The organism is Virgibacillus xinjiangensis (genome assembly GCF_042643145.1).
Taxonomy (GTDB): domain Bacteria; phylum Bacillota; class Bacilli; order Bacillales; family Amphibacillaceae; genus Virgibacillus_O; species Virgibacillus_O xinjiangensis.
Window position 1 is genome coordinate 1 of the sequence record NZ_JBHRSA010000028.1, and the last position, 53,883, is coordinate 53,883.

The window sequence follows — 53,883 nt, forward strand, 5'->3', positions numbered from 1 at the left end:
AATGGTCTGTGCTCCTGGAGGCAAGAAAAAAAGCTTGTAGAAAAACACAGGGTTTCTCTACAAGCTGAAGACCGGCCTATATAGGCCGGTCTATTTTCTTTGGTTCCTTCCCTATCTACTCATCTTGCAGAATAGCATCCATTAAGGTACTATAGAAAGAAATCAAGGGGAAATGAAAGGAGGTAAAGACATGCCACAGGATATTCCGACAGGTGAGATTGCGAAAGCACTGTATACAATCAACCGCCATGCTAAGACAGCTCCTGAACCCAAGCATCTCTACCACATTAAGAAAGAGGCGATCAGCCGTCTACTTAAGGAAAAAAAAGCAGAGAAAATTGGTCTGCATTTCTCCGACCATCCAAAGTTCAGTAATCAGCACTCTACACTTCTGGTCAAAGTGGCAGATTACTATTTCCATATCCCTCCGGCGAAAGAAGACATCAAAGGATTAAAGCATTTAGGCTCTCTGGATCAAAGTTATCGTAATCCTCCCGCCAAAATGTCTCTCTCACAAGCAAAGAAAGCCATTTACCAGTATATCGGGTGGAAACCGAAAAAAGAGAAGCAAACCCGGCAAAGGAGAAGCTATTCCTCTTCCTACTTCACTCCTTCCTCCCTGGGTAAGATGGAATGGCCGCCTACGAAACCACATCGGCATTTCTGAAGATTCATGTATACAACATAGGACCATATCAGGTTTTATCACCCCTCCGTTAAGGTATTAGATTACTAAAGGAGGGTAAAACAGATGCAACACTTACAAATTTTCATAAATGAACTGGAAAAGCATGCTCAACAGACACATCGTCTGAAAGACCAATTTGAAAAACTATCGGATTCTGAGAAAGAACTGGTGATGACAGCAGCGCCACACAGCCTCAAGGAACCCCAGGAATATTACATCCCCGTGTATAAATGGCTGGAAAACTTGCAGAACAATCTTCGCGGAGGTACACACGTCCAATAATCATAAAATAGCTGTCCATCATTTGGGCAGCTATTCTAGTCTCGGCCCCACTGCTGGTTTCTCCTTCTCTCATCTAATTCTTTTCGTAAACCTTCGATAAATCGTCGTTATTATCAATCCTCCACCAAAAGCAGCAAAACCTTGTAAAACTACTTTCAACAGGTATGCATAGTGCTCATCCCCTGACCAAACAGTGAGTAACAATAATGAGGCAAGTATTCCAAAGCTGGAAACAGCATAACTTAATAGATGGATCATTTTCTTAAAAACCATCCAATGGACGATAGGCTCTGCAACCTTGTAAACGACCAGGATGCCAATTAGGGTAATGGCAAGTAAAATATACGCTTCTTTAGCCCATTCCGGCAGAAGAGCAATCCTATCCATCATTTTCTGCAGCACATTATCCCTCCTCCTTCCCTGTTTTCTATCACCATTTTAAACAATAGAATTAGTGTCTATACCTTGAGACTGATGCTTCAAGTATAGAATTTTCTGTTATAATTGGCGTTGGGTATGTATTAATTAGGAGGGATGAGATGAATAAGGCATTCTTATATATTATTTTAGGTGCGGCTCTATGGGGAACGATTGGCTGGTATGTCAAGAACTTGTATGAATTTGGTTTCACTCCAATGGAGGTGGTCACTTTAAGGGTATGGTTCTCCGCTGTCATGCTTGGGGGCTATCTGTTGATCGCATCACCTGGAAAACTCAAACTAAAGCAGGCTACAGACCTGAAGTATTTTCTCGGCACCGGCATATTGAGCATCATCTTTTTCAATTACTGTATGTTCTCGGCCATTGAACTTTCCACCATTCCAATGGCAACTGCCTTGCTCTATACAGCTCCAGCTTTTGTGACAATTCTCTCTTCCCTGCTGTTCAAGGAGCCTCTGACAAAAATGAAGATGGCTGCTTTGCTGATTACCTTGGCAGGGACTTGCCTGGTAGTGGGATTAATGCCATGGAGCCTTGGGAACGTGCAATTGGTCAGTGTTTTATTCGGACTTGGCTCAGGTCTGGGGTATGCTTTCTATAGCATCTTCAGCAAGTATGCGCTTAAAAAATATACGAGTTTGAGTATAACCGCGTACACTTTCATCGTAGCGTCACTGGCCCTCCTGCCACTCTTTCCTTATGCGGACAAGGCTCATCTCTTTACAGATCCCAAGGTCCTCTTTTTTGCTGCAGGATTGGGGTTTTTACCTACTTCTGTCGCTTATATCATTTATACTTACGGACTCCAGCACACAGAGGCTTCCAAGGCTTCGATCCTCTCCACTATTGAGCCTGTTGTAGCTACTGTGATCGGTGTTTTTGTATTCCAAGAGAGCTTCTCCTCCATACAGACAGCTGGTATGGGTCTGATCATCGGGGCTGTAATACTCATTCAACTGTATGGTAGCAGTGCAGGACATATACTCCCGCTGAAGCGAAAGAAAACAGGATGATTAACTATTAACCATCCTGTTTCTCTTTCACCAATTCTTCTTGCCTTCTTTCCAAGCGCATTTCTATTTTGGTGATTTCTTTTTCATTATCCAGTAATTCTTCTTTATTTTTTTGAACCAATTGTTCAAAATTTAACGATTTAGGTCTCATGTGGTACACTCCTTTTATGTTTATATGGCTATTATACCCCAGTTTTCATCTAGTAAATCGAAATTATTTGAACATTTTATAACATTTTATTTTTTTAGTTTGTTTGGAGGATTGACAATTGGAACATTTATTGAATGAAAACGTAAAAAGTATTGAAATCTCTGGAATTCGCAAGTTCTCTCAGTTGGTCTCAGAGGAAGAAGATGTCGTCTCCTTGACGATCGGCCAGCCAGACTTCGATACTCCTACCAATGTTAAGCAGGCGGCAGAGCAGGCGCTGAAAGATAACCGCACCACCTATACAAGCAATGCGGGAATATTGGAGCTGCGGAAAGCAATATCCACTTTTCAAAAGAATCACTACGGTCTAGAATATGATGCTAATTCCGAGATCATCGTCACCAATGGAGCATCCCAGGCAATCGATATCACTTTCCGAACCATTTTAAGACCGGGTGATGAAGTCATCCTCCCGGCTCCGATTTATCCCGGTTATGAACCATTAATTCATTTAGCTGGAGGCAAGGCTGTCCATGTGGATACGACAGAGTCAGATTTCAAACTGACGAAACAGCTGTTGATGAGCGAGATATCAGATAAAACGAAGTGTGTGGTTCTTCCCTCCCCTTCCAATCCGACTGGTGCTTCCTATTCTCAGGAAGAATACCGTGAACTGGTGGATGTACTGAAGGAAAAAGATATTTTCATACTATCGGATGAAATATACAGTGAACTATCCTATGGTCAGCAACATACTTCCATCGCTGGTTTCCCAGAAGTGAAGAACCAAACAATTGTGATAAATGGTGTTTCGAAATCCCATTCGATGACAGGATTCCGTATTGGATATGCCCTCGCGCCGGGATGGCTGCAGACCCATATGCTGAAAGTGCACCAATATAATGTGTCATGTGCCTCATCTATCAGCCAGTATGCAGCATTGGAAGCACTTCAATCAGGTACAGAGAGCACAGAGCAGATGAGAGCCGAGTATAAAAAAAGACGTGATTACGTTTATAACAGGCTGGTTGACATGGGATTGGAAGTTTCCAAGCCAGAGGGCGCTTTCTACCTCTTCCCGAAATTCCCTATAAAGGAATTGACCTCCTTCGAGCTGGGATTGGATTTGGTTAGAACAGGCGGAGTAGCTTTGGTGCCGGGAAGCAGCTTCTCTTCGGAAGGCGAACGTTATATGCGTCTCTCCTATGCATACAGTATGGATACACTGAAGAAAGGACTGGATCGCCTAGAGATCTACCTGCAGCAAGCAGCCCTGAGCTAGGCTATATGTGCTCTTTTCCATAGAGACTGGGTCTGGGCTGACCAACACTGGATAACAGCGAATGAATTGGTTCATTCACTCCATCCACTGATGTACAGCTTTCCAAATGAAACCACCTGCCTCCTGCTTTCATTATCTTTATGATGGCAGTAAAAGCTCGAAGGCAAGATGTACTTATGCTAATATAATAGTGAAGGAATGTTAGCAAGAAAGGGTGGCTTTCTTTGACAAAGGAAAATAGTGAATGGATGGAGTGGGGAAAAGCAATCGTTGTGGCCTTACTCATAGCATTCATCTTAAGGTCTTTCATTTTCGCCACTTCTATTGTTGAAGGGGAAAGCATGGAGCCTACTCTAGAGGATGGGGAAAGGGTAATCTTCAATAAGATTGTCTACCTGCTCGATGAGCCAAATCGCGGGGATGTAGTGATCATTGAACGTCCCACAAAAAATTACGTAAAAAGGATTATTGGTTTACCGGGAGAGACTATTGAAATAAAAAATAACAGGTTATATATCAATGGAGATAGATACGAGCAGACTTTCTTGAGTGAGATGAACCTCGAGCGGACTGGCAATATCGGGCCAGTACATATTCCTGAAGAAAACTATTACGTAATGGGAGATAACAGAGCCATCAGCAAGGACAGCAGGAACGGACTTGGTTTTATAGAAGAAGATGCTATTATAGGGAAATCAGAAGTGATCATTTACCCATTCAGTGAATGGGGAGTCACACGATAAGCAAAAGCCAAGAAACAGGCCGTTATTTGTCGACCTGCTTCTTGGCTTTTATGCTTCATTATCAAATAGACAGTATCCTATATTAAGCGCTAAAATACCAAAGCAGACAGCGCCAAAGGCGATCTCCCATAATTCCATGTTATTGGCTCCCCTTTCAAATGTTATGCGTTATCCTACTGGAACACCTATGTGTGGTTTCTCTTTATCATCATACCAATTTCCCCAACCTAAATAAAGTATTATTATGTTAAAATATAGAATATATAAGACAGGTATACATAATTACCGGACCTGTCTTAGAAGATTACCCGGTAGCTATATGACCGGGTATGAATGGTAAAAAGCAGGTGAATTCATGCTATATTGCCCTTATTGTGGTACGGAAATCAAGATTGGTGAAAAATTTTGTGTCCATTGCGGAAGACAACTGCCTGTAGATTTAGAGAACCGTATCAGCGAATTACATAGCAATTCCGGTAGAAGCTGGCTCCTTCCAGGAATGGTCTTGGTAATTATGCTGGCTGCGTTAGGTTCTTACTATATCTACCTTCAACATACTACAAATAAAGCAAAAGAACTCTATACCCTGGGAGAACAGAGTTTCAAGGAAGGTGAGTTGCATACAGCACGAAACTCATTTGCCGAAGCGGCCGAGTTGACGAGTGGCTTTCCACAGGCGGAAATCTCTTTGCAATTCATGGATATTGCCTTGAAAATAGATCATTCGCTGAAAAAGGCAGACAAACTTAGGGAAAATAACGAGTTTCAACAAGCTTTATCTGTCGTAAACGAAGCGGAAAATGAATTGAAGAACTATAGAGGCTCTGCTGTCGATCAGCTGCTTGAAAAAATCTCCACAGAACGGGAAACCATAAAGACTGCTCATTTAAGTGAGCGAATGAAGGAAGAACCGGATATTGATCAATTGAAACTCCTGCTCTGGGAAGCAGAGGATTTGACAGGTAAGGAAGGTGCCGATATGGCAGCTTCCATTCGAGATAAAATTATTGCATTCACATTTTCTAATGCCAGTAAGCAATTGAACAATTATCACTTCAATGATGCGAAACTGCTCGTAGATGACGGGCTGAAATATGCGCCTGCGTCGGAAAAACTGCGAAGCTTGAAGACTACCATCGAGAAAGAACAATCCGCCTTTGAAAATGCCCGAATACAGCGGGTGGAACAGGCCATCAATACGGCTGCCCAAGACGACCAGCTCAATGAGAAAGATGCGGTGAAATTGTTGTCCGTACAGGCTCAGAAAGATGGTGAGGGAAATTTAAAGGTATCCGGTGAAGTCAAAAGTGTTGCAACTGTTCCGATTGGCTCCATACAGGCTGAATATGCTCTCATCACAGGAGACAATGAGGAAATTTTCTCAAACAAGGTATATGTGTACCCCGAAAAATTATTTCCAGGAGAAAAAGGAGAATTTGAATTCACTCATTACGAAGCAGGCCTGCAAAACGAGAAACCTGACGTCGAAGTGAAAAAAGTTACCTGGTATACAGATGATGAATAGCATGCAGAAGTTCAATGAGGTGTAAAATCATGCGGAAACGTCTTTTCCTACCCATCCTGCTGTCAGTAATTATATTGCTAGCAGGGATTGCTGGATTTCTCCTCCTTCAGGAGCAATGGAAAAAAGAAGAAACGGAGATTAACAACCCCTTCCTCCAAAAAGTTAATTCGGATAACCGGGATCTTGATCTAAAAACAATCATCCACCAGTCTGAAAAAAATGTCCTTCAAATACAAGGTCGGACTGAAAACAACACGACCACCGGTTCTGGTTTTCTTTATAACGAAAAAGGAGACATTATCACCAATGCCCATGTCATTGATAAGGCGGATATCATATATGCCCGCACGGCAGACGCTCGAGTCTACCCTGCAGCTGTTGTCGGTCTTAGTAAAGAGACTGATATAGCCGTCATTCGCGTTCCCCAGCTTGCTGGACAAAGGTATGCATCCGTGCAAAGAGAAGATACAGCAGAAATCGGCGATGAAGTTATTGCCCTCGGGAGTCCGCATGGCTTTCAGAATACAGTAACCACTGGCATTATTTCCGGCAAAGACCGCCAGTTTATGGTAGACGGTTATAACTATTCCAATGTATATCAGATATCTGCTTCCATTACCCATGGGAACAGCGGTGGCCCCTTGATTAACAGATATACGGGCGAAGTGATTGCCGTCAATTCAGTTGGCACAGAAGATGGCACCATTGGATTCAGCATACCTATACATGAAGTCATTGAACAGGCAGAACAATGGTCAGAACAGGCACATAATGACCAACTTGAGTTTGTACAGGCAGAAGATATGCTCACAAGCTCCCAGCCTGAAGCCCTTAAAGAAGACGCCGAATACTTGGTGGATTACTTCCTGGACAGTATAGCTATACGGGATTATGTGAACGCCTATACCCTGCTGGGCAGCACCCTCCAAATGGAAATGAGCTATGCAGAATTCCGGGACAGGTATATACAGATAGTGGATATTCATTATGACGAGCTATCCAGTGATCTCAACGATAACCAAAGCGTCAGGATCGAAACAGAAATACAGATCAAGAGCAATCAACAGAATCAAAAAGAAACGAAGCTGACAGCCTATCTATACGAATTCCTCCTAGGTTATGAAAATGATCAGCTTAAAATACTTGATATCATGGCAACCGAAATGTGACCTTGTAAAAAACTGACGTCTATTTGACGTCAGTTTTTTTACATCTGGCCAAGAAAAAATCCGCTTTTTATCCAAAACTGGGCGAATCGTCCATACACTTTCCTTATTCAGACATATAGTATAACTGTAAGTAGGAGGTGGATAGAAATGGGATATAATAATTACGGTGTAGGTGGCTACGGCAATAATGTCGGCGGCTTTGGCCACAATGCCTGCGGCAATTATTATGGAGGCGATTCCTTTGCACTGATCGTCGTTCTCTTTATCCTTCTGATTATCGTAGGCGCAACTTTCTATTGCTAGGCTTTTTTTAGGCAGACTCTTTTATTTACTTCTTCTCTCTATCTCGTATAACCAGTAACGTTCGGTGTTTTGACTCTAAAACAGCTTGTGCCCTTGGGCACAAGCTGTTCATACATAAAAGGGATCAGCCAATGATCATCTTTTCTTTTGGATAATGATAATTCCCGCTTTTCTTGGTTGTTTTGAAAACAAACAGCAAGGTCACAATTCCTACCCGTCCTATGAACATCAGAAGCATCAGCATAATCTTGCTGAACGTCGACAATTCACTGGTAATGCCAAGGGAAAGCCCCACTGTTCCGAAAGCAGATGTTACTTCAAAGAGAATTTCGGGTAGGCTGAATGGCTCAATGATTGTCATCAACAAAACAGAGATAAAGACAAAGATAAGTGACAACAGAGTGACAGTGACAGCCTTTAACAGGTCGTCATCGTATACTTCCCTCTTAAACAGCCTGATTGTTTTTCCTCCTCGCGCATAGCTGATGAGAAAAATGGCAACCAATGCAAAGGTAGTAGTCCTGATCCCTCCCCCCGCACTGCTTGGTGATGCACCGATGAACATCAACATGGACATGAACAGATGGTTCCCCTCCGTAAGCTGGCTCACATCCATGGTCGATAGACCGCCGCTCCGTGTGGTAACCGATTGGAATAAAGCGTAGAAAAAAGCTTCATGCCAACTTTTTCCTGCAAAGAAATTATTGAAGTCTAGCAGATAAATAAACCCAGCTCCAACCACCAACAATACGAGAAAGGTCATAGTGGTTACCTTTGTAAATAAACTGAACCGCATTTTGTGTCGGTCTTCTCCTTTAGCAAATATAAAGCTCTTCACTTCAATAAGGACTGGAAAACCGATGGCCCCGAAAATGATCAGGAGAATATTGATGAACTGGACAAAATAATCATTGCTGAAAGGTTCTAGAGAGGCTCCTGTAATATCAAAGCCTCCATTGGTAGTGGCACTGACCGAACCGAAAAAGCCATGCATATAAGCCTCCCCTGCTGTAGGGAAATATTGAAGGAAATACGTTCCTAATACTAGGAAGCCAATCAATTCTATCGTCAAGAGAACAATGACGATCTGCTTGATTAGTCTTACCATTCCTTCAAAGGATGTTTGATTCTGATCAGTCATGATAAGGCGGCGCTCTTTCAGAGTTATCTTTTTCCCCAGCAGCAGCCAGATGAAGGTTCCGATTGCCATCACACCTACAGCACCTAACTGCATGATCAGCGCAAGTACAATTATACCAGCAGTACTCAAGGTATCAGCTATCGTGATGGTACTTAACCCGGTCACACTGAAGGCACTTACCGATGTGAAAAGGACATCAATGAAGGCAATATCCACACCATCCTGATATATGAACGGCATGGACATCAAAGTAGTCGAAATCATCACAGCAAGGAAATAGAAAATCAATAGGATTTTAAAAGGGGACAGTGTATGTACCCATCTCATTACTTGGTTCTTCTGTCTATAATACATGTTGGTACTCCTTATGGATTGCGGTATTAACCGATTACTGAAAACCCAGTCAACAACATACTGGCTTACTGGTAAGCCTCAGTAGAAACTTAGGTTACATCCTTGAATTTACGAAGAAGCTCTTCTCCCTCATATCCTTCATTAATCAGCAGTGTAAGCATCTCATCAATCTTATTTTTCTGACGATCCACCATCGTAGCAATCAATAACACATTCATATTGTCGGCAATCTCGTTCACTTCAATGACGGAGGCGATGAAGGTCGCTGGCTGGTTGGTTTCTTTCGTGATCTTACCTTGGACGATAATCTCATCACCCGATTCATATAAAGAATTAAAAAAATGAAGATAGGATTGATTGGTATATAGTTCTATGAGCCACCGATTCTCGGCGTCTTCACGGTTGATGATCAATCCATCCAGTAAAGAAATTTCATCCTGGACAATATCGTCTGCTTCATGTTTCATGATATCTAATGATTTCAATTTAAATGTTTTCATTAGCATCCTCCCTCTCCATCACCATGTTGCCTGTCTTTAGCAGTGATTATAGTTTATCAAAAAATGCCAGTAATTGATATTCAAGTCCAGACCATGTTTAGTGCTAACTATGTAAGGGTACGTGGTTACCAAACAGATTAAAATCGTGAGGTGACTTAAATTGCCGGAAATTTCATCCTATGAAATAGAACTGGACCGAAATATAGGCACTCAGGATATTATAGCGCTACATCATTATTGTTCCAAGAGCCATTTAAATATTTATTTGTACCGTGACAATTTGATAGCAGACGCAGGAAACCTGCCCAAACTATTATCATTTTTTTATTTTAATCGGAAAAACCAACCTTTCGTCATGATCCTCGATGGCGAGAATGTAAAAGAAGGATACAGGGAAATCCATTCCTTGCTGAAGGAAAAAACGATCCATGAAGAATTGCGTGCCAATCATAAAATGACCGGTGATAAATCGGTTGCCATTTAAGCCTAGGTTTCCCTGATCTAACCATTCTTCCAACTATTGAACCATATTCATACCTCGTGTGTCGAAATGTGAAGCAATGATAGAAATCAACAGGTGCAGACTCTTTTACTCCAACGTACTCATACCCCTTCTTTAATTTAATAAACTATATGAAAACTGCCTGAAAATGGCAGTTTTTTTTGCAGATGGACTGCTAAATATTCCATATTATTGTATAATTGACTATATTCACATATTGAATGGCTGCTTGCCCATAGGAGATATATAAGAAGAGGAGTTCATTGCCATGCGCAGACTATTATTTCTGATTCTTTTTTTGTCCCTCTTGGCCTCTTGTTCCGAAGATAATGAACCAGCGATTGTCAAGCAGGAATCCGCTGGCTCTGGAATACAACCGGAATTGATGGAAGACGAACAGGAAGATGAGACAATCGAATGGATCGAGTTTCCCTTGGAAGACGAACAGATTATCATCAACCTCCAAGCTGTCCCTATATTAAAGGGATATTTAGCAGCTGCCGAGTACCCGAATGAAAAAATTAAAAAAATGGATCTGGAGCGTATCCACCCAGAGTTAAGTATTTATCTGCTTGAATTCTCTTGCACCAAAGAATTATGCTCCTATCTTCTGTTGAATCCATCGGAAAGTAATAAGGCCTTCCTGCTTGCAGACATGGCAATATTCGAAGGAATGCACCTGTCACCGGACGAAGATAGAATGGCATTTGAATTCAGTCGCACATCCTTCGACCGCAGTGCCGCAGACCTTATCGTTATGGATATCAACAATTGGGAAAAGCTTCCTCTCTTAGAAAAAGAAGGCGATAAAGACGTCCTAGAGTATCAGCAAATTCTTGACCATGTGCGATGGATTGATAATGATCATCTTCGTGTCGAAACAGCCGACCAGATGCAAACCTCCAGTGAAAACGAGGATATTTCCGATCCAGGACAGGCTTCTAACAAACGTACCCTAAAAATTATCAAGAAATGAGGAATAATAACAATGAACGAAACAATCGACACTATACTCAGCCATCGTTCCATCCGAAAATTTAAAGATGAAAAGCTGACAAAAGAACAAATACATACAATCGTCCAATCTGCTCAGCAGGCTTCCACCTCCAGTTTTGTGATGGCTTATACCATTATCGGCATTACAGATGAATCAAAGAAGCAAGCTTTAATGGAAGTTTCCGGGCAGCCCTATGTAAAAAATAATGGTCATTTATTTGTATTTTGCGGTGACCTGCATCGGGCGAACGTACTGGGAGAAAGAGCCAAGAATGCTGATCATGCATCGATCACTGAAACAATTGAAAGTACGGAACAATTCATTGTGACGGTAATAGACACAGCACTGGCAGCACAGAATGCCGTCCTGGCAGCAGAATCAATGGGACTAGGTGCATGCTTCCTTGGAAGTTTGAGAAATGATATCAATAAAGTCAATGATCTTTTGAACCTTCCGAAGCACGTTGTTCCCCTATTTGGCCTGGCAGTCGGTTACCCTGATCAACAGCCTGAAATCAAGCCCCGGCCGGCGATTGAAACCATTTATCATGAAAACAATTATTTGGAGGATGAAAAACAGGCGCAATTTATTGGTGAATTTGATAAAAAGCTGAAGGATTACTATAATAAACGTAGCACAAATACCAGAATAGATACCTGGACCGAGCAAATGATCAGAAAATACTCCAATCCTCAACGACTGGATGTTACCCCGTTCCTCCACAGCAAACAATTGAATAAACGTTAAGTCACTAAAACAGCACTTCTGTGATGAGTGCTGTTTTTTAATGGAATGGAAGTTCTTCAGCATGATCGATCACTACTTCTTCCCCATCTGCCGTGAATTCTGCATGGATGTATACCTTACATGCATTTTCTTCATTCAAAGAGAAAATAGCATCTGTCTTGGGCAAGTATATATCCCCGCTATTTAATCTTCTGTGTACAGGACTCCCGGTGAAGTCATGGTTCCTATGTCCAAAGGATACGGAGGCCAGGGGTGTCCGGTGTTCAATTTCAATGGATTCCTTGCCTAAATACTGCAAGGAACGAAGCACTTCTATCTTATCCTCCTTCCTCCCTATTTTCACATGCAACACAAACTCCCCAGATTCCTTTTTAATATATCTTTCTTCCTGCAAATCCCTCTCCTCTTCTAAAAATGGGAAATATAACCACCCTATAAAAATCAGCGTCAATCCAGGAAAAATAAGCAACCACTTCCGCAATTTCACTCCTCCTTGCTTCCCTCTATCCGATAATACGGATAACTTCTCTAAATGTTTCGTTTCTTTCCTATTCTACAGGGTAAAATCAAAAAAAGTACGTATGCATATTTCACTCCGGTCCATCGCATGATAAGACATGTATCCCACGGTGAAGGAGGAGCAGAAAATGACAGTAGGCACACAAGTAAAACAAACGATTGCCGGTCTTAAAAGTGCACAGGCGAGTTTTGAACAATTTGCCTTGCAGACGGAAAATAAACAGGCGAAACAGATGTATGAAAGCGCAGCACAGCAAACCCAGGCCATCTTACAGAGTGTTGAGCCAAGGGTGCAGCAGATGGAACAAGAAGAACCACAATATAAAGGATTCTAGAAGCAAAAAGAGGCAGGTCTGTCCAGACCTCCTCTTATCTCCTCTTACTAAACAGAATGGATGATTGTCATGAAATTATGGAAAGCTATTATATTATGCAGCTTCCTCTGGTTTGCGGCCGGATGTAATACAGATAACCAACAGGAAGGTTCTACTAATGATTCCATTGATATGACCCAGATATCTTCCCAAAACGCAATCGACCAGACTCCTTCCAATCAGGCCAAGGAAAGACTGAGCAAGCATCCAGAAGTAACAGGTGTTAAAGCTGTCAATACTTCCAAACATATGCTGATTGGTATGGAAATTGAACATATGAAACGATTTCAGCTGGCTAAATTCCGTAAAGAACGCACCAAAGAAATGAAGAAGCATTTCTCTGATATGCACGTAGAATTTTCAACAGATCAAAAAATCCTCTTAGAGCTGGAACGGATTGAAAAGAAGCTGGATAAAGGAAAATATTCAAAGAAAGAATTGAATAAAGAGCTGGATAAGCTAATTAAACTTTCGAAAGAACAGACCTAAAGAAAAGAGTGACAGAAATGGCAGATCAAAAGAAAAAAAAGCTACCACCAGAAGCTCAGGCCTATCAATCCTTCCAACAGAAACGAGAAGTGAAACGTCCTGTCTTTAAAAATTGCATCAAAGCTTTTTTGGTTGGTGGGTTCATTTGCTTTATCGGTCAGATCATTTCCACCTTCTATATGTATAATTTCAATTTTACGGAACAAACAGTTGGAAACCCCACCGTTGCTACCCTCATCTTTTTAACCATGCTCCTTACGGGTTTTGGGGTGTATGACCGGATGGGACAATTTGCAGGCGCGGGGACTGCTGTACCGGTAACAGGGTTTGGCAACGCAGTAATTTCCTCAGCTATCGAGTATCGTACCGAAGGATTCATTCTCGGGGTCGGAAGCAATATGCTGAAATTGGCGGGCCCTGTTATCGTATATGGAGTATTTGCTGCCTTTGTTATTGCGCTGATCAAAACTATTCTCATCCAATGGGGTGGATTGTAATGTTAGTTGGACATCGTACATGGATCTTCGATAATAAACCCTCCATCATTTCTACTGGTACGGTAGGAGGACCATTTGAAGCCAAAGGCAATATTCCAAATGATTTTGATATCCTGCATGATGATATGTGGCTCCAACAAGATTCATTCGAAAAGTCCCAACAAATGATGATGGAAGAGGCATGCCAGGTAGCCATTAAGAAAAGTCCCATAGAAAAAGAACAGGTGGAATTTTTCTTAAGCGGAGATCTCATCAATCAGATTACTCCCTCAAATTTTTCTGCTAAAACTATGGGAATCCCCTACTTTGGCTTGTTCAATGCCTGTGCAACATCGATGGAAAGCCTTGCTCTTTCCGCCCACATCATCAATGCTGGAGGAGCCAACTATATTCTTAGCGGAACTGCAAGTCATAATGCAGCTGCCGAAAAACAATTCCGTTATCCAACAGAGTACGGTGGACAGAAGCCACCCACCTCCCAATGGACAGTCACCGGCGCAGGTTGCGCTTTGGTGGCAAAAAACGGGGAAGGACCAGTGGTCACTTCCGCAACAATTGGAAAAGTCATGGATATGGGGATTACGGATCCCTTCAACATGGGAGGCGCCATGGCTGCTGCTGCAGTGGACACCATTGAGGCTCATTTAAGGGAACGGAATGTGGATCCTTCCTATTATGATTTAATTATCACAGGCGACCTTGCACATATAGGAAGAGAAGTCTCCTTTGATTTGCTGACTGAGCGGGGGTGGGATATACAGTTGGATCAGTATGTTGATTGCGGATTGACGATTTATCGGGAGGATCAGCCGGTACTGGCCGGTGCAAGCGGCTCTGCCTGTTCAGCTGTTGTTACGTATGGACATTTCCTAAACGCCATGAAACGAGGCGAGTTGAATCGGATTCTAGTTGTTGCTACAGGAAGCCTTCACTCCCCATTGAGTATCCAACAAAAAGATCCAATCCCATGTATTGCGCATGCAGTATCCATTGAGTCAGGAAGTGATATATCGTGATATTTTTGTGGGCTTTTATCGTTGGCGGGTTCATTTGCGTTCTCGGTCAAATAATGTTCGACGTGTTCAAGCTGACTCCAGCACATACGTTGACCATCCTTGTAGTCCTGGGTGCCATTTTGGATGGGTTCGGATGGTACGAGCCACTTATCGACTTCGCAGGAGCCGGTGCAACCGTTCCGATTACAAGCTTCGGCAACTCTCTAGTGCATGGTGCAATGGCAGAAGCAGAAAAACACGGTCTAATCGGAGTGGTTACCGGGATGTTCGAAGTGACCAGTGCCGGTATTTCTGCTGCCATCATTTTTGGGGTGATCGGAGCCCTCATTTTCAAGCCAAAAGGATAGGAGTGAACAGAGATGACTGTTGGTTCACAAGTGAAAAGCTGTTATGCATCCATTAAAAGTGCTGAGGCATCTTTGGAGATGCTGGCTAATAAAGCGAAAGACCAGGAAACAAAGAATGCATTTTTTCACGCTGGCAATATACTGTTAGATATAAAAAGCGATTTAAAACAACAGGTCATTGAACTGTCGAAAGAAGAACCGCAGTACTAACAGAGGGCAAGGATTCAACGTAATGGAAAGGACGTGATTAAATGCCGGATTGGTTGATTATCGTTATCAAATCAGTGTCACTGCTAGTCGTCCTGTTTGCCCTGACGAAGCTGCTTGGGACAAAGCAGCTGTCTCAGCTTAATGTTTTCGAGTATATCACGGGTATTGTCTTGGGCGGGATTGTTGCTGTTCATACGATTGATCCGGATGGAACTATTGCCTATGCATTTATTGCTATGTTCATCTGGTTCATTGTGCCATACGGCGTTGAATATATCTCCCTGAAAAGCAAAGCATTCCGAAACTTTACCGAAGGAAAAAGCACGGTGTTCATTCAGGATGGAAAAATCATGGAGGACAATCTAAAAAAGGCAGGCTACTCTACAGATGATCTCCTCGAAAAGTTGAGGGATAATAATATATTTTTAGCATCGGATGTAGAGTTTGCAGTTTTGGAGCCTTCCGGAGCATTAAACGTCCTTCCTAAACGGGAGAACCGACCGCTCACCCCAAAGGATTTAGGCTTGAAACTAGCTCCTCAAAAGGAACCCCAGACAGTTATTATGGATGGGAACGTCCTGCATGAACCTCTGGCCAACTTGAATCTCAACATTAACTGGCTGGAAACTGAGCTGGAAAAAATGGATGTCAGTCTGGAAAACGTATTCTTGGGGCAGGCCGATACGAATGGACAATTGTATGTTGATTTATATGATGATATGATTGCCGTTCCTAACCCGAGTGAAGTCCCCCTCCTGCTTGCAACGTTGAAAAAAGCCCAAGCAGACCTGGAGTTGTTTGCACTTGCTACAGATAACCAGACATCCAAATCTATGTATGAGCGGAATAGTAAAAGACTTCAGCAGGCCATTGATATGATAACCCCATACATGACCTGAGTCATTCTCAACCACATAGATCTACTTCCCTTCAGGAGTGTTCGCAATTAAAAGAGGAAAGCCTCCACGGCTCTCCTCTCTACTCATTAGTGCCTTCATATTTTGCATCAGCGAATCTTCAAGGCAACCTTACCAAACTGGCTTCCCTCTTTCAGATAATCAAATGCTCGCTGTGCCTCGTCCAGATGAAACACCTTGTCCACCACAGGCCTCATTCCAAAGTTGTTGACATGATGCAACATTGCTTCCAATTCCTGTCTGCTGCCCATGGTTGTGCCAAGCAGCTGATATTGACCGTAGAAGAAACTTCGCAGATCGAAGTCTACTACATCCTCTGTAGTTGCCCCGAAGGTGACCATTTTTCCACCTTTTTTAAGAACCCCCAAGGAGCGGTTGAACGTGGCACGCCCAACACTTTCAATCACTAAATCCACTGTTTCATTTTTCAATTCCTCCTGCCAGTCACTATCATTATGGATAACAACATCGGCTCCCAATTCTTCCGCTTTTTCCAACTTATCCTCACTGCGGGAGGAAACAATAACTCTTGCCCCTGCATTTTTGGCAAACTGGACAAGATAGGTGGACACGCCGCTACCTGCACCTGGGATGAATACAGTGTCCAACTCTTTGATTTGCCCTTTCGTGAACAGGGCTCTGTATCCAGTAAGGCCTGAGAGTGCAAGGACACCTGCTTCCTCCCAGGAAAGATGTCCTGGCTTCAATTCCACTTGCTCTGCTGAAACAACGATCTTCTCGGCAAAGGTGCCATGGTCAGGCATTCCTAGAATGTCAAAAGTTTTCGGAGGTGCATCGGTATTATACTTCCAATTCAAGGATGGGTTGATAATGACTTCATCTCCCTGGCTGACATTACTGACGCCTTTTCCCAGAGAGTCGATCACTCCTGCCCCGTCCGAGCCAAGAATAAGAGCATCTGCTTGGTCGCCTCTGCGATTAGGAAGCCCTACATCCCGCCGGTTCAACCCTGCAGTCTTCAGGGATACGACTACCTCTCCTTCTCCAGCTTCCGGTTCTGGCATATCTTTAATTGTCAGTTCACCGTCTTCATGTATAAATGCTTTCATCCGTTTCATCCTTTCTTGTAGTGGTAACTGAATCGTCGTAACTGTTCCATGTCCGTAATATCATACGGGAAAAGTGGGACATAGATCAATTCCTGTCTCACAAATGCCTCTTCAATCATTTTCAAGTATCGTTTCTCGTAGTCCTTGCGTTGTGTCAAAAATTCCCCATCCGCTTCAGGGGGCAATACTTTATTGACAATGATCGTTTTAACATGGAGGTGGTAATCATCCAATAATTTGACCGCCTTTTTCGTCTCGACGATTGGCAGCCGTTCCGGGTTCAGTACAAATATGAAACCGCTGATCTTATCATCCAGCAATATCTTTCTAGCTTGGGAAAACCTCTCTTGTCTTTCACGCAACACTTGATAGATAGGATCGTCTACCGGCTCCCCATCATTCAGTAGCTGACTGTAATTTTCATTTGTTTTTCTCCGGCGCTGCAGCAATCCATCGATCCATACTCCCATCAATTCTGGAAGGGATAGCAATCGGATAGTATGTCCCGTTGGCGCCGTATCAAACACAATTTTATCAAAATTTTCCCTTTCTTCAAGAATAATGGAAATCAATCGATCAAATAATGCTGCCTCATCCGCACCAGGAGATGACTTGGCAGTATCGAGCTGCCGGTGGACTTCTTCCATCATGGTAGATTGAACGGTCCCTTTGATATTCTCTTTTACTCCATTGATATACTTCTCCGTCTCTAAATCTGGATCAATCTCCAAAGCAGATAGATTACGGTCCACCTGTTTTATTACTCCGCCTATAGGTTCATTGAATATATCCCCAAGATTATGTGCCGGATCTGTAGAAACCAGCAGTGTACGATTGCCTTCCTCAGCTGATCTCCAGGCGATCGCGGCTGCAGAAGTGGATTTTCCGACTCCGCCCTTTCCTCCGACAAAGATAATTTCTTTTTTTAATACTTCCATCATGCAGACGTCCTTCCTTCAACTAACAGCAGCGGATTCCGTTTAGCGGGGATTTCTCCATCCCCATCCGCAAGTGCCAGTCATGAAATTTCTCTATCATCATCGGATACAGTTCAAGCGTGTAGTAATATACAGGATTCGGGATCCCGATCATTTCTGAGTACAGTAAAAGCATGAATAAGTCGTCTTCATCCCTCAGTTCCCTGGCAATCTCTTGCCGATGTGGCATACTCAATACCTCTTCATAATATTTAACCAGCTTTTTCATCTGCTCCAGCATGAGCTCACCTCTTCTTTCCTGTCATAATCTGCAGGTAAAACTTCAAAACAAAGAAGAGATCATTCCTCAATGACCTCTTCCCTTTCCTATCAAATCTTATGCTTTCTTCTCTTCGTCCATTTCCTCATCAAACTTGCCTGTCATAGCTGAGAATGCTGTTACGATGATCCAAAGAGTGAAGCCGAAGATGATTGCTCCCAATACGAATAGCAGTGTATTGGAATCGCTGCCCCACCAGGACCATTCAAAGACGACTTGCTGGAACATGGCATATAAGGTCATAAACATCAAGAAAATCATCGGTATCAGGGTAACAGCGTAATTCCTGCCCAAACGCTTAAGCCAGATGGAAACCAGCAATAGACTGATACCAGCTAGAAGTTGATTGGAAGTACCGAATAATGGCCAGATCAGATACCCTCCAGATCCAAAACCATTAGGCCCTTCAGGAATCAATACAAGTGCAGCACTTGAAACTACTGCTACTGTAGTTGCCACGTGGGTCTTGGTCAGTGCAGGCACATTATACTCAGTGCCGAGCTCAGCAATGATATAACGCATCAGCCTTACGGAAGTATCCAATGTAGTAGCAGCAAAGCTGACGACAATGATGGAAACAATCGTCGTAGCTACACCAGCTGGGATCGCTAAACCTCCGGCAAGCTGTGCCGCTCCTTCTACGAAGGTTCCCAGACCGATCGCATTTGCTTCCGTGAACCCCGAATAAGCATTCGTGAACTCCGTAGTACTGGCGAAAAATGTTGCTACCGCCAAAATGGAAACTAATGCAAGAATCCCTTCACCCACTGCTCCGAAGTATCCGACAAAACGGGCGTCTGTCTCCTTATCCAGCTGTTTGGAGGATGTGCCGGATGAAACGAGGCCATGAAACCCCGAAATAGCACCACAGGCTATGGTAATGAACAATAACGGCAGCCACGGTGTATCTGCATTGGAATTTGTAACAGGAGCTGTGATCTCTGGGTTGGTAAAGAGCAGACCGAGATATAGGATGGCCAGCCCGACCACAAGCTGATGAGAGTTGATGAAATCCCGCGGCTGGAGAAGCTTCCAGACAGGAAGTGTGGAAGCGACATAAACATAAGCCATCAAAACGACAATCCAGATCAGAAATGCTGTAGAAACAGCTCCGAGACCGAATAGTCCTGTTCCATCTTCTCCTCCCATATACCTGACCAAATCAATCTGCAAAAATTCCGTGCCACTGGCCACAACAGCGGTCAAGTACATGATTGCCAATGCAATCAAAGATGGTACAAGCATCTTCATATTACGTTTATAGGCTGCATAGCCGATCCAAATAGCCAATGGAATCTGGATGAATACTGGCACCACACTCGCTGGATAGGTGATGAACAAGTTGGAAATCACCCAGGCAAATACCGCATTTACCATTAAAACCAAGATTAAAATTATGAATAAAAACAAGATTTTTCCGCGTTGTCCGATCAACTTATCGGCAATAGTACCAACGGACTGTCCTTTATTTCGGACAGAGAGTGCCAAAGTACCGAAGTCATGGACCCCTGCTGCAAAAACAGTTCCCAGGATGACCCACAGAAAGGCTGGCAGCCACCCCCAGTAAACAGCAATCGCCGGACCAAGAATTGGCGCAGCTCCTGCAACAGAAGTAAAGTGATGCCCCCATAAGACAAATTTATTTGTCGGGACAAAGTCCACACCATCCTTGTATTTATGGGCAGGTGTGACATAATTTGGATCCAATCTGAAAATCTTTTCGGCGACAAATTTGGAGTAGTAACGATAACCTAATGCAAAAATAACCAAACCAATGATTGCAACCACTATTCCCGGCATTTCTCTTCCCCCCCTTTTATTCAGGACGATTCTCCTACCTTCCTTTCAATTGGTTATGGCCGAAGAAGGTCCTGTATAACGCTATGTGTAAGCGCTATTATCTAGTACAATTATATTATAATTTGTAAATTATTCAACAATTTAGAACTATAAAATACAAAAAAAGGCTGGGTCCATCTGGAACCACAGCCTTTTTCTCTTAATAATACAGTTTTCCCTGTCTATAGATAATGGTAGAAAGTTTCATAACCGAATGGATAAAGCAATTTTCTCTTAGGGAATGATGGTTATCGAAATACTGGGGGTAAACTGTATCAAAAGTCTTTTCCATTTTAGTGGTCAGTTCCTGAAAAACTTCTTCTTCTTCGAGAAACTGGGTCTCCCTTCCTTGAAGCCACTCCAAATAGGATACAATTACCCCGCCAGCGTTGGCTAACAGGTCTGGCAAAATGATCGCCCCCTGCTCGTTAAGGTACTCATCTGCTTCTTCTGTCACTGGAGCATTCGCACCTTCCACCAGTATTTTAGCCTTGATCTTCTTCATATTACCTTTATGGACTTGACCGCCAAGGGCGGCGAAAATCAATACATCACACTCTACTTCCAGCAATTCATCCCGGTTGTGGATATCTGCTTTGATATTCGCTTCCTTCACCTCGTCTTCCGTTATGGGCAGATTATTATGATTGGTGGAAGTAAATCGTATCAAATTAGGGATATCAATGCCATCTGGGTTATATAAAGTTACATTCTTATCACTTACCGCTACTACTTTATTATTTAGATAATCACATCGATACGCTTCCAAAGCTGCTACTGACCCAACATTGCCGAATCCCTGAATCGCAACGCTAAGGTTTTTATCCTGATGTTCCAGCGCTGTTTTAGCATACTTGCTCTTCCGTTCTCCAAGCCAATCCTTATTGTCCTTAACAAAATCATGCAACAAATAACGCAGGGTGAAGTATACCCCTCTACCTGTTGCTTCCCTTCTGCCAAGAGAACCACCGTTCATAACACTTTTTCCTGTAAAACTTTCCCTGTATCTCTGCCCCGGATGGATGCTTTTATACTCTCCCATCATCCAATCCATTTCCCGCTCACTTGTACCGACGTCTGGAGCAGGAATATCTTTCTCCGGTCCCAGGATCTCGCTGAAATACTGCACATACTTTTTGGAAATTGCATATAACTCCTTATCACTGAAATCAGCCGGGTCGATGACCACCCCGCCTTTAGCTCCGCCAAATGGCACTTCATGCAGCGCGTTCTTCAATGTCATCAAAGAAGCGAGATCTTCTACCTCCGATTCTTCCACTGATTCATGATAACGGATGCCTCCTTTATATGGACCGAGCATGTTGTTATGCTGTACGCGGAATGAAGGGATCCGTTCCACCCGGTTATCTTCGAGGCGGACCCTCAAATAAGATTTATGGACATGATTCGGAGTGGAAATAATGGAGGCTAATGAAGTGAAAGCCTTCTCCCTGGCCTCCCCTTCAAGTTCCGGCAAAAAGGTCGGATCATCCCTCAAGGCTTGCAGCGACTTCGTTACAATCTCCTTGGAATTGTCTAGCAAAAGTAGTCCCTCCTGTTTCGATATTTATATAGTACTATACCCACAAGACAGAAATTAAAAATCATTATGATACCTGTTGCTTATATAAATATGGCAGCAAGAGAAGCGACCATCAGTCCTGCCATAACAGGAAGAAAGTTCTTGCGTACTAATTCCATGACAGGCACGCCACAGAAACCGGCAATCGCAATAAGTGAGGACCATGCCACAATCGTGCCCCCGCCGGTCCAAATAGCTCCAAGCTGCCCCAATGCAGCCAAGGTGGCAGCATCTACTGCACCTGTTTCAAGGGAAGCCGCCAGTGCTCCTGTCAGTGGTAGACCAGAAAAACCGGAACCATCAAGTCCGGTAATGATACCAATCAACAAAACACTCAATGCGGCTAGCAAAGCACTTTGTGGAAGATACTCTTGGCTGGCGTTTACCAAGTCGAACAACAGTCCGGGGGCATCTCCATCTACTCCGAGGATCATCCCGGAATATTCGGAACTTCCAAGGAAGAAAAAGCCGGCAATTGGAATAACCGGCCCCATGGCCTTAAAGGCAAACACAAAACCATCAGTAATATGGGTTGTAATGTAATCAAGTGCATGCTGCCTTCCAAAAGCCAGCGTGGATAACAGCAATAGAATGACAGCAACTCCGCCAACGAAGGCAGCCCCGTCCCCGCCTACCAACCCACTGCTTCCGGAAAAAAGCTTACTGTACATCATAAAAACCACTACAGCCAGGAGGGATAACGGGACAAGAACAGCAAAAACTTTGCTCCAAGCATTCAAGTGCTTCGTCCGTACTTTATTCCCTTCATGCTCTGTTGTGGATGATTGCAACTGTTGATATGCCTGTTCGTTTAGGGGATCCTGTGGAGCACGGATTCCATTACGGTATAGCAGATAAGCAAAAAGAATGGCTGTTATACCTGCAAACAAGGATAAAATCAAGGCTTTATCCGCGATTAGTCCAGCATCCAGATCAGCTGAAGAAGCGGAAAGGCTCGGCGCTACTTGGACGATATAGTCAGAAGAGAGGGCCATTCCCTGACCTGCAAGAGCTATAGCAACTGCCGCCAGCATTACTGGCAGCCCGGCCCTCACTGCTGCTGGGACCAATAAGGCACAAATCAAAGGTACTGCTGGTGTCGGCCAAAAGAACAGTGAAATCAGATACGTAATACCAATTAACACAAAATAGGACACATGCCCATTGATCATCATTCGTTGAATCGGCTGTATCATTTTGCGATCGGCTCCTAAATCTCTTAGTGAATTCAACAGTGCCAGCATAAATGTAATAATCAGGAAAATACTGAATAATTCCTGTGCCGCTACCAGATTGGCATTGAAAATGGCAGTGAATCCATCAAGCAGACTTCCTTTATATACCCAAGCAATGACAAAGGTTCCTAATAATGTAGGAAACACCACACCTTTGCGAAGAATCAGACAACAATAATAGCAAACGTGAACAGACCGTATAACCAATGGGAAATTTCCAACCCCATACAGACCACGCCTCTCATCAAAATTAGTTATACAGCCTATGCAAGCTCCATTAAAAACGCTACCTTCCATGTTTAATCATCTTATCCATGGGAATATCAAATATAAATCTAATTTAGAGGAGGCGTTTGAAATGAAACCATTCATTAAAGCTTATACGAATGATGAACAGTTGAAGACGGACGTAAGCGTTTTAAAGGATAAAGGTATCAACAAGGATGATGTTTATGTTATTTCTCATGATGAAGATCGAACAGAACGAGTAGCCGGTGGAGCAGACGCCAAAACCATCGGTATGGATGAAATGGACTTCTCCGATTATGTAGGGACCATGTTTAAGAGTCAGGGAGATGAACTCCGGACAAAACTGAAAGACATTGGCTTCTCTCAGGAGGAAGCCGAGCAATATGAGGAAGAAATGGACGAAGGAAAAATCTTCCTGATTGTAACGAATAATGAAAATGTAATGAATTACTTGGCTTAAGATACAGAAACGGACTGGTATGAAACCAGTCCGTTCTTCTCCCCACTATTTTTCATGACACACATTAATAAACCGTCTTACTCCTCCATACCAACACATTCATGGCAATATAATTCTCCGTCCTTTTGTTCTCCATCAAAGAAGCCATTTTCACAATAAATTTCTTTCCCACAAATCGTGCAATGTCCCACCAACTCTTCCAAGGATATCCCCCTTTGATTTGTAATCCCGGTCATCCTATATATTCTATTTAAAAGTAATTCCTTTGTGTCATAAAAGTATCTTTCATGTGAGCGAATCCAATAAAGTCATTCATTTCTTAATAGAATTCTCGGCTGCTTATGAAATAAGAAGAAGACTACAAAGGTACTCAGGATGAAAGATGGAAGCATATAGGACCCATTATACAGCAAAGAATACAACCATGCCGGCTGCCCTTCTACCGCAGAACCAAAGAACACGATGCCAGCTGTATAATGGCCTAGAAAACGAAGTGCGGATCCGAGTAATGCTCCTGCTGTAATATAAGATAGATAGGTTTTCGTGTGGCCATTTTTAACAGCCTGCTGAATTCGACGTGCAAACACCCCGGCAAATCCGATTACTGTAAATGCTACCAGATAATCCAGCAGACCTTGAATCGGATGCAATATATAGGCTGTACCTGTCGCCACCTGTAAAACTCCCCATAGAAACCCTGATAATAACCCGCCTTTTAATCCCCAGCGGAATGCAACAATAAATACAGGTATCATTGCGAAGGAAACAGAGCCACCCATTGCCCATATCTTGAACGATAGGAATGGCAGTATATCCAGTAGAAGAGCCAAAGCAGTGAATACGGCCACTTCTATCAGGAATAGTGTTTTTCCAAACTTCATTTTAATATTCTCCCCTTCCGTCTTGCCGTTTTTCTGCACACAAAAAAAGCAATGCCAAAGGGGAAGACTTCCTGATGGAAACAGTTCCGCTCACATTACTTTTCAACCATCAAGAAAGCCACCATCCCTACGCTAGTATTAACTAACAGGTTCAAAGGGTCTGAACGATCCGTCCACTCTCAGCCAAATGGCTCCCCCTGCAGGCTTTCCATTCACTTTTTTTGTTACTAGTATTGTATCCTAGCTCTCTTCTCAATTCAATAAGGAAAGTACCAACTTTAAATCTATTTCCCTATGATCCCTTTCCTTTCCACCTTTCAAGAAAAATTTCTTTTTCCATGAAGGCTCTCAATTATTATTACCTAAATCATATATATTTGAATTAAAGATGTTTTTCCTTGACTTTCAGTATTTATAATTTTATACTAAGTAACATAAAGTAACTAACGTTGAGTAACTAACGTTGCATAATTTCTTTTGGAGGGATATTGAATGGCAAAAACAACTTGGAACGTGGATACAGCGCATAGTGAAGTGGGATTTACCGTCAAGCATATGATGATTTCCAAAGTCAAAGGTGCTTTCAATGATTTTGAAGCAGTAATTGAAGCTGACGTAGAAGATCTAACGGATTCTAAAGTGGAAGTTACAATTGACGCAGCAAGTATTGATACTAGACAAGAAGGCCGCGACGACCATCTTCGTGGCGAAGATTTCTTCGATGTCGAAAAACACCCGAAGATTACCTTTGTTGCCACAGATATCAAAAAGAAGGGAAGCAACCAGTACGATGTGACTGGCGACCTGACCATCAAAGGCACAACAAAACCTGTGACGGTTGATGTTGTCTACCAAGGACAGAGCAAGGACCCGATGAGTGGAAACATCGTTGCTGGTTTCAATGCAGAGACAACCATTAATCGTAAAGATTTCGGGTTGACATGGAATGCACCTGTAGAAACAGGTGGTGTCCTTGTAGGAGAAGAAATCAAAATTCATTCGGAAATTGAAGCCCATAAAGCTGAATAACAGAAACGCAATAGAGGCAGGAGCATCCCGATGGTGGACCTGCCTCTTTTCTATTCCTCCATCCTATTCCCTGTTTGAATTCATCTCTGTTGAGGTAAACTACCTATAAAAAGGAGGATTGGGAATTATGGGTTTGAATGTAGCACAAAAGTTGATCAAGGACCACTTGGTATCTGGTGAAATGAAGCCCGGAGAAGAGATCGGTCTGAAAATAGACCAGACTTTGACCCAAGACGCAACCGGTACGATGGTCATGTTGGAATTGGAAGCTATGGGTCTGGATTATGCTAAGACAGAAGTCTCCGCTCAGTATGTTGACCATAACCTTATACAAGTAGATAGTAAAAACCCGGATGACCATCTATTTCTTGAAAGCGCTGCAAAAAGGTTCGGCATCTATTACAGCAGACCCGGTAACGGTGTCAGCCACCCTGTTCATATGCAGCGCCTTGCCGTTCCAGGGAAGACGTTGTTGGGGTCCGACAGCCATACATGTGCCAACGGTTGCATGGGCATGCTTGCCATGGGAGCGGGCGGCATCGACGTGGCCATGGCTATTGCCGGAGAGCCGATATACATCACTATGCCGAAGATATTCGGAATAAAGCTGACAGGTGAACTGCCTGATTGGGTAAGTGCTAAAGATGTCATCCTTGAACTGCTGAGACGTTATGATGTTAAAGGCGGTGTCGGCAAAATCATCGAATTCTATGGACCTGGGGTAGATACCCTTTCTGCGATGGACCGTCATGTCATTGCAAATATGGGTGCAGAACTTGGGGCTACCACTACTGTATTCCCCTCCGATCACGAAGTGAAAAACTTCCTTCGTATTCAACATCGTGAGGACGACTGGGTCGAGGTGGTCGCAGATAAAGACGCCAGCTATGATTTAGAAGATGAAATCAATCTATCTGAACTGGTACCATTGGTAGCAAAGCCATCCAGCCCTGGTAATGTTGTACCAGTTACAGAAGTAGCTGGAACACCTATATATCAATCCTACATTGGCTCCTCTGCTAATCCAGGCTTCAGAGATTTTGCCATGGCAGCAGAGATCGTCAAAGACAAAACAATTGCCTCTGGTTTATCCTTTGATATCAATCCGACTTCTCGGCAGATGTTAACGAATCTAGTGGATGATATGCATATAGCTAGCCTTCTAAGTGCCGGGGCGAGACTACACCAAGCCGGCTGCAATGGCTGCATTGGAATGGGGCAAGCTCCGGCAACCGGCAGGAACAGCCTGCGTACAACTCCACGGAACTTTCCTGGAAGATCAGGTACCAGGGAAGACAGTGTCTATCTTTGCAGTCCGGAGGTAGCTGCCGCTTCTGCACTGACAGGCGAAATCACCGACCCACGAACCTTGGATATGCCATATCCAAAAGTGTCTGAGTCAGAAAATGTAAATGTCGATGACCGGTTACTGGATGCCCCACTCCCTGAAGAGGAAGCTAAAAAGACCGATTTGGTCAAAGGTCCAAATATTGTATCCTTGCCGGAAATGGATGAGTTGCCAGATACCTTGGAACTTCCTGTGCTTCTTAAAGTCGGTGATAACATATCCACTGACGAAATACTTGCAGGGGGTGCACGTGTCTTGCCTTATAGAAGCAATCTGCCAGGCATCAGTAAATTCACCTATGAGCAGGTGGACTCCACTTATGCAGATCGAGCAATCAATACCAAAGAATCCGGCGGACATGCTATCGTCGGTGGTTATAATTATGGCCAAGGTTCCAGCCGGGAGCATGCTGCATTGGCACCTAGGTATCTAGGACTGCGTGCAGTTCTGGTAAAAGACTTCGCACGCATCCATTGGCAGAATCTGATTAATTTTGGAATCCTTCCGTTACGGTTTGATAACGAAGAAGATTATGACAAACTGGAGAAAGGCGAAGTCATCACCTTCAAAGATTTGAGAAGCCAATTGACAAATGGTGACCATTTGACAGCCACCCTGCAGGATAAACAAGAAAATATCCAGATTAATCATAATCTGACCAAACGCCAGAAGGAAATCATCCTTCACGGTGGATTGGTCAACTGGACTAAAGCAAGACAATAACAATAAAATTACAGATACAGAAGCTGCGGTCACGGTTTTTCCGGACAGCAGCTTTCTTTTTTCTAACTGAAAGAGGGAAGCCCTGCAACAGAACTTCCCTTTTTTGCCCTTACACACTTCTTTTCTTCATCAGCCATAAGAAGTACGGCGCTCCTACGATGGCTACAAGAATCCCGGCGGGCACTTCATTCGGAGCCAGTACTGTACGGCTCAGCAAATCTGCTACAATAAGTAGTAACCCGCCCACCAATATGGTGACAGGAAGAAGCCTTTGATTAGAAGGACCTGCAAGCAGCCGTGAGAAATGAGGGGCAATCAATCCGACAAACCCAATGGCTCCCACTGCTGCGACACTGAATGCAGCAAAAATAGTCGCTATAAAGGCAAGTTGGAATCTGGTCGACATTACATTGACTCCAAGACCTTTGGCTGTGTCATCCCCAAGGGCAAGCGTGTCAAGAACACGTATTCCGAGATAGAGAAGCGGCAGCATGAATAAAGGCCAAATCAGATAATGAAAGAGTTCCGTCCAGCCTGCTGCATACGTCGATCCTGACAGCCAGGTAAGGGCTGAAGCGACGCCCATATCAGCTTGAACCACCAAGATTTGAATAATGGCTGAACCAAAAGCAGAAACACCGATCCCCAATAGCGCCAAAGTAGTCGGTTGGAACCGAGCGCGTATGGCTAGCAGCATGACGGCAGCGAAGAATACGAACGAACCAATCATCGCTCCCACTGGCACCCAAAACGCTGCCCCTCCTACTATATACATCATTACTAATGCACCGACCCCCGCTCCAGAGGTAATGCCGATGACGGAAGGGTCTGCCAATGGGTTTCTTAATACTCCTTGAAAAAGGAGTCCGCTTGCTGCAAGGACCATTCCACTGCACAAGGCAACCAAAGCTCTTGGCAATCGTAGATCGAGGATAAGCCCCCGCATAAAATCATTGGCCCCAGTTAGCGCCTGGAAGGTCAGTACAGGTTCAACCCCATAGTTTCCACTAGCCAAACTTATTCCGAGTGTCACCAATATGAAAGCAATGAGCATGGGAATCAATATTTTCAAGGAAAGCCCTTTTGTCGATTTTCCTGCTGTTATGGAAGCTGTCTCTTCTCCGTCTCTTCCCTTTTTCATCCTCAATACCAGATAAATAAGCCACGGAGCACCAATCAAAGCAGTTATTGCACCGACCGGCAATTCCGCAAAAGATGGATCAATAATCCTAGCCAATATGTCGGCCAGCAATAATACTACGCCTCCCCATATGAAAGAGGCAGTAATCAGTGGAAGATGCTTACGATAACCGATGAGCTTAATGATATGTGGAGCGACCAATCCTACAAACCCAATAGGCCCGACAACACTTACTGTTACAGAGGTCAGCAGCACGGCCGCAAGCACGGCGATGAATTTTATGCCATTCACCCGCTGCCCCAGTGATACAGCTACATCATCCCCTAGGGTGAGCGTGTCCAGTTTAAAACTCATCACCAACAGAACAACCAAAGCTGCCATTGCTATTGGCAAAGAAAAACGGACGCCACTCCAATCATTTTGCACCAAAGTGCCCGAGCCCCATAAAAATAGACCTGCCGTCTCATTCTCATAGAAAATTTGAAGCACACTAGTCAGTGATGAAAAAAGCAGGGTCACAACCATACCGGCAAGTACCATCCGGACAGGAGCAGCTCTGCTTCCCCCAGCTAATATGAATACAGCAATAAAGGTTATAATCCCCCCTACAAATGCGGGAATCATTCCATTTCCCAGCATGGCTGACGGAATGAAAATGGTTGTAAACACGACAGCAAAGTAGGTTCCTGAATGTATACCCAGTGTACTTGCTGAGGCAAGTGGGTTTCTTGTGATAGTCTGCAGAACCACCCCCGCAGTTGCCAGAGCGCCCCCTGCTATAATTCCCATGACCGCCCGCGGCATCCTCAGCGTTCGAATGGTATGGTGTTCTATGATATCTTCCGGTGAAAAGATAGCCGCCACTACTTCGCGGAACGGGATGGAGACATTGCCCTGTGTAATATGAATAAAGGTCAACAGACATAAAAGTGCGGTTCCACCTCCAAAGGTAAGAACCGCCTTCATAGAATTTTTGAGCGCTGCCATGCCGATCACTCACTCACCATGGCATCTACCAATTGCTCGGTAAGGACTTCTGTTGATAAAATGCCGCCAAAGGTCCAGGTATCTCCCGGAAGTGCATGAGTATTTCCCTCTTGTACAAATGTAAGGTTTTCCCATACCGGATTCCCTGCCAGCTGATTCTCGAAAATATTATCTTCCTCTTGGACGATATAAAGGAATTGCAGATCTTCCTCTTGAAAATTCTGCAGAGCTTCCACGGTAACTTCACTGTAACCATATGGTTCAACCTCTTCAGCTTCATAGGCATTTTCAAAGCCTAGTTTGCTCATCACTTGAGCCACAATGGAATTCTCTGTGAACAACCGCAGGGTAGGTGTATTTTGTGCCGAGAATGCCTGGGTCACAATATAGTCAGACCCGGCCAGTCCGGCTTCTTCCACCCTCCCTTTCTGCTCAGAAATGAAATTCTCCAGCCTTTCTATTTCCTGGGCGGCCTCGTCTTCTTTATTGACAATTTCAGCTACCGTTTGGAACTCATCTATCATATTTTGATAATGATCTTGAACTGCTTCTTCTCCATAAGGAGCAAAAGTGACAACCGGAGCAATTTCCTCCAAGCTGTCCATATATTGTCCATGTCTGAAATCGACTGCAATGATCAAGTCAGGATCCAACCGGGCAATTGCTTCCAAATTCGGCTCCTGCCTTGTTCCTACATCCTGCACACTTTCATCAAAAGATTCATCGATGTTCACCCATTGGTGGAACCCATCCAAGTCTGCAACGCCAGCTGGCTGCACTCCTAAAGAAAGCAAATGTTCAGCATAGGACCATTCCAAAACAACGATATTTTCTGGTGTCCCTTCTATAGTCTGTTCACCTCTTGCATCTTCAATGGTTACTGTTCGTTCCTCTGTCGAGTCCTGCTGGTTTTCCGTCTCATCTGATTCTTCTGCTCCCCCACAGGCCGATAAAATGGCAATGATTGACACTATTATGAGATATGTAATCAGTCGTTTCATCTTGATCTCCCCTAACTTTCTATTATTGTTAGCCTCTTACCCATTCAACCCGATCATCCAGTGGTGTCCGCTCCCTCGGCTTAGGGACCCTATTCGGATACCCGGCCTGGACAACTGCAACCAATTTATGCCGCTCCGGTAGAAGGCCGATCTCATGGATAAATACTTCATCTCTAAGTGTTTCCTTAGCTGTCCACATGGTGCCGATCCCCTTCTCCCACGCCAATAGCTGGAAGTTCTGGATAAATGCGCAAACAGCAGCATAGTTCTCCTCATCCAGATGTCCTCCGTCATCTTCCTTATCCATATAAAAAAGTATATGATGTGGTATGGTGGTGAAGAAACGGTCATAGGATTTGCGTGCTTTTACCAGTTTTTCTTTGTCAAGGGTTTTCAATAATCCCAACCTTATGTAGCTGTCCACGATTTTCTCTCCGAAACCAGAGCGGGAATCTTCTTCATATACCCTGATTCTCCATGGCTCTTTCATATGGTGATTAGGAGCATAGGCGGCATCGTTGAATAAGTCGACAAGCAGTTTTTCATCTATTTTCTGCGGTTTGTAATCAAGAATAGTCCTTCTCCCACGTACGATGTCTGTCAGTTTGATATTCCCCACCTCCCTAATTGAAAACGATTATCATTTTCAGATTTATCTTAAAGGAAACCACTTATACTGTCAACTAAATTTCTGTCAACTGTTTTAGCAACATGTATAATGGCAATATAAAAGATAAAGGAGGCAAACAATGATCATCTATTATGACAGTTACTGCAGGCTATGTACGGCTTCCTCCTCGTTATGGAAGAAACTCGATTGGCGAAATAAACTGACCTTCCAGACATTCCGGGCACTTGAAGACTATCCGGCAGAAATGGAGAAAAGCCTTCATGTGCAACATAAAGGCCAATGGTCGAAGGGATATCAAGCCATCATAGAGATTGCCAAACTGCTCCCTGCCTTGTGGATCCTGTTGCCATTTCTTCACCTGTTCAAGTGGCTGGGATTGGGGGACTATATTTATGGCAAGATCGCTTCCCATAGAAGGCTCGTACCTGTAGATCAGTGCCAGGGAGATGCTTGCAGGATTGATACAAAGCCGAAGCCTTAATCGTCACCTTGAAAATATTCCGCTGTCTCAGTGGACATGATTTTCACAATCATACTGCCATTACGGACAAGGGCCCTTATGAGAATCGGCTCATTGTACAGATTTTTAAACACGAAATCTGGCCCCCACCAGCTTACAGTGGCATCTCGCCCCGGTGGCACATACGGCACCCGGCGGCTGTGCGCATAGCGTTCCACAATTTGTACTCCTTTCAAGTCCACGGCATTGAATAATGTCGAGGATACCTGACAAATACCTCCACCTATGCCTTCCGACAACTCCCCTCTGACAATCACGGGAGCCCGCTTGTACCCCTTCTCTTCTGTACGCTCCCCTACCACCTCATTAAAAGAAAAAGTTTCTCCAGGAAAAAGGACATGGTTGTTGATGGCCTCGGCAGCAAGTTCAATGTTATGGGATCTCTCTACATTGGTTTTTCTGAAATTGGTGACATAGCTACCAAGCTCTTTTTTGCTGATTTCTTCCATCATCGCCCTATCCACTCTTGGATATATGGTTCTTTTAGGCACCTTCAGACGGAGAATCTCATCATTATAGAAGGCTTCACGAAACATGATATCGAATTTACTGCGGTCGATCGTCACCCCTGTTTCTTCCTCTACAATCTGTCCATTTTCGTCTAAGAAGGCATTTTCCGGCGCTTGATACACTTTCTTTTCTATCATATTCATCAAACCATTCAGTTTCCCATCATCAATGTATATTCCCCCTGTATAATCTAAAGCATATTGCTCGATTTCTGCTCGTTGCAAAATGACTTGATCATTACTTTGATCATCAGATTGGGAAAATGATGGCATGGGAAACATGATGATTAAAAATAGCAACATAAAAAGGGTCAACTTTTTCATCCTATCCCTCCTCTCCCCTAGTGTGTGGGAAAAGGCAAAAAAAATACCCGCCGTACAATTGGCGGGATAAAAGGTCTATCCGGTTGAAAGGGAAGACAGGCGTGTTTTTCCAGCAGCTATGCAGCGACCCTTTCCATGCGGAATACACATCGGAGTGCCGAACATTGGATCAAATGTCACATCGCATTTCATTTGGAAAACATCATGGACCAAATTGCAAGTAATAATCTCTTCTGGCTTTCCCTGGGCGAATACTTTCTTTCCTTTAATTGCTGCAATATGATGGGCATACCTGCAGGCAAGGTTCAGGTCATGAAGCACCATGACGATGGTACGTCCTTCTCTTTCATTTAGATCGAACAACAGATCCAGGACATCAATTTGATGGGTCATATCAAGGTAAGTTGTGGGTTCATCCAGCAAGATCGTATCCGTCTCCTGTGCCAAAGTCATGGCAATCCAGGCACGCTGGCGCTGACCGCCTGACAAGGAATCGACGAACCTGTCTTTCAGTTCCAGTATATTGGTGGATTCCAAGGCATGGACGACAGCCTCTTCATCTTCCTTCGACCATTTTTTAAGCAGCTTCCGATGAGGATTTCTACCCTGCTTCACCAGTTCATACACCGTTAGGCCTTCTGGACTTACAGGACTCTGGGGAAGGATGGATAGTTTCCTTGCAACATCTTTTGTTGCCATCTTGGAAATATCCTCCCCGTCCAGCACTACATCTCCATTCTTCGGTTTGAGGAGACGGGCCATTGATCGCAATAATGTAGATTTTCCACAGCCATTTGCCCCAATCAGCACAGTTATTTCACCCTTGGGAATGGTGATGTCCAATTCATCGATGATGATATGGTCGCCATAGCCGAGTGTCAGGTCATTCGCTGATAATGTCTTCATTGGATCCGCTCCCCTTCTAACGATACACTGCCTCAGTTCGTCTTCAATATTTGTTATCTCCAGTTTATTGGTTCTTGATGGTTAAGTCAATGATAATCATTTTCAATTGGTTAATCTTCTATTAGAAGAGATAAAAACCGAACGCCACCAAAGAAAGTATGATCGTAATCGAATAAATCCAGATTTGAAGAGGTATATTGGATTTTAAGGAATTCTCCTCATATTCCAGGGAACGTCTCATTTCATCTTCTGGTGTAGTTCCCTCTTCTTCATACTTTTTCATCTTCTTTTCTTCCTGTCTGAAAGCGAAGAATGTGCCTCCCATGGCAGCTATGAATAATACAATCAATAAAATAATAAGTTCAATAGTCACAAACATCCCTCCTAAAACCTATTGTACTCCAAGCACCTCCTAATGTCAGTGACATAATTCACATTAGTTGGCATATAAAAAACGGCCGCCAGTTTTATACCGGCGGCCGTTCCTGATCTGCCTATCATCAGCGGAAATCTCTTGTCTCCTCGATGAAGTCGCTTGCCATCCTGTATCCGATGACCGAAGCAATTACAAGTAAAATTCCATACAAAGTCCCTTTTTTCATTAGAAACCTACCTCCTCATAGTTTACATATCTCCCAATACGTTGCTCGGCATGAAATATTAGAAAGGACGTACTTTCCCTTTTTTCAGCAGAAGCTTCGGACCACCGATGAGGAACAGGGAACGGTTGTCGACCACTTTCTTCATGGCTGCAGCTGCTTTGCCCTGAAGCTTGCGGCCATCGAACACACTTCCGATTCCATCGGTTGTACCAAGGGAAGCGACAGTACCTTTGCTTTTGAAAACAAAGTCTTCCAGAGGCTGGTTGTAAATAAGTGATTTGATATTCTTAGCTGCAACATTGGCTTCCTGCATGGCAAGCTGTGCGGTTGGTGGATATGGACGATCTTCTTCTTTATTCCAAACCCAGGAACAGTCACCTAGTACAAACAGGTTGTTTTCACCAGTCATACGAAGATCGGCATCCACATTCACTTTCCCTTTTGTCAGTTCGAAGCCGGATGCTTCCAATACGCTGCTTCCTTTAACTCCGCCGGTCCATACTACTGTACCAGCTTTGATCAGTTCCTTATCATCACCTACAACAAAGCCTTCCGGTGTACATTCGGAAATCGGAGCTCCGATTCGGAATTCCACACCGCGATCCTCCAAGGATTTCTTGCCATACTCCACAAGGTCCTTGTCAAACATCGGCAGGATGGATGGTGCAGCTTCCACGTTAATGATACGGACTTTGCTACGGTCGATATCATACTTCTGACACAGCTCTGGCACTTTCTCGGCAAGTTCCCCGACAAACTCTACACCAGTAAAGCCAGCTCCGCCAACCAGGATGTGCAGACTGTTTTCATCTGGGTTCTCTTCCGTTTTATATTTTGCGAACTGGTATTCGATGTGTTCGCTGATCATGCGGCTGGAATCCATGTCTTCAATAGCGAATGCATGTTCATCCATTCCCTTGATACCGAAGTCATTGGACTCGAAGCCTAAGGCGAATACAAGGTAATCATAACTAATTTCACTGTTTTCGAGTACGACGATATTTTCGTCTTTTTTCACTTTTACTACACTATCATAAATGAGACGCACCCGCTTGGGGTTTACTACATCACTGATCATGACACGCGCCTGATTCGGATTGATGGTTCCGGCTGCTACTTCATGAAGCCATGTAGTCTCATAATGGTAATTGTGTTTGTTGACTAGTACGATTTCCGCTTCTTCCGGGCTCAATTGTTGTGTGAGACGCTTAGTAGTTGTCAGTCCTGCATATCCTGCTCCCAGAACAACGATTTTTGGTTTAGTCATTGAACTTTCCCCTTTCTTTTTCCAGCTCATTTATGGTTGGATATCCTAAGCGCTTGAACAAATTAATTATTTCACAAAGACCTGTTCAATTCGCTTATTACTAATTGCTATGAACACCATTACCATAATAGCAAAGTTACAAGAAATACGCTATCAATTTCTGATGGACTTGAAAAACCGGCATCTATACCGGTCTTACTATTATTTCGTTCACATTCACGTAATCAGGCTGTGTGACCGCATAAATAACCGCACGTGCTACATCCGCCGGTTTCAGAGGCTTGCGTTTCGGGTCATCCCCAAGCTTTCGGAGCACTCTTTCCGTGTCCACTCTCCCAGGGGAAATATTGCTGACTTTCACCCCTGTTCGGGCCAACTCCTTCTCTAAGCTTTCAGAGATGGCTCGGACTGCATACTTTGTTGCTGCATAGACCGCACTTGATTTATTGACTTCATGCCCAGACACTGAGTCGATATTGACGATATGACCTTGGGACCTGTCCAACATTTGTGGCAGCACCGAGTCGATCCCATATAATACACCTTTGATATTCACATCGATCATCTTGTCCCATGCTCCCACTTCCCTGTCGGTAATCGCTGAGGAAAGTACCAAGCCAGCATTGTTGACATAGATATCGATGTCGCCAAACTCCTCTGTTGCCTTCTTAAATAGACGGTCGACAGCAGTTTTATCCGTAACATCTGTCTGAACAGCAATGGCCTTGCCGCCTTCTCTTGTGTTGATGGACTCGGAGATGGCTTCCAGCTTTTCAGCACTTCTGGCAGCCAGCACCACATTAGCCCCTTCTTCTGCTAGATGCTCTGCGATGGACTGCCCTATACCGGCGCTTGCACCTGTTATTATTGCTGTTTTCCCTGTTAACTCCATACTATGAACCTCCTTAAGGATGAAATAAATCCAATCCCACTGTTTTTCCTGCTATAGATATATTCCCTTCCCCTTCCTATTTTAAGCATGTTCTCCGGCCCCTTACAATGGACATTTCCAGCTTGTAGTGGTTTCAGCTTATACCTGATAAGAATGACAGCTAGAAGTTAAACGCTTTCAAAAAATGTGTTATAATATTCTCAATAAACCGAAAGGGAAATCACTAATCATAAAGGTGGGGATAAATATGGTAAATACACAAGTACGTGTGGTTGATAAAGATGGCAAGGACGTTTCGCCTGACGGCAGGGAAGTCGGTGAAATTGTTGTCAAAGGAAACAGTGTGACACCCATCAGCCAGAATGGGCAGGAGCTCCCTGGCGGATGGCTCCGCACCGGAGATATGGGAACCATAGATGAAAATGGCCGGATTGAGGTGGTGGAACGTAACAGGGATACCATTTATGATGGGGAGGAACTTTCCCCGTTGGAGATAGAAAGAATTCTCTATCAGCACCCGGAAGTAGAAGAAGTGGCTGTTCTAGTACTGCCAGACACTGAATTAGGCGAGAAGACCCACGCCTTTGTCGTTCTGCATGAAGAAGCCGACCTTACAGAACAGCAGCTGATCGACTACGCTGCTGCTAAGCTTGAACCGTATGCTTGTCCGAAAAACATCACTTTCATGGAGGAACTTCCAAAAACAGCTAGCGGTAAAATTTTGAAAATCCAATTACGGGACATCATATAAGTCATAGGCCGGAATAGGTTGCCGTTCCGGCCTAAGTTTTTTAGCAGGATGGGGACGCCGCAACCGGATGCTCTCCGTTATTTCTTGTTCTTGAATTCCATTTCCCAGCTGTAATAGCCTTTTTCTCTATTTTTTTTGTAGGATAAATACGCACTGAATTTCTTGCCTTTTTTGCTGGTCAAACCTTTCACATGAGCTCGCTCATTTTTCAACAGGGATTTCACCATGGTCTTCGTTGGTCTTTTCCTCATCGCTGCAAGATATTTATCATTTTTCCAGACCATGAATTGGCACTTCTTCCCATAACCTTCACAGCCGAAACCCTTGAACCCTTCCTTCACCTCTCCTCCACATTCCGGACATATGCCCAGCACTTCTTTGGCCGTCGGCTTGCTGTCAAGCTGACGGATGATCACTTCCTCCCCCTCTTTGATCACAGCGACTGATTCCCTGATGAACTGGAAGATTGTGCGCAAAAACTTCCGTTTATCGGCATTTCCTTTCTGGATATCGGAAAGCTCCTTTTCCAATCTTCCTGTAAATTCCAGGTCAAACAAATCTTTGACGGGGAAGGTTTCCACCATTTTCACACCAAGTGCAGTACAACTTAAACTCTTCCCCTTTGCCTCTATATAGCCGACATCTTTCAGCTTTTTAATGGTTTCCGCTCTGGTTGCAGCCGTGCCAATACTGAATCCTGCAAGGATGGCCCCGACTTCCTGTTCATCATCTTCCTCGCCTTTGTAGTTTTTGCCGCATGTTTCCATAACCTTTAACAGGGTGCGTTCGGTATGATTTTTAGGTGGTTTTGTGACATGGGAGGAAATTTCATTGCCCGTGACAGCTGCCATTTCATTTCTTTCTACCGACGGCAATATTGATTCCTTGGATTGAATGTTTTCAACTTTTTTCCAACCCTCGACGAGCTGTACCCTGCCTTTTGTGACAAAAACCCCAGCTGCTGTTTCCACTTTCGTCTGTAACCTGGTCTCTTCATATTCGGCAACCGGCATAAATTGTGCAACGAACCGGTGGAGGATAGCCTGGTAGACAATTCGTTCCTCTCCTCGAAGATGCTTCGGCTTCAAATAGGTCGGAATGATGGCACTATGGCTTTCCACCTTTGCATTATTGAATATCCGCCGGCTCTTAACAAAGTTTATTTCATCCTTAAACGGTGAATCTTCTGCATGGGTCTTCAGGACATGTGCCGTTTTCCCCACCAGACTCTCTTCCAAGGCAGTACTGGATGTCCTCGGATAGGTGATCAACTTCTTTTCATACAAAGATTGCGCTGCTTTTAGCACTTTGTCTGAAGTCCACCCATTATAACGGTTCGTAATATAACCTTGGAGATTCGACAGATTGAATAAAAATGGAGGGAATTCCTTCTTTCTTTCTACCTGCTTGTCTTGCACAATGCCCTTTTGCTGACGGACTGCTTCCTGAACCTTTTGAAGCTTTTCTTGATCCTTGAATTTTTCCTCCTTTCCTTCCCGGTAAATCCCCTGATAGGCAGCCCCTTTGTCTGTTTCAAAGTCGGCTGTCAGTTTAAAATAGCTTTCCGGCTGGAATTCTGCTATTTCTTTATCGCGATCATAAATGATCTTCAGTGTCGGCAGCAGTACCCGCCCGATATTCAGGGCTTTACCCTTCCCTGATTGATACTTTAGCGTCGCAACAGAGGTAAGATTGATGCCGATCACCCAATCCGCCCACTGTCTGCTGATCCCAGCATCCCTAAGATTCTTCATGCTGTCATTCGGGTGGAGATTCTCCAAGCCTCTGATAACTTCTTTCTTTGTCCATTCATTCAACAAAAGACGATAGACCTGTTTTTTGGGCTTGCCTCCCCGATAGATGATGCTGTCACCGATCAGCTGACCTTCTCTGTCATAGTCACACGCAGATATGACAACTTCAACATCGGCCCGTTTCATCAGTGAATGAACCGTCTTCAACTGCTTGGCAGCTCCTCCATCGGTCTGGCTCCTATCTCTTGAACTGCTTTTTACTTTATATTGAAAGTTTTCAGGGATAAAAGGGAAGTTATCCATTTTCCAACGGGTCATTCTGCTGTCATAATCTTTGGCATCATACAATTCAACCAAATGTCCGAAAGCCCATGTGATCAGGTAGCCGCTTCCTTCAAAATAGCCATCCCGTTTTGTTTTGATTCCCAGTGCGTCAGCAATGTTTTTCGCGACCGATGGTTTTTCTGCGAGAATTAATTTCATCATTCATCACCTTATTCTTCTGTAGTGGATTAAGTGGAGAAAGTTTCGGAGGGAAATATTGGTGTCTATTGCTATTCTATTATACTACCAAACGCAAAGCGAACAAACAATCCCCTAATAAATATGCCTCCAACGGCAACTAACCATCGGAGGCACTCCCCTAACCTTTTAATTTTTTTGTCAGTGGATAAATACCTGCACTCTGTATGATGAGAGATAAAATGATGGCTGCAAATGACAGGGACACCAACAGATCATCACTGTTGGATGCCGCTTCAAATCCCATCAACAGAGCGACAGACATAGCGCCCTTGATGCCCGACCAGGAAATCAATACCGTGTCACTCCATGAAAAAACGTGCTTCCATGCAGGTACCACGAAGGTAAACCCAGATAAAACAATCCACCGTACAAGAAGGGACAGAAGAAAAATGATGATGGCTGCCGTCCAGCCGGAGAACAACAGATAGTCTGCTGCTTGGATCCCAATTAAAAGAAACAGCAAGGCAAGTACGGATGATTCGGTCACATCCCAAAAGCCATCCAAGGAATCGCGAAAATGATCTTCTTTGATATTTCTTCCGAATTCGAAAGATAGCATAAGACCTGCAGTGACTGTCGCAAGCACACCGGAGACGCCGACGGTTTCACCAAGATAGAAACTGCCATAAGCAATGATGATGCTGAGCATCACTTGATAAGTCCTGTGATGGGAGTAATGGATGGCCTTGCTCATCAACCAGCCAAATACCGCTCCCAGTAGTACTCCTCCTAAAGAGACAAGCAAAAATTCACCAATGAATCTGGCAAAGGAAAAATCTGTACCACTGGTGAACATGCCAAGGAATATGGTGAACAGTACAATACTGGTGCCATCGTTCAACATTGACTCTCCTTCGACGATATCGGCAATTTTTTCATCACCTGAAGACTGCTTGAGAATAGACACAACAGAAACAGGGTCTGTCGGGGCCAATATGGATGCCACCAACAATGCTCCTATCAGAGATACAGAGACAAATAGATTCGCCGCTGTATAAATCGCCGCCCCGAACAGCAGGACGGTCAGCATCAGACCGGCCGTACCCAGAGTAAGAATGATCCCTCGGTTCTTTTTCAAAGCATCCAATGGAAAACTGTATGCTGAAACAAACAGTAATGCTGGCAGGAAAACGTTGAAGATCATTTTCTGGCTGACCGTGAGCTCATCGAAATATGGGATGGGAGAAAGCAGCAGCCCACATAGCACTAGCACTACCGGTACAGGGAAGTTCTTCTGTTTTTTGTCAATCGAATAAACGACATACCCAATAAGAAGCAGTAACAGTACATGATGTGACGTCAATTGCATCAACTCCTTTTTCCATTATCCTCTATTTCCTGCCAAAGTGGAGCAACCCTACGAGCAATCCGATCAAGCACATGACCGCAGCGAAAATCAAGAATGTCATGGCGCCCAGTTGATAGATAAGTGGTACGGACAATGCAGTGACCAAACCTCCGCCAAGAAACGGCTCGAATATCAGTTGTTTATAGCCAAAACCTTCAAAGGCAGGAGACTTGGCTTCTGGATCGGCCACCCGCATCAGCAGCAGCCCAGTTGCTGTAATACCCATCGATTGGCCGAAATCACCAATTCCGCGTTCAAACCAGTAGGTAGGAATAATGCGTGGTGCCAGAATCAGAAAGCCGAATACATTCCAAGCAATACCCGCTGCTGCCAGCAGCAGGAATGGATCAATATGTTGGCCAATCACATCGAGGGATACGGTAGCAATGGCAGTAAGTATCAACAGGTCCAGGGCAAACCCTTGGATTCGATTGATCATCGGACGATCCAGTAGTTTAGCATTATCCACTTTATGGAAGAAAGCCTGTACTAGAATACCGCCGATCATGGCAAGAGGGAATAACGGAATATATGTCATAAAGTCGGAGCCTGTCCATGCACCCCAAGTAACACTCTCCAGCCAGATCAGCAATTGCAGGAGCAGATACCCCGTCAAGATAGCTAGCGCTACGACGGAAAAATGCAACGAAAGCGGTTCGATCGACTCGGGACGGACCGTCATTTTTGCTGCCGGGTCCCTGTTTTCAAATTCCATGATGCCAGCCTTCCTCAGGGTGGAAAAATCCCGTACGTCCTTGATGACATTTGTTTTATCCCGTCGGACAGCCCAGTTGACGAGAATGATGCCTACAACCACTCCGGATAGAATACCGACGGTAGCTAACCCGATAGCCAAGTCATAAGCATCTGCGAAGCCCATTTCCTCAAATGTGGACTGCAGCCCGGCCGCGGTGCCATGTCCTCCCTCGAACCCTATTTCAATGAGCGCTCCCGCCATGGGCGGCATTCCGAATACGGGGGACAGCACCAACACAGCAAGCAAAATGCCGATCACATACTGCCCCCATCCCAACGTCCAACCAAATGCCAATTGTGGTCCACCAACATCCCAGATTTTAGAAAGACTTGGCAGTGTCGCTCCCAAAAACAGTGTAGCAAACACGACATTGATCAGCAGGCCGGGGAGTTCTTTCCACACCTGCATCACCTCTGGTGTGAGAATTCCAGTGGCCCAAAACGAATCTTCTCCTGTCATAAGTATACTTCCGAGCACTTGTGGCCCTAGAAGCAGGGCTAGAAACCCACCAATCACAGATGATGGTAGAAATAAATTCTGCAGCCATTTCACCCGAATACGTATCCATTTACCAATAAGTAGAAATACACCTAAGTATAATAAAGCAAAACCTATTTGATCAGGGGTCAAGGCTGAACCCTCCTTTCCATTTGATATATTGCTTGGATTGTTCCCCTGATTTTTGTGCTTGAAACAAACAAAGAGAGAATTACCGACAGACCAAGCATAGAACCCGACCTTTTGCGCAATAAAAAATGCCGATCAAAGGCATGGGCCCTTGACCGGCTGGAGCAATCCATGATTATTTCATATCCGGATCAGGTAAATCGTCCGAATTCCTCATTGCCCAAGGCGGCGTATCAAACACATATGGGGGTGCCGGCTTCAAATGTGGCACATCACCATACGCTACCGGTTTATCGACATAATTGAAAACCCCACAGCCATCCATGCTCGGACCGTGAGCCCATCTTCCCTCTGCACTCTCATGGCCTTTGGAGTAATTGAATAGCGTATAAGCTACTTCCTGTTTTTCCAGTTCTCTTGGGAACGTGCTCGGAACCACTATGTTTTCCTTCTCTTCCAGCTCCCTGATCGCAGCATACCACTGATTCTGATGCATCGTATCACGAGCCAGCAGCCAGGAGAGCATATCTTTTACCCCGCGGTCATTGGTCATTTCATACAACCTTGCTACTTGCAAACGTCCCTGTGACTCTGCATTCAGGTTTGCCCGGAAATCTGCCAGCAGATTTCCGCTTGCAATAATGTAATCCGCTGTCCAACGGTTGCCTACGCTGTCTGACGGCATGGCACCCAGCCCAGAGACAATTTTATGCTGCGGGTTTTCCCCTGAAAGAATTGCTGCAACTACCGGATTCTTGGCCGCATCTTCCAGCTCCACATCCGGTGCCCCATCCAGCAGTCTGGCAATCATGGTCGCCAGCATCTCTATATGGGCCATCTCTTCCGTACCGGTATCCATCAACAGATCCCGGTACTTGCCATCTCCTCGTGTATTCCATCCCTGAAAAAGGTACTGCATAGCTACGGAGATTTCACCAAACTGCCCGCCCAAAACCTCCTGCAACTTTTTCGCGTAAATGGGATCCGGACGTTCCGGCTTGGCATGGTATTGCAATTCCTTTACATGATAGAACATTTGCTCACTTCCTTTTCGTATTTGAAAACCGGGTAAACACCTACCCCCTATATTAGGTATTCATCCTTACCTTGACGTGTGAAAGGAAATAGCATAAACAGTGTGTGCCATCCGAAAAAGACGCATCACCCATTTAGGGTGATGCGTCTTTTTCCAGGTACTTTTCCCATCAAAGATCCGCGAATAGTCTGGCTGGTTCTGTCAATTCCAGCTTCCCTGTACCATTATCTTCAGTAGATCATCTTCTATCGACTTTCCTTCCTCTTCATCCAGCAGATTATTGATCATGATGGAAAAAATGGCCCTTTCTCCATCCGTATCTTCCATATATCCGGATAGGGTGCTGACACCGTGGATAGTTCCTGTTTTGGCCTGGACGGTTATCCCCTGCATGCGCTCCCTGAGAGTCCCGCCAATTTTCCGCTCTTCGTTCCCCGCGACCGGGAGAGAATGGAAATATGCAGGGAACCATTCCTCTTTTTGAATTTCATACAACAATTGAGTGATTTCATTAGCCGGAATCAGATTGAAGTGGGAAAGACCGGAGCCGTCACGGATGGATAGGGTGTCTCCATTGACACCCAGTTTTGGGATTTCCGATTCTACAACCCTGAGTCCATTTTCCCAACTCCCCTCCCCATGAGTGATTTTCCCCATCTCCTTCACCATGATCTCTCCGTGTCCATTGTTGCTTAATTTCATGAAGGGAACCAGCAGTTCTGCCAGTGGCATGGAACGGTCTGTATAAAGAATGTTCATATCCTCCGGTGCTTCCCCTGCCTTCAGCTTCCCGGTCCAGCTGATGTCCCGGTCCTCCAATGCTCGGCCGAACAATTGTGTTGTGTAGATTGCCGGATCCCAGACGGACATCCATTCCTTTTCCGTCTCTCCTCCAAGGGGAATGGCTCCTTTCACGACCACCATATTCGTGGCATGCCTTCGTTCAATTTTGATACTTGACTCCTCACCCCCGGAATCCGTCCATGCCTCATTGACCACCTCCACATAGTCCGTTTCCGGAAAGATGTGGATTTCGGGCCGATCACCGACTGCCATGCCTGGTTCCACCTCGACAACGACGGAACCTGCATCATAATCCTCATCAGGTGCTACCGTTAAAGCTGAAACCTGTGCTCCATAGTAATACTGTTCATCACTCCAACTGAGATCGGGTGAAAGATGCACGTCATCATACCAGCTTCCGTCACCAATCACATCTCCTGCAATCTGCTTTATGCCGGCCTCTCGGATTTTTTCTGCAAAACGTTCAAGATCTGCCGGCAGCAGCGTCGGATCCCCTTTCCCGCGCAAAAACAAGTTTCCCCTCAGCAATTCCCCTTCCGTCCTGCCGTCTGTTCCAAGCTCTGTGGAAAAGGTGTAACCGGCACCCAGCACGGTAAGTGCGGCTGCCGAGGTGAACAGTTTCATATTGGAGGCAGGACGAAAGCGTATGTCCCCCATATGGTCAAACAATTTTTCTCCCGTCCGTGCAGATCGGATGCTGACACCAGCCAAAGCCCCCGTCAATCTTGGATCACTTTTGAGAAAATTCTTCAGTTGTTCCTTCACCATGCACCGCTCCCTTTTTTCTTTTTTTCATCATACCATCTATCGAGTAAAGAACCACGCAAGAACACTTATTTTTCTTTATATTTGCAATATGGTAGTTATATCAAACAAAAACAGACAAGCCTTACAAAAACTTGTTCTTCAGGAAGCTGTATTTCCTGTACATAGGATAGAAGGATTGATGGAAATCTAAACAAAGAGCCCATATGCTGCTCAACAAATATCGGAGGTGTCTCGCAAATGGCGGAGCAAAACCCACAGCAGGAACTATATGAAACAACCCAGCAAATCCAGCAGGCAATGGAACAGGCTCAATCAAACACGGACCCCGGTAAAGTCCAAGAAGCCCAGCGCTTGCTGAAGCAGGCGGAACAGGGACTGCAAATAGCACAAGCACAGATGGGGACACAGGTTCAGAACAACCCGCAATTCCAGCAAGCTCAAAAACAGTTGGAGCAGGCGCGCCAACAATTGCAGCCATCAGGACGAAACACGTTGTAATCCTTCAGGAAGCTCATGTGGAGCTTCCTTTTTTTGGTGAAGTAATCCTTCACTTCCATTGTCGGAGGCCTTCAATTTATTTCCATTGATAATGAAAAGGAAGTGTATATAATAAGAACAAACGTTCTGTTAGGTGGTGAAAGACAGTGGATTATTCCTCATATCCCCGCAATGATGTGCTGTGCATTGATATGCGGTCATTCTATGCAAGCGTGGAAGCAGTGAAATTGGGGCTGGATCCCATGAAGACCATGCTTGCGGTGGTCGGCGATCCAAACCGTCCGGGGAGTATTGTTCTAGCTGCTTCTCCCCAGTTGAAGAAGAAATACGGCATCAGCAATGTCAGCCGTTTTTTCGAACTGCCGGATGATCCGGACATCCATATCGTGCCTGCACATATGGCGGACTATCTGCAAATGTCTGTGGAGATTACCAGACTGATCCATCAATATGTCCCCAAGGAAGCCATCCACCAATATTCCGTGGATGAAGTCTGGGTCACCGTCAATGGACTCGAAAGGCTGTTCGGCAATCGATGGGAAGCTGCCCGTAAAATCAAGCGGGATATCAAGGAAAGTTTCGGCATCACCTCCTCCATCGGAATTGGAGACAATAAATTTCTGGCAAAGGTCGTGATGGACCTCCATGCCAAGAAACAGGGCATTGCCGAATGCCGGTATGAGGATGTGGAGGAGAAACTGTGGCCCTTCCCTGTGGAAGATATCTGGGGAATCGGCAGCAGGATGAAACGCAATTTGAACCGCATGGGCATCGTCACCCTGGGACAGCTCGCCAGATTCGACCCGGACCGGCTGAGGAAACGGTTCGGCATCATGGGAGAGCAGTTGTACTGGCATGCTTGGGGGATTGACCTGAGCCCTGTTTTTGGGGAATTCACCAAGCAGGAGCAGAAAGGATTCGGACATGGCATTTCCCTATTGAGAGATTACTCCCAAGAGGAAGCAGCCGTATGTATCCTTGATCTCTGTGAGGAAGTATGCCGCAGAGCAAGGACAGCCGGAAAGTCAGGAAAGACCATCCATCTCGGCATCGGTTACTCCCAAGAAACGGGCGGCGGCTTTTCCCGTTCCCGCTCGATCGACCTGCCCACCAATGTGACGATGGATGTCTATCATGTCTGCCAGCAGTTATTCCATGAATTCTATGACGGAAAAAGCAGCATCCGCCGAGTCTACGTCACCCTCGATAATTTGTTCGATAAACAGGAAACCCAACTGAACCTGTTTGAGGACCGAACCAAGAAAAATGATATCGGCTATGTAATGGATGAAATCCGCGATAAATTCGGCTCTACTGCCATCCTGCGTGCCTCCAGCTATACCGATGCCGGGATTACCTTGGAGCGGAGCAGAAAAATTGGCGGGCATTATGCGTGAAGAGATGGTTTTTTTGCGGGTAAGCTTGTATTAAACTGGAGAAAACGAAAGAAACCCAGGTTGCCGGGTTTCTTTCTTGGCCTTTTTAATTAGGAGGTGGTTCCTCCATCATTGTTGTTATTGTTAGTTTGCTGAGTGTTCTGAGCTGGAGCAACGCCTCCGTTAGCTGGAGTAGGAAGAGGCCCTGCTGTCAGATCAAGAGGTGTTTCAATTGGAACTGGAGTAGTAGTAGGCTCGCAGCGCCGGTTATTCAAGTCATAGAACTTGCCATTTCTCTCAATGCCTTGACGGGTAACAGTGATGTGTGTCCGGACCACTGCCTTAAATAAAAGCAAATTAATGAAGGTTGCGCCAGAAGCATCTGTACCCACCAATGGCTCATTCAAAACTGCCTCAACTTCCGGCCTAGTTTCAGTAACTGTATCTCCAGGGCAGATTCCCGGACAATGCGTATGCTCTTGGAAGAAAATACGAATTGGGATTTCTAGTGGGTCACCTGCAGCAAGAGTAACATTCAAAGTAGCTGGAATATAACCAAGATTAATTACTTTGTCTTTAAGGACAGTAACTTCCTGCTGAATGTTATTGAAATTGGGTTCAATTGTAGCATTTACGACACCACCCAATAAACCAATAATATCTGGCAAGGCTGGAAGCCCAGGTGTAAGCGGACCGATCGCAGCCGGCAAAGCAAATTCGGCTGTTTTCTGCACCTCTTTGGAAAGAATGACTTTTTCTACTAATTCCCCTTGTCTGCCACATTCACAGTGATAATGTCCACAGCGGTCGCAATGATGTTTATCGTCTCTTCGGTCAAAATCCCTGTGATCCCTGTCTTTGTGATCCTTGTAGTCATCATGACCTTCATAGTGGTCATCAAAATACCTTCTACGTGACAAATCAAATTCCTCCTTTTCCGTTTTTTATTAGGAAGTTTCTGCCGTTGATCTCTGCAACTTCCTTACACTACTTGTATATGTAACCTGCTCCATATTTGAATAGATGAATGCACCACTGCATGAGCACATTTTGATATATTAGGCGAAAAAATGATGGGTGAGGCCTTTGGGGGAAAGGGAAAAAGCCAGTGTATGACCGGCTTTTTCTGAAAAGGAGAAATAACCCAGGGTATGGGAAAACCTTTGGTAAGGTTTGCTATATGTATATGAAAAAAAGTTCCCGCCGAGTCGGCAAATTCCCCTGAGTAAATGACTCATTTTTCTCTATTAGACTGCTTGCTCATTCTCCCATTAACTAGACTATGAAACATCCTCTCTTCCTTCCCCACGCATATGTTGAAAGGGAAAGGAGGGATAATATATGAGTAGATGCAGAAGGGAACATGAATTCTACCATCATTATGACAGCCATTGCATTTGTGACGTGGTAAAGGAAATCGTGAAAGCTCAAAAAGAAATCGAAGAGGATTACGGGTCGGGTGATTGCTACAGTTCCATCCAGCAGTTGCGCGGTGCTGCGCATGGCCCCCGAAATACCACCATCCCATTCCTCCTCTACAATCAAGGCAGCGATAAACCATTTAAAGGAGCTGGTGTCTTCCGGGCGCCGATGAGCAAAAGGAAGGACCATTTCTTTGGAAGTGTGGAGTCCCCCATCTTCCGGGCCAGGAAATTCAGCGACAAATGCTGTGTCAACCTCGAACTGCTTCTGCCTGTCACAGAGAAGTGCAATGTATTGATGCCCGATAAGCACCATAGTGATAATATTTCTTCCTATTTTCCGACAGACGACCGTGTCATCGATTTTCAGGCGACTGGCATCTGTATCACCGTTGATTTAGAGAACTTTACAGGAATTACCTGCCTGGACCCCGTGACACCTATTCCTGCCGACGAGACACCGGAGTCCCGTTACTCCTCCGATAAACATTACTAGAATACCGCTTCCGACTTGCAGGTTCCCTCCTGCAAGTTTTTTTCTCCTGAGTTTCCGCTATCTCCACCTCAGCGCAATGGAGATATGGCAGCAGTCTTCCCCTCCCACTTTGGATGTAAATTCCAATCGGATATTGTCTGGGTTGAACATAACATCTACCTTTGAAGTGATCCCTGTACTTTCAATCAGCCGTTGGACTTCCTCTTGATCAGAAGCCTGCGCGGCATGCATGACTGCTGTGTCAAATTCTTTGGATTCTGCCAACCGATCCAATACCAGGCTGACTTCCTCCATCAATAGCTTCATCTCGTTTGCCGACTGGTAGAAAAGTTCCGAGTCTACTGGAGGCAACTGGCGAACAGGGTGGTATGCATACCCGTACCGGGGACAATACCTGTATGGATGACAGCAATAATACATAAGCGACTCCCTCCCTGACTATAACCTATGCATCCTGGCTCTCCTCCTGTGCCTTCTATTGAAAGAAATTACACGAATATCCAAATTTCCCTATATATAGTATAATTGGACTAAGCCTTAAGACAGGAATGAGGTTATGTCATGAATAAAGACACAAAACAGCTGATGGAGACGCAGCGGAAACTGAGAGATATAGAATTGGCACTCAACGAATCATCGATTGTAGCCATAACGGATCATCGCGGAGTCATTCAATTTGCCAATGACAAGTTCTGCGAAATATCAAAATACAGCCGAAAAGAAATTGTAGGAAGCAAGCAGAACATCGTCAATTCCGGCCACCACCCCCAGTCTTTCTTCAAGGAGCTTTGGAAAACCATCGGTTCCGGGAAAGTCTGGCGGGGTGAGATCAAAAATAAAGCAAAAGACGGCAGCCATTATTGGGTGGATACCACCATTGTCCCCTTTCTGAATGAGCATGGAAAGCCGTACCAATATATTGCCATTCGTCATGACATTACCAAACGGAAAGAATATGAAGCATATGTGGAAGGGATGGCCTACACCGACCCGCTTACAGGTCTGCCAAACCGGCACCAGTTGAGTAGATGGATCGCTGGGCATCCTGCAGATAGAGAACACCCTTTCACCGTCCTCTTTGTGGATTTGGATCGCTTTAAATCGATCAATGACAATTTTGGCCACAGTTTTGGCGATCTGGTTCTACAAGAAGTCGCAAATCGGCTGAAGAACTGCCTTGGAAAAGAGGATTTTCTCACCAGGCAGGGCGGTGATGAATTTATTGTCATCCTTAACCAAGTTGAATGCCAGAATGTGATGCCAGTAGTCGAGCGGATTCTCGCAAAGATTGCAGAGCCATTCTGGGTGAATGACCATCAAATTCTGCTTTCAGCCAGCATCGGTATCAGCCGTGATGTGCTTGGAGCCAATGAAGCAGTTTTTGAAGGGTTTATCGAAGCAATGATCAGTAAAGCCGATACAGCCATGTACCACGCTAAAAGTCAGGGCGGAAATCAGTACTGCTTCAACACACCGGATCAAAATATGGAAATGCAGCGCAACTACCAATTGGAAATGAAATTGAGAAAAGCATTGGAAAATGAAGAGTTCACCGTCGTTTACCAACCGCTGGTAAACCTGAATAACGGCCAAATGGCAGGAATCGAAGCCCTCCTGCGCTGGCATAACCCCGAGCTGGGGAGCGTGCCGCCGAGTGAATTCATTCCGATTCTGGAAACATTCGGGCTGATCATCCCTGTCGGGAGATGGGTATTATATGAAGTATGCCGGCAAATGAAGGCGTGGCAGCAACAAGGTATCATGATGGAACGGGCGTCCGTTAATGTATCCCCTCTGCAATTGAAAGGCGGCAATTTCGCCTGTGAGCTGAAGGAGATTCTTACGGAAACACAGCTCGACCCATCCTATCTTGAACTGGAAATAACCGAGGGCACAATCCTGCAAATCAAGGATTCCTCCGATACATTGGACAGTTTGCAGGAGATCGGGGTAAAAGTATCAATTGATGATTTCGGCACCGGCTACTCTTCCTTGAGTTATTTGAAACAACTGCCCATCGATACGCTTAAAATTGATAAATCTTTCATCGACGACCTGGATGCCGATGGGGAATTCCTCGTCAACACCATCATCCATATGGGGAAAAACCTAAAGTTCAAGGTACTGGCAGAAGGAATTGAAAATGAAAACCAACTCTCCTATCTCAAACAGCAGAAATGCAACGAAGGGCAAGGGTATCTCTTCAGCAAACCAGTCCAAAAGGAGGAGATCCCGAATCTCTACCATCAAACCAACCGTCCGGGCCTTCCGGCGGGAAAATAAACAAAAGAACTGTAGCCGTCCCATAATGGGGCGGTTTTTTCATTTATCAACCTTCTTTCCTTATGCATACAAGCCCTCTTTCTAAATCAACCCCTATACAATTTCTGTCGAAAACTGTATAGACTTTTAAAAACCCATCCGATATACTAGATTGGAAAGTCAGAAAGTTCAAATATGGTGTTCTTTTGAAACTACATAGAAAACGATATGCTTGATAAAGGAGAGTTGTAGATGGAAACAGCAATACAAGAAGCTGTCACTGAATTGAAGGCCCTATTGAAAGAAGATCAGATCAGTGAGAACCCAACAGTTTTGGAGCGGCATAGCCATGATGAATCCTACCATACGCCTGTTCCTCCAGACGCGGTAGTATTCCCAGGAAACACAGATGAGGTAAGCAAGATCATGCAGATAGCTGACTCTCACCACGTACCGGTCACCCCATTCGGTCTCGGTTCCAGCCTCGAAGGCCATGTGGTACCGGTAGAGCATGGAATCAGCATCGACTTTTCTCTGATGGATAAAGTATTGGAAACCAAAGAAAAGGATTTTCTTGTCAAAGTACAACCCGGAGTAACCAGAACCCAATTGAACAAGGAACTGAAAAAATATGGATTGTTCTTCCCAGTTGATCCGGGAGCTGATGCTACTATAGGCGGAATGGCAGCCACCAATGCAAGTGGCACCTTATCTGTCCGCTACGGTATCATGCGGGAAAATGTCCGGGACATGGAAGTCGTGCTCGCAGACGGCACCGTCATCCATTCAGGCAGCCTTGCAGCGAAATCTTCCTCAGGCTACCATCTGAATGGTCTGTTCGTCGGCTCGGAGGGAACGTTGGGCTGTTTCACAGAGCTTACGCTCAAAGTGTATGGAATCCCGGAACAAATTACAGCTGCGCGAGCCTCTTTTTCCTCCGTGGATGAGGCGGTTGAAGCTGTTACTGCTGTGCTGCAAGCCGGCGTGCCGGTTGCGAGGATCGAAATCGTCGATGAAGCTTCCATGAAACAGGTCAATAATTACAGTGAATTGAATTACCAGGAGGTCCCTACTCTGTTCATGGAATTCCATGGCAATGAAGCAGGCCTTCAGCAAGATGTTGATTTCACCGAAGAAATTCTTGGAGATTTCGGATGTTTGGACCTGCAATTTGAGACGGAAACGAAAGCACGGAACCAATTATGGGAGGCACGCCACAACCTGGCTTACGCCTATGTCCACGGGCATCCCGGCAGAAAACTGATGGTAACCGATGTATGCCTGCCCATTACGGAAATGGCCGGAGCCATCCATCATGCCAGGGAAGCACTCGAAAACCTTGGGCTCCCCGGTGGCATAACCGGACATGTTGGTGACGGAAATTACCATGTGTTGTTGATGATCGATATGGACAGGAAAGAAGAGGTAGAGAAAGCACAGGAATTGAATTCCCGTATCGTGGAATATGCCCTTTCCCGCGGGGGGACCTGTACAGGTGAGCATGGGGTTGGTATCGGCAAACGGAAATATCAGCTTAAGGAACATGGAGATGCGTTGAAAGTAATGGATAAAATCAAACAGGCATTGGATCCGAAAGGTCTGCTGAACCCAAGTAAGCTATCCTACAAAGAAGAGGAGGCTGTACAGTGAACATCTTGAATACCATCAGTACGCTTGCAGGAAAATACTTTGCAGTATTGGTCATTGTTGTGGCAGTCATAGCTTTCTTTGCACCGGGTCAATTCAGCTGGCTTGGTGCCTATGTCAGCATCCTTCTCGGAATCGTCATGTTCGGTATGGGTCTCACCCTGAAGGCAGTGGACTTTAAACTGGTTCTTACAAAACCTGTGCCAGTCTTGATCGGTGTAGCTGCCCAGTTCGTTATAATGCCGCTGGCAGCTTTCTCTATTGCCTATATATTGAATTTGCCTCCGGCTGTTGCAGCCGGCCTGGTACTACTCGGCTCCGTCCCAGGAGGAACCTCTTCCAATGTGATGGTGTATCTTGCTAAAGGTGATGTCGCACTGTCTATAGCGATGACCTCTCTGTCTACACTGTTGGCGCCAGTTGCTACCCCGTTCATCCTGCTTCTGCTTGCAGGACAATGGATGCCTGTAGATCCGGCTGCAATGTTCCTATCCATTTTCCAAGTTATCATTGTACCGATTGTACTTGGCCTGCTGATCAAGAGAATGTTTCCAACGGCTGTCGAAAAAAGCATAGATGTTGTCCCGTTGATATCCGTAGCGGCAATCATCATCATCGTAGCAGCAGTGGTCGCAGGCAATGCAGAAACAATCGCATCCTCCGGTCTGCTTGTATTTGCTTCCGTGGTATTGCATAACGCTTTCGGTGTACTGCTCGGTTATTTGGCTGCCCTTGCGATGAGACTGGATGAAACGAAGCGGAGAGCCATTTCCCTGGAAGTGGGTATGCAGAACTCTGGTCTTGGTGTCTCACTGGCAACCGTCCATTTTGAACCATTAGCCGCCCTGCCGAGCGCTGCGGCAGCAGTATGGCATAACATTACCGGTCCTCTGCTCGCTTCCTTATGGTCCAGAAAAAAGGTTACTGGAGGAAAAGAAATGAGTTCAGTGGTACAACCCGCTAAGAAAGCGCAGTAATTTTTAATAGGATGGAATGGAACACTCGACCACCTTTTAGATAATTGTAGGCGGATCATTTTCCATAAAAGCATGAAAAGACGCACGTTATAGAAATAACGTGCGTCTCAGGCTGTCGAGAAAGTTCTCGACAGCCTTATTTTTTTGTTCATTTTTCTGAAATTCATTTTCTTCAC

General features: G+C 44.7%; 56 protein-coding genes, 1 pseudogene and 1 riboswitch. Of the genes and pseudogenes, 29 read left to right on the forward strand and 28 right to left on the reverse strand.

Annotated elements, in window-relative coordinates; genetic code table 11:
* Positions 1 to 190 precede the first annotated feature (190 nt).
* Together ACFOGI_RS06560 and ACFOGI_RS06565 are read left to right on the forward strand one after the other, a co-directional pair.
* Complete coding sequence (locus ACFOGI_RS06560) at positions 191 to 667, forward strand: YkyB family protein (protein WP_390270282.1); 477 nt, start codon at positions 191 to 193, stop codon at positions 665 to 667.
* Positions 668 to 751: 84 nt separating this feature from the next.
* Positions 752 to 970, forward strand: coding sequence for a hypothetical protein (locus tag ACFOGI_RS06565; RefSeq protein WP_390270285.1), 219 nt, complete (start codon positions 752 to 754; stop codon positions 968 to 970).
* A gap of 69 nt (positions 971 to 1,039) precedes the next feature.
* On the opposite strand, the gene ACFOGI_RS06570 is transcribed toward ACFOGI_RS06565, so the two are convergent.
* On the reverse strand, positions 1,040 to 1,372 hold the full coding sequence (locus ACFOGI_RS06570; protein ID WP_390270288.1) for a hypothetical protein: 333 nt from the start codon (positions 1,370 to 1,372) through the stop codon (positions 1,040 to 1,042).
* Between the two features lie 137 nt (positions 1,373 to 1,509).
* Here ACFOGI_RS06570 and ACFOGI_RS06575 point away from each other — a divergent pair, with 137 nt between their 5' ends.
* Entirely contained in the window at positions 1,510 to 2,424 is a 915-nt protein-coding gene (locus ACFOGI_RS06575; RefSeq protein ID WP_390270291.1) for a DMT family transporter, read from the forward strand.
* A 7-nt stretch (positions 2,425 to 2,431) separates the two neighbouring features.
* Here the strand turns inward: ACFOGI_RS06575 and ACFOGI_RS06580 are convergent, their stop codons facing one another.
* The gene (locus ACFOGI_RS06580; RefSeq protein ID WP_390270294.1) at positions 2,432 to 2,575 is read right to left on the reverse strand and encodes an FbpB family small basic protein; all 144 of its coding nucleotides are present in this window, start codon (positions 2,573 to 2,575) and stop codon (positions 2,432 to 2,434) included.
* A gap of 118 nt (positions 2,576 to 2,693) precedes the next feature.
* Between ACFOGI_RS06580 and ACFOGI_RS06585 the strand changes: the two genes are divergently transcribed.
* The 5 genes from ACFOGI_RS06585 (at position 2,694) to ACFOGI_RS06605 (ending at position 7,597) form a co-directional block, all read left to right on the forward strand.
* Positions 2,694 to 3,857, forward strand: a complete 1,164-nt coding sequence (locus tag ACFOGI_RS06585; RefSeq protein ID WP_390270297.1) for an aminotransferase A — start codon at positions 2,694 to 2,696, stop codon at positions 3,855 to 3,857.
* A gap of 248 nt (positions 3,858 to 4,105) precedes the next feature.
* The gene (gene lepB, locus ACFOGI_RS06590; protein ID WP_390270444.1) at positions 4,106 to 4,600 is read left to right on the forward strand and encodes a signal peptidase I; all 495 of its coding nucleotides are present in this window, start codon (positions 4,106 to 4,108) and stop codon (positions 4,598 to 4,600) included.
* A gap of 355 nt (positions 4,601 to 4,955) precedes the next feature.
* Positions 4,956 to 6,125, forward strand: coding sequence for a zinc ribbon domain-containing protein (locus tag ACFOGI_RS06595; RefSeq protein WP_390270300.1), 1,170 nt, complete (start codon positions 4,956 to 4,958; stop codon positions 6,123 to 6,125).
* 29 nt (positions 6,126 to 6,154) lie between these two features.
* Positions 6,155 to 7,294, forward strand: a complete 1,140-nt coding sequence (locus ACFOGI_RS06600; protein WP_390270303.1) for a S1C family serine protease — start codon at positions 6,155 to 6,157, stop codon at positions 7,292 to 7,294.
* Positions 7,295 to 7,441: 147 nt separating this feature from the next.
* Entirely contained in the window at positions 7,442 to 7,597 is a 156-nt protein-coding gene (locus ACFOGI_RS06605; protein WP_390270306.1) for a YjcZ family sporulation protein, read from the forward strand.
* 124 nt (positions 7,598 to 7,721) lie between these two features.
* On the opposite strand, the gene ACFOGI_RS06610 is transcribed toward ACFOGI_RS06605, so the two are convergent.
* Together ACFOGI_RS06610 and ACFOGI_RS06615 are read right to left on the reverse strand one after the other, a co-directional pair.
* Positions 7,722 to 9,092, reverse strand: coding sequence for a TrkH family potassium uptake protein (locus tag ACFOGI_RS06610; protein ID WP_390270310.1), 1,371 nt, complete (start codon positions 9,090 to 9,092; stop codon positions 7,722 to 7,724).
* A gap of 89 nt (positions 9,093 to 9,181) precedes the next feature.
* Positions 9,182 to 9,592 (reverse strand): YwpF family protein, encoded by a 411-nt coding sequence (locus ACFOGI_RS06615; RefSeq protein ID WP_390270313.1) that lies wholly within the window; start codon positions 9,590 to 9,592, stop codon positions 9,182 to 9,184.
* A 160-nt stretch (positions 9,593 to 9,752) separates the two neighbouring features.
* On the opposite strand from ACFOGI_RS06615, the gene ACFOGI_RS06620 reads away from it, so the two are divergent.
* The 3 genes from ACFOGI_RS06620 (at position 9,753) to nfsA (ending at position 11,838) form a co-directional block, all read left to right on the forward strand.
* Entirely contained in the window at positions 9,753 to 10,076 is a 324-nt protein-coding gene (locus ACFOGI_RS06620; RefSeq protein ID WP_390270316.1) for a hypothetical protein, read from the forward strand.
* Positions 10,077 to 10,362: 286 nt separating this feature from the next.
* The gene (locus tag ACFOGI_RS06625; RefSeq protein WP_390270319.1) at positions 10,363 to 11,070 is read left to right on the forward strand and encodes a hypothetical protein; all 708 of its coding nucleotides are present in this window, start codon (positions 10,363 to 10,365) and stop codon (positions 11,068 to 11,070) included.
* A 12-nt stretch (positions 11,071 to 11,082) separates the two neighbouring features.
* Positions 11,083 to 11,838, forward strand: coding sequence for an oxygen-insensitive NADPH nitroreductase (gene nfsA / locus ACFOGI_RS06630; RefSeq protein WP_390270322.1), 756 nt, complete (start codon positions 11,083 to 11,085; stop codon positions 11,836 to 11,838).
* 37 nt (positions 11,839 to 11,875) lie between these two features.
* Here nfsA and ACFOGI_RS06635 read toward each other — a convergent pair whose 3' ends face one another.
* Positions 11,876 to 12,319 (reverse strand): hypothetical protein, encoded by a 444-nt coding sequence (locus tag ACFOGI_RS06635; RefSeq protein ID WP_390270325.1) that lies wholly within the window; start codon positions 12,317 to 12,319, stop codon positions 11,876 to 11,878.
* Between the two features lie 166 nt (positions 12,320 to 12,485).
* Here ACFOGI_RS06635 and ACFOGI_RS06640 point away from each other — a divergent pair, with 166 nt between their 5' ends.
* From ACFOGI_RS06640 to ACFOGI_RS06670, 7 genes are all read left to right on the forward strand, one after another.
* On the forward strand, positions 12,486 to 12,692 hold the full coding sequence (locus tag ACFOGI_RS06640; protein ID WP_390270328.1) for a DUF1657 domain-containing protein: 207 nt from the start codon (positions 12,486 to 12,488) through the stop codon (positions 12,690 to 12,692).
* Between the two features lie 69 nt (positions 12,693 to 12,761).
* Entirely contained in the window at positions 12,762 to 13,220 is a 459-nt protein-coding gene (locus ACFOGI_RS06645) for a hypothetical protein (protein WP_390270332.1), read from the forward strand.
* 17 nt (positions 13,221 to 13,237) lie between these two features.
* Complete coding sequence (gene spoVAC / locus ACFOGI_RS06650; RefSeq protein ID WP_390270335.1) at positions 13,238 to 13,717, forward strand: stage V sporulation protein AC; 480 nt, start codon at positions 13,238 to 13,240, stop codon at positions 13,715 to 13,717.
* The gene (gene spoVAD, locus ACFOGI_RS06655; RefSeq protein WP_390270338.1) at positions 13,717 to 14,733 is read left to right on the forward strand and encodes a stage V sporulation protein AD; all 1,017 of its coding nucleotides are present in this window, start codon (positions 13,717 to 13,719) and stop codon (positions 14,731 to 14,733) included. The genes spoVAC and spoVAD overlap by 1 nt, the downstream gene beginning before the upstream one ends.
* Complete coding sequence (gene spoVAE, locus ACFOGI_RS06660; protein ID WP_390270341.1) at positions 14,730 to 15,080, forward strand: stage V sporulation protein AE; 351 nt, start codon at positions 14,730 to 14,732, stop codon at positions 15,078 to 15,080. The genes spoVAD and spoVAE overlap by 4 nt, the downstream gene beginning before the upstream one ends.
* A gap of 12 nt (positions 15,081 to 15,092) precedes the next feature.
* Positions 15,093 to 15,290, forward strand: a complete 198-nt coding sequence (locus tag ACFOGI_RS06665; RefSeq protein WP_390270344.1) for a DUF1657 domain-containing protein — start codon at positions 15,093 to 15,095, stop codon at positions 15,288 to 15,290.
* Positions 15,291 to 15,331: 41 nt separating this feature from the next.
* Positions 15,332 to 16,189 carry a DUF421 domain-containing protein gene (locus tag ACFOGI_RS06670; RefSeq protein ID WP_390270347.1) on the forward strand — a complete coding sequence of 286 codons (858 nt, stop codon included), beginning with the start codon at positions 15,332 to 15,334 and terminating at the stop codon, positions 16,187 to 16,189.
* A 107-nt stretch (positions 16,190 to 16,296) separates the two neighbouring features.
* Here ACFOGI_RS06670 and ACFOGI_RS06675 read toward each other — a convergent pair whose 3' ends face one another.
* The 6 genes and pseudogenes from ACFOGI_RS06675 to ACFOGI_RS06700 all read right to left on the reverse strand — a co-directional run bounded on the left by ACFOGI_RS06675 (position 16,297) and on the right by ACFOGI_RS06700 (position 23,417).
* Positions 16,297 to 17,277, reverse strand: a complete 981-nt coding sequence (locus ACFOGI_RS06675) for a zinc-binding dehydrogenase (protein WP_390270350.1) — start codon at positions 17,275 to 17,277, stop codon at positions 16,297 to 16,299.
* A 5-nt stretch (positions 17,278 to 17,282) separates the two neighbouring features.
* Positions 17,283 to 18,215, reverse strand: coding sequence for an ArsA family ATPase (locus tag ACFOGI_RS06680; RefSeq protein ID WP_390270446.1), 933 nt, complete (start codon positions 18,213 to 18,215; stop codon positions 17,283 to 17,285).
* A gap of 22 nt (positions 18,216 to 18,237) precedes the next feature.
* Positions 18,238 to 18,495 carry a cory-CC-star protein gene (locus ACFOGI_RS06685; RefSeq protein ID WP_390270354.1) on the reverse strand — a complete coding sequence of 86 codons (258 nt, stop codon included), beginning with the start codon at positions 18,493 to 18,495 and terminating at the stop codon, positions 18,238 to 18,240.
* A gap of 96 nt (positions 18,496 to 18,591) precedes the next feature.
* Positions 18,592 to 20,334: a carbon starvation CstA family protein gene (locus ACFOGI_RS06690; RefSeq protein WP_390270357.1), complete on the reverse strand. Its 1,743-nt coding sequence runs from the start codon at positions 20,332 to 20,334 to the stop codon at positions 18,592 to 18,594.
* A gap of 199 nt (positions 20,335 to 20,533) precedes the next feature.
* A complete protein-coding gene (locus ACFOGI_RS06695) occupies positions 20,534 to 21,916 on the reverse strand; it encodes a Glu/Leu/Phe/Val family dehydrogenase (RefSeq protein ID WP_390270360.1) in 1,383 nt (460 codons plus the stop codon).
* Between the two features lie 80 nt (positions 21,917 to 21,996).
* Positions 21,997 to 23,417 (reverse strand): annotated as a pseudogene (locus tag ACFOGI_RS06700) (hypothetical protein).
* A gap of 131 nt (positions 23,418 to 23,548) precedes the next feature.
* On the opposite strand from ACFOGI_RS06700, the gene ACFOGI_RS06705 reads away from it, so the two are divergent.
* On the forward strand, positions 23,549 to 23,899 hold the full coding sequence (locus ACFOGI_RS06705) for a general stress protein (RefSeq protein WP_390270363.1): 351 nt from the start codon (positions 23,549 to 23,551) through the stop codon (positions 23,897 to 23,899).
* A gap of 77 nt (positions 23,900 to 23,976) precedes the next feature.
* Here ACFOGI_RS06705 and ACFOGI_RS06710 read toward each other — a convergent pair whose 3' ends face one another.
* Both ACFOGI_RS06710 and thiT read right to left on the reverse strand, forming a co-directional pair.
* Positions 23,977 to 24,102, reverse strand: a complete 126-nt coding sequence (locus ACFOGI_RS06710; protein WP_390270366.1) for a hypothetical protein — start codon at positions 24,100 to 24,102, stop codon at positions 23,977 to 23,979.
* A gap of 105 nt (positions 24,103 to 24,207) precedes the next feature.
* The gene (gene thiT, locus ACFOGI_RS06715) at positions 24,208 to 24,780 is read right to left on the reverse strand and encodes an energy-coupled thiamine transporter ThiT (protein ID WP_390270369.1); all 573 of its coding nucleotides are present in this window, start codon (positions 24,778 to 24,780) and stop codon (positions 24,208 to 24,210) included.
* Positions 24,781 to 24,887: 107 nt separating this feature from the next.
* A riboswitch (TPP riboswitch) is annotated at positions 24,888 to 24,988 on the reverse strand.
* A 284-nt stretch (positions 24,989 to 25,272) separates the two neighbouring features.
* On the opposite strand from thiT, the gene ACFOGI_RS06720 reads away from it, so the two are divergent.
* Positions 25,273 to 25,809, forward strand: a complete 537-nt coding sequence (locus tag ACFOGI_RS06720) for a YceI family protein (RefSeq protein WP_390270372.1) — start codon at positions 25,273 to 25,275, stop codon at positions 25,807 to 25,809.
* Positions 25,810 to 25,936: 127 nt separating this feature from the next.
* Positions 25,937 to 27,880: an aconitate hydratase gene (locus tag ACFOGI_RS06725; RefSeq protein ID WP_390270375.1), complete on the forward strand. Its 1,944-nt coding sequence runs from the start codon at positions 25,937 to 25,939 to the stop codon at positions 27,878 to 27,880.
* Positions 27,881 to 27,989: 109 nt separating this feature from the next.
* Here ACFOGI_RS06725 and ACFOGI_RS06730 read toward each other — a convergent pair whose 3' ends face one another.
* From ACFOGI_RS06730 to ACFOGI_RS06740, 3 genes are read right to left on the reverse strand one after another with little or no spacing between them, the layout of a single operon-like run.
* Positions 27,990 to 30,008: an iron ABC transporter permease gene (locus ACFOGI_RS06730; RefSeq protein ID WP_390270378.1), complete on the reverse strand. Its 2,019-nt coding sequence runs from the start codon at positions 30,006 to 30,008 to the stop codon at positions 27,990 to 27,992.
* Between the two features lie 5 nt (positions 30,009 to 30,013).
* Complete coding sequence (locus ACFOGI_RS06735) at positions 30,014 to 31,009, reverse strand: ABC transporter substrate-binding protein (RefSeq protein WP_390270381.1); 996 nt, start codon at positions 31,007 to 31,009, stop codon at positions 30,014 to 30,016.
* A 28-nt stretch (positions 31,010 to 31,037) separates the two neighbouring features.
* Positions 31,038 to 31,628 (reverse strand): nitroreductase family protein, encoded by a 591-nt coding sequence (locus ACFOGI_RS06740; protein WP_390270383.1) that lies wholly within the window; start codon positions 31,626 to 31,628, stop codon positions 31,038 to 31,040.
* Between the two features lie 130 nt (positions 31,629 to 31,758).
* Here ACFOGI_RS06740 and ACFOGI_RS06745 point away from each other — a divergent pair, with 130 nt between their 5' ends.
* The gene (locus ACFOGI_RS06745; protein ID WP_390270386.1) at positions 31,759 to 32,121 is read left to right on the forward strand and encodes a thiol-disulfide oxidoreductase DCC family protein; all 363 of its coding nucleotides are present in this window, start codon (positions 31,759 to 31,761) and stop codon (positions 32,119 to 32,121) included.
* On the opposite strand, the gene ACFOGI_RS06750 is transcribed toward ACFOGI_RS06745, so the two are convergent.
* The 5 genes from ACFOGI_RS06750 to ACFOGI_RS06770 form a co-directional block, all read right to left on the reverse strand.
* Complete coding sequence (locus tag ACFOGI_RS06750) at positions 32,118 to 32,993, reverse strand: VanW family protein (protein ID WP_390270389.1); 876 nt, start codon at positions 32,991 to 32,993, stop codon at positions 32,118 to 32,120. The genes ACFOGI_RS06745 and ACFOGI_RS06750 overlap by 4 nt on opposite strands.
* Positions 32,994 to 33,068: 75 nt before the next feature.
* Positions 33,069 to 33,899: an ABC transporter ATP-binding protein gene (locus ACFOGI_RS06755; RefSeq protein ID WP_390270392.1), complete on the reverse strand. Its 831-nt coding sequence runs from the start codon at positions 33,897 to 33,899 to the stop codon at positions 33,069 to 33,071.
* Between the two features lie 121 nt (positions 33,900 to 34,020).
* Positions 34,021 to 34,272 carry a hypothetical protein gene (locus ACFOGI_RS06760; RefSeq protein ID WP_390270396.1) on the reverse strand — a complete coding sequence of 84 codons (252 nt, stop codon included), beginning with the start codon at positions 34,270 to 34,272 and terminating at the stop codon, positions 34,021 to 34,023.
* A 287-nt stretch (positions 34,273 to 34,559) separates the two neighbouring features.
* Positions 34,560 to 35,768, reverse strand: a complete 1,209-nt coding sequence (locus tag ACFOGI_RS06765) for an NAD(P)/FAD-dependent oxidoreductase (protein WP_390270399.1) — start codon at positions 35,766 to 35,768, stop codon at positions 34,560 to 34,562.
* Between the two features lie 184 nt (positions 35,769 to 35,952).
* On the reverse strand, positions 35,953 to 36,660 hold the full coding sequence (locus tag ACFOGI_RS06770; protein WP_390270402.1) for an SDR family oxidoreductase: 708 nt from the start codon (positions 36,658 to 36,660) through the stop codon (positions 35,953 to 35,955).
* Positions 36,661 to 36,907: 247 nt separating this feature from the next.
* Between ACFOGI_RS06770 and ACFOGI_RS06775 the strand changes: the two genes are divergently transcribed.
* Positions 36,908 to 37,411: an AMP-binding enzyme gene (locus ACFOGI_RS06775; protein ID WP_390270405.1), complete on the forward strand. Its 504-nt coding sequence runs from the start codon at positions 36,908 to 36,910 to the stop codon at positions 37,409 to 37,411.
* Between the two features lie 77 nt (positions 37,412 to 37,488).
* On the opposite strand, the gene ACFOGI_RS06780 is transcribed toward ACFOGI_RS06775, so the two are convergent.
* The 5 genes from ACFOGI_RS06780 to dacB all read right to left on the reverse strand — a co-directional run bounded on the left by ACFOGI_RS06780 (position 37,489) and on the right by dacB (position 45,030).
* Entirely contained in the window at positions 37,489 to 39,648 is a 2,160-nt protein-coding gene (locus ACFOGI_RS06780) for a type IA DNA topoisomerase (protein ID WP_390270407.1), read from the reverse strand.
* A gap of 160 nt (positions 39,649 to 39,808) precedes the next feature.
* A complete protein-coding gene (locus tag ACFOGI_RS06785; RefSeq protein WP_390270410.1) occupies positions 39,809 to 40,999 on the reverse strand; it encodes a cation:proton antiporter in 1,191 nt (396 codons plus the stop codon).
* Between the two features lie 22 nt (positions 41,000 to 41,021).
* Positions 41,022 to 42,425, reverse strand: a complete 1,404-nt coding sequence (locus tag ACFOGI_RS06790; RefSeq protein WP_390270413.1) for a sodium/glutamate symporter — start codon at positions 42,423 to 42,425, stop codon at positions 41,022 to 41,024.
* A gap of 172 nt (positions 42,426 to 42,597) precedes the next feature.
* Complete coding sequence (locus tag ACFOGI_RS06795; protein ID WP_390270415.1) at positions 42,598 to 43,458, reverse strand: manganese catalase family protein; 861 nt, start codon at positions 43,456 to 43,458, stop codon at positions 42,598 to 42,600.
* Positions 43,459 to 43,659: 201 nt separating this feature from the next.
* A complete protein-coding gene (gene dacB / locus ACFOGI_RS06800; protein ID WP_390270418.1) occupies positions 43,660 to 45,030 on the reverse strand; it encodes a D-alanyl-D-alanine carboxypeptidase/D-alanyl-D-alanine endopeptidase in 1,371 nt (456 codons plus the stop codon).
* Between the two features lie 237 nt (positions 45,031 to 45,267).
* Here dacB and ACFOGI_RS06805 point away from each other — a divergent pair, with 237 nt between their 5' ends.
* Positions 45,268 to 45,528, forward strand: coding sequence for a hypothetical protein (locus tag ACFOGI_RS06805; protein ID WP_390270421.1), 261 nt, complete (start codon positions 45,268 to 45,270; stop codon positions 45,526 to 45,528).
* 146 nt (positions 45,529 to 45,674) lie between these two features.
* Positions 45,675 to 46,925 carry a DNA polymerase IV gene (locus tag ACFOGI_RS06810; protein ID WP_390270424.1) on the forward strand — a complete coding sequence of 417 codons (1,251 nt, stop codon included), beginning with the start codon at positions 45,675 to 45,677 and terminating at the stop codon, positions 46,923 to 46,925.
* Positions 46,926 to 47,014: 89 nt separating this feature from the next.
* Here the strand turns inward: ACFOGI_RS06810 and ACFOGI_RS06815 are convergent, their stop codons facing one another.
* Complete coding sequence (locus ACFOGI_RS06815; protein WP_390270427.1) at positions 47,015 to 47,824, reverse strand: hypothetical protein; 810 nt, start codon at positions 47,822 to 47,824, stop codon at positions 47,015 to 47,017.
* Between the two features lie 421 nt (positions 47,825 to 48,245).
* Between ACFOGI_RS06815 and ACFOGI_RS06820 the strand changes: the two genes are divergently transcribed.
* A complete protein-coding gene (locus ACFOGI_RS06820; RefSeq protein WP_390270430.1) occupies positions 48,246 to 48,821 on the forward strand; it encodes a CotY/CotZ family spore coat protein in 576 nt (191 codons plus the stop codon).
* A gap of 57 nt (positions 48,822 to 48,878) precedes the next feature.
* On the opposite strand, the gene ACFOGI_RS06825 is transcribed toward ACFOGI_RS06820, so the two are convergent.
* Positions 48,879 to 49,241 carry a hypothetical protein gene (locus ACFOGI_RS06825; protein ID WP_390270433.1) on the reverse strand — a complete coding sequence of 121 codons (363 nt, stop codon included), beginning with the start codon at positions 49,239 to 49,241 and terminating at the stop codon, positions 48,879 to 48,881.
* A 141-nt stretch (positions 49,242 to 49,382) separates the two neighbouring features.
* Between ACFOGI_RS06825 and ACFOGI_RS06830 the strand changes: the two genes are divergently transcribed.
* From ACFOGI_RS06830 to ACFOGI_RS06840, 3 genes are all read left to right on the forward strand, one after another.
* Positions 49,383 to 51,104, forward strand: a complete 1,722-nt coding sequence (locus ACFOGI_RS06830; RefSeq protein ID WP_390270436.1) for a putative bifunctional diguanylate cyclase/phosphodiesterase — start codon at positions 49,383 to 49,385, stop codon at positions 51,102 to 51,104.
* 231 nt (positions 51,105 to 51,335) lie between these two features.
* The gene (locus tag ACFOGI_RS06835; protein ID WP_390270438.1) at positions 51,336 to 52,733 is read left to right on the forward strand and encodes an FAD-binding oxidoreductase; all 1,398 of its coding nucleotides are present in this window, start codon (positions 51,336 to 51,338) and stop codon (positions 52,731 to 52,733) included.
* Positions 52,730 to 53,707 (forward strand): bile acid:sodium symporter family protein, encoded by a 978-nt coding sequence (locus ACFOGI_RS06840; RefSeq protein ID WP_390270441.1) that lies wholly within the window; start codon positions 52,730 to 52,732, stop codon positions 53,705 to 53,707. Before ACFOGI_RS06835 ends, ACFOGI_RS06840 begins: the two co-directional genes overlap by 4 nt.
* The last annotated feature ends 176 nt before the right edge of the window (positions 53,708 to 53,883 follow it).

What these genes read in the sequence shown, in the direction of transcription:
- ACFOGI_RS06560 (WP_390270282.1), top strand. Translation starts at nt 191, where the DNA reads ATGCCACAGGATATTCCGACAGGTGAGATTGCGAAAGCACTGTATACA.
- ACFOGI_RS06565 (WP_390270285.1), top strand. Translation starts at nt 752, where the DNA reads ATGCAACACTTACAAATTTTCATAAATGAACTGGAAAAGCATGCTCAA.
- ACFOGI_RS06575 (WP_390270291.1), top strand. Translation starts at nt 1,510, where the DNA reads ATGAATAAGGCATTCTTATATATTATTTTAGGTGCGGCTCTATGGGGA.
- ACFOGI_RS06580 (WP_390270294.1), bottom strand. Translation starts at nt 2,575, where the DNA reads ATGAGACCTAAATCGTTAAATTTTGAACAATTGGTTCAAAAAAATAAA.
- lepB (WP_390270444.1), top strand. Translation starts at nt 4,106, where the DNA reads ATGGAGTGGGGAAAAGCAATCGTTGTGGCCTTACTCATAGCATTCATC.
- ACFOGI_RS06595 (WP_390270300.1), top strand. Translation starts at nt 4,956, where the DNA reads ATGCTATATTGCCCTTATTGTGGTACGGAAATCAAGATTGGTGAAAAA.
- ACFOGI_RS06600 (WP_390270303.1), top strand. Translation starts at nt 6,155, where the DNA reads ATGCGGAAACGTCTTTTCCTACCCATCCTGCTGTCAGTAATTATATTG.
- ACFOGI_RS06605 (WP_390270306.1), top strand. Translation starts at nt 7,442, where the DNA reads ATGGGATATAATAATTACGGTGTAGGTGGCTACGGCAATAATGTCGGC.
- ACFOGI_RS06610 (WP_390270310.1), bottom strand. Translation starts at nt 9,092, where the DNA reads ATGTATTATAGACAGAAGAACCAAGTAATGAGATGGGTACATACACTG.
- ACFOGI_RS06615 (WP_390270313.1), bottom strand. Translation starts at nt 9,592, where the DNA reads ATGAAAACATTTAAATTGAAATCATTAGATATCATGAAACATGAAGCA.
- ACFOGI_RS06625 (WP_390270319.1), top strand. Translation starts at nt 10,363, where the DNA reads ATGCGCAGACTATTATTTCTGATTCTTTTTTTGTCCCTCTTGGCCTCT.
- nfsA (WP_390270322.1), top strand. Translation starts at nt 11,083, where the DNA reads ATGAACGAAACAATCGACACTATACTCAGCCATCGTTCCATCCGAAAA.
- ACFOGI_RS06640 (WP_390270328.1), top strand. Translation starts at nt 12,486, where the DNA reads ATGACAGTAGGCACACAAGTAAAACAAACGATTGCCGGTCTTAAAAGT.
- ACFOGI_RS06645 (WP_390270332.1), top strand. Translation starts at nt 12,762, where the DNA reads ATGAAATTATGGAAAGCTATTATATTATGCAGCTTCCTCTGGTTTGCG.
- spoVAC (WP_390270335.1), top strand. Translation starts at nt 13,238, where the DNA reads ATGGCAGATCAAAAGAAAAAAAAGCTACCACCAGAAGCTCAGGCCTAT.
- spoVAD (WP_390270338.1), top strand. Translation starts at nt 13,717, where the DNA reads ATGTTAGTTGGACATCGTACATGGATCTTCGATAATAAACCCTCCATC.
- ACFOGI_RS06665 (WP_390270344.1), top strand. Translation starts at nt 15,093, where the DNA reads ATGACTGTTGGTTCACAAGTGAAAAGCTGTTATGCATCCATTAAAAGT.
- ACFOGI_RS06670 (WP_390270347.1), top strand. Translation starts at nt 15,332, where the DNA reads ATGCCGGATTGGTTGATTATCGTTATCAAATCAGTGTCACTGCTAGTC.
- ACFOGI_RS06675 (WP_390270350.1), bottom strand. Translation starts at nt 17,277, where the DNA reads ATGAAAGCATTTATACATGAAGACGGTGAACTGACAATTAAAGATATG.
- ACFOGI_RS06680 (WP_390270446.1), bottom strand. Translation starts at nt 18,215, where the DNA reads ATGGAAGTATTAAAAAAAGAAATTATCTTTGTCGGAGGAAAGGGCGGA.
- ACFOGI_RS06685 (WP_390270354.1), bottom strand. Translation starts at nt 18,495, where the DNA reads ATGCTGGAGCAGATGAAAAAGCTGGTTAAATATTATGAAGAGGTATTG.
- ACFOGI_RS06690 (WP_390270357.1), bottom strand. Translation starts at nt 20,334, where the DNA reads ATGCCGGGAATAGTGGTTGCAATCATTGGTTTGGTTATTTTTGCATTA.
- ACFOGI_RS06705 (WP_390270363.1), top strand. Translation starts at nt 23,549, where the DNA reads ATGAAACCATTCATTAAAGCTTATACGAATGATGAACAGTTGAAGACG.
- thiT (WP_390270369.1), bottom strand. Translation starts at nt 24,780, where the DNA reads ATGAAGTTTGGAAAAACACTATTCCTGATAGAAGTGGCCGTATTCACT.
- ACFOGI_RS06720 (WP_390270372.1), top strand. Translation starts at nt 25,273, where the DNA reads ATGGCAAAAACAACTTGGAACGTGGATACAGCGCATAGTGAAGTGGGA.
- ACFOGI_RS06725 (WP_390270375.1), top strand. Translation starts at nt 25,937, where the DNA reads ATGGGTTTGAATGTAGCACAAAAGTTGATCAAGGACCACTTGGTATCT.
- ACFOGI_RS06730 (WP_390270378.1), bottom strand. Translation starts at nt 30,008, where the DNA reads ATGGCAGCGCTCAAAAATTCTATGAAGGCGGTTCTTACCTTTGGAGGT.
- ACFOGI_RS06735 (WP_390270381.1), bottom strand. Translation starts at nt 31,009, where the DNA reads ATGAAACGACTGATTACATATCTCATAATAGTGTCAATCATTGCCATT.
- ACFOGI_RS06745 (WP_390270386.1), top strand. Translation starts at nt 31,759, where the DNA reads ATGATCATCTATTATGACAGTTACTGCAGGCTATGTACGGCTTCCTCC.
- ACFOGI_RS06750 (WP_390270389.1), bottom strand. Translation starts at nt 32,993, where the DNA reads ATGAAAAAGTTGACCCTTTTTATGTTGCTATTTTTAATCATCATGTTT.
- ACFOGI_RS06755 (WP_390270392.1), bottom strand. Translation starts at nt 33,899, where the DNA reads ATGAAGACATTATCAGCGAATGACCTGACACTCGGCTATGGCGACCAT.
- ACFOGI_RS06765 (WP_390270399.1), bottom strand. Translation starts at nt 35,768, where the DNA reads ATGACTAAACCAAAAATCGTTGTTCTGGGAGCAGGATATGCAGGACTG.
- ACFOGI_RS06770 (WP_390270402.1), bottom strand. Translation starts at nt 36,660, where the DNA reads ATGGAGTTAACAGGGAAAACAGCAATAATAACAGGTGCAAGCGCCGGT.
- ACFOGI_RS06775 (WP_390270405.1), top strand. Translation starts at nt 36,908, where the DNA reads ATGGTAAATACACAAGTACGTGTGGTTGATAAAGATGGCAAGGACGTT.
- ACFOGI_RS06780 (WP_390270407.1), bottom strand. Translation starts at nt 39,648, where the DNA reads ATGAAATTAATTCTCGCAGAAAAACCATCGGTCGCGAAAAACATTGCT.
- ACFOGI_RS06785 (WP_390270410.1), bottom strand. Translation starts at nt 40,999, where the DNA reads ATGCAATTGACGTCACATCATGTACTGTTACTGCTTCTTATTGGGTAT.
- ACFOGI_RS06795 (WP_390270415.1), bottom strand. Translation starts at nt 43,458, where the DNA reads ATGTTCTATCATGTAAAGGAATTGCAATACCATGCCAAGCCGGAACGT.
- dacB (WP_390270418.1), bottom strand. Translation starts at nt 45,030, where the DNA reads ATGGTGAAGGAACAACTGAAGAATTTTCTCAAAAGTGATCCAAGATTG.
- ACFOGI_RS06805 (WP_390270421.1), top strand. Translation starts at nt 45,268, where the DNA reads ATGGCGGAGCAAAACCCACAGCAGGAACTATATGAAACAACCCAGCAA.
- ACFOGI_RS06820 (WP_390270430.1), top strand. Translation starts at nt 48,246, where the DNA reads ATGAGTAGATGCAGAAGGGAACATGAATTCTACCATCATTATGACAGC.
- ACFOGI_RS06825 (WP_390270433.1), bottom strand. Translation starts at nt 49,241, where the DNA reads ATGTATTATTGCTGTCATCCATACAGGTATTGTCCCCGGTACGGGTAT.
- ACFOGI_RS06830 (WP_390270436.1), top strand. Translation starts at nt 49,383, where the DNA reads ATGAATAAAGACACAAAACAGCTGATGGAGACGCAGCGGAAACTGAGA.
- ACFOGI_RS06835 (WP_390270438.1), top strand. Translation starts at nt 51,336, where the DNA reads ATGGAAACAGCAATACAAGAAGCTGTCACTGAATTGAAGGCCCTATTG.